The 57,671-nt window shown below is 62.7% G+C and carries 49 protein-coding genes (1 of these 49 running past the window's edge); 19 read left to right on the plus strand and 30 right to left on the minus strand.

The genetic code is table 11. From position 1 onward, the window contains the following. Positions 1–81: 81 nt before the first annotated feature. Positions 82–1,464 carry a DNA repair protein RadA gene (gene radA, locus HMPREF2967_RS06935; RefSeq protein ID WP_070685737.1) on the plus strand — a complete coding sequence of 461 codons (1,383 nt, stop codon included), beginning with the start codon at positions 82–84 and terminating at the stop codon, positions 1,462–1,464. On the opposite strand, the gene HMPREF2967_RS06940 is transcribed toward radA, so the two are convergent. Both HMPREF2967_RS06940 and HMPREF2967_RS06945 read right to left on the minus strand, forming a co-directional pair. Further along, positions 1,451–2,203 (minus strand): hypothetical protein, encoded by a 753-nt coding sequence (locus HMPREF2967_RS06940; RefSeq protein WP_070685739.1) that lies wholly within the window; start codon positions 2,201–2,203, stop codon positions 1,451–1,453. The two genes, radA and HMPREF2967_RS06940, sit on opposite strands and share 14 nt — an antisense overlap. 102 nt (positions 2,204–2,305) lie before the next feature. Continuing rightward, positions 2,306–2,929, minus strand: a complete 624-nt coding sequence (locus HMPREF2967_RS06945) for a carbonic anhydrase (RefSeq protein ID WP_070562329.1) — start codon at positions 2,927–2,929, stop codon at positions 2,306–2,308. Positions 2,930–2,970: 41 nt separating this feature from the next. Between HMPREF2967_RS06945 and HMPREF2967_RS06950 the strand changes: the two genes are divergently transcribed. Continuing rightward, complete coding sequence (locus tag HMPREF2967_RS06950) at positions 2,971–3,831, plus strand: HhH-GPD family protein (RefSeq protein WP_070685741.1); 861 nt, start codon at positions 2,971–2,973, stop codon at positions 3,829–3,831. Here the strand turns inward: HMPREF2967_RS06950 and HMPREF2967_RS06955 are convergent. Then, positions 3,797–5,113 carry a threonine/serine exporter family protein gene (locus HMPREF2967_RS06955; RefSeq protein ID WP_070532280.1) on the minus strand — a complete coding sequence of 439 codons (1,317 nt, stop codon included), beginning with the start codon at positions 5,111–5,113 and terminating at the stop codon, positions 3,797–3,799. The genes HMPREF2967_RS06950 and HMPREF2967_RS06955 overlap by 35 nt on opposite strands. Then, a complete protein-coding gene (locus tag HMPREF2967_RS12840) occupies positions 5,113–5,283 on the minus strand; it encodes a DUF4236 domain-containing protein (protein WP_083299135.1) in 171 nt (56 codons plus the stop codon). Before HMPREF2967_RS12840 ends, HMPREF2967_RS06955 begins: the two co-directional genes overlap by 1 nt. Before the next feature lie 78 nt (positions 5,284–5,361). On the opposite strand from HMPREF2967_RS12840, the gene HMPREF2967_RS06960 reads away from it, so the two are divergent. Then, positions 5,362–6,588, plus strand: coding sequence for a lipase family protein (locus HMPREF2967_RS06960; RefSeq protein WP_070685743.1), 1,227 nt, complete (start codon positions 5,362–5,364; stop codon positions 6,586–6,588). Positions 6,589–6,591: 3 nt separating this feature from the next. On the opposite strand, the gene HMPREF2967_RS06965 is transcribed toward HMPREF2967_RS06960, so the two are convergent. Next, positions 6,592–7,473: a DUF1266 domain-containing protein gene (locus HMPREF2967_RS06965; protein WP_369816025.1), complete on the minus strand. Its 882-nt coding sequence runs from the start codon at positions 7,471–7,473 to the stop codon at positions 6,592–6,594. A gap of 84 nt (positions 7,474–7,557) precedes the next feature. Between HMPREF2967_RS06965 and HMPREF2967_RS06970 the strand changes: the two genes are divergently transcribed. The 3 genes from HMPREF2967_RS06970 (at position 7,558) to HMPREF2967_RS06980 (ending at position 9,949) form a co-directional block, all read left to right on the plus strand. Beyond that, positions 7,558–8,118, plus strand: coding sequence for a hypothetical protein (locus tag HMPREF2967_RS06970; RefSeq protein ID WP_070532271.1), 561 nt, complete (start codon positions 7,558–7,560; stop codon positions 8,116–8,118). Further along, positions 8,118–8,978 carry a hypothetical protein gene (locus HMPREF2967_RS06975; protein ID WP_070522763.1) on the plus strand — a complete coding sequence of 287 codons (861 nt, stop codon included), beginning with the start codon at positions 8,118–8,120 and terminating at the stop codon, positions 8,976–8,978. The genes HMPREF2967_RS06970 and HMPREF2967_RS06975 overlap by 1 nt, the downstream gene beginning before the upstream one ends. A gap of 80 nt (positions 8,979–9,058) precedes the next feature. Continuing rightward, a complete protein-coding gene (locus tag HMPREF2967_RS06980; RefSeq protein ID WP_070522760.1) occupies positions 9,059–9,949 on the plus strand; it encodes a cation diffusion facilitator family transporter in 891 nt (296 codons plus the stop codon). Positions 9,950–10,092: 143 nt separating this feature from the next. On the opposite strand, the gene HMPREF2967_RS06985 is transcribed toward HMPREF2967_RS06980, so the two are convergent. Beyond that, positions 10,093–12,870: an ATP-dependent Clp protease ATP-binding subunit gene (locus tag HMPREF2967_RS06985; protein ID WP_070685745.1), complete on the minus strand. Its 2,778-nt coding sequence runs from the start codon at positions 12,868–12,870 to the stop codon at positions 10,093–10,095. A 254-nt stretch (positions 12,871–13,124) separates the two neighbouring features. On the opposite strand from HMPREF2967_RS06985, the gene HMPREF2967_RS06990 reads away from it, so the two are divergent. Further along, the gene (locus HMPREF2967_RS06990; protein ID WP_070685747.1) at positions 13,125–14,384 is read left to right on the plus strand and encodes a serine/threonine protein kinase; all 1,260 of its coding nucleotides are present in this window, start codon (positions 13,125–13,127) and stop codon (positions 14,382–14,384) included. On the opposite strand, the gene HMPREF2967_RS06995 is transcribed toward HMPREF2967_RS06990, so the two are convergent. The 4 genes from HMPREF2967_RS06995 to lysS form a co-directional block, all read right to left on the minus strand. Continuing rightward, the gene (locus HMPREF2967_RS06995) at positions 14,381–15,781 is read right to left on the minus strand and encodes an MDR family MFS transporter (RefSeq protein WP_070685812.1); all 1,401 of its coding nucleotides are present in this window, start codon (positions 15,779–15,781) and stop codon (positions 14,381–14,383) included. The genes HMPREF2967_RS06990 and HMPREF2967_RS06995 overlap by 4 nt on opposite strands. A gap of 158 nt (positions 15,782–15,939) precedes the next feature. After that, positions 15,940–16,884, minus strand: coding sequence for a hypothetical protein (locus HMPREF2967_RS07000; RefSeq protein ID WP_070685753.1), 945 nt, complete (start codon positions 16,882–16,884; stop codon positions 15,940–15,942). A 31-nt stretch (positions 16,885–16,915) separates the two neighbouring features. Further along, positions 16,916–17,875, minus strand: coding sequence for a hypothetical protein (locus HMPREF2967_RS13105; protein ID WP_070532267.1), 960 nt, complete (start codon positions 17,873–17,875; stop codon positions 16,916–16,918). Positions 17,876–18,045: 170 nt separating this feature from the next. Beyond that, a complete protein-coding gene (gene lysS, locus HMPREF2967_RS07010; protein ID WP_070562346.1) occupies positions 18,046–19,620 on the minus strand; it encodes a lysine--tRNA ligase in 1,575 nt (524 codons plus the stop codon). A 187-nt stretch (positions 19,621–19,807) separates the two neighbouring features. On the opposite strand from lysS, the gene HMPREF2967_RS07015 reads away from it, so the two are divergent. Continuing rightward, complete coding sequence (locus HMPREF2967_RS07015; RefSeq protein ID WP_070564108.1) at positions 19,808–21,904, plus strand: PhoX family protein; 2,097 nt, start codon at positions 19,808–19,810, stop codon at positions 21,902–21,904. 27 nt (positions 21,905–21,931) lie between these two features. Here HMPREF2967_RS07015 and HMPREF2967_RS07020 read toward each other — a convergent pair whose 3' ends face one another. From HMPREF2967_RS07020 to dacB, 13 genes are read right to left on the minus strand one after another with little or no spacing between them, the layout of a single operon-like run. Next, positions 21,932–22,879 carry a 2-dehydropantoate 2-reductase gene (locus HMPREF2967_RS07020; protein WP_070623001.1) on the minus strand — a complete coding sequence of 316 codons (948 nt, stop codon included), beginning with the start codon at positions 22,877–22,879 and terminating at the stop codon, positions 21,932–21,934. A 39-nt stretch (positions 22,880–22,918) separates the two neighbouring features. Continuing rightward, positions 22,919–23,692, minus strand: coding sequence for a pantoate--beta-alanine ligase (locus HMPREF2967_RS07025; protein ID WP_369816026.1), 774 nt, complete (start codon positions 23,690–23,692; stop codon positions 22,919–22,921). After that, on the minus strand, positions 23,674–24,354 hold the full coding sequence (locus HMPREF2967_RS07030) for a 6PGD fold domain-containing protein (RefSeq protein WP_083304495.1): 681 nt from the start codon (positions 24,352–24,354) through the stop codon (positions 23,674–23,676). Before HMPREF2967_RS07030 ends, HMPREF2967_RS07025 begins: the two co-directional genes overlap by 19 nt. After that, the gene (locus tag HMPREF2967_RS07035) at positions 24,355–25,572 is read right to left on the minus strand and encodes a DUF6779 domain-containing protein (RefSeq protein ID WP_070596956.1); all 1,218 of its coding nucleotides are present in this window, start codon (positions 25,570–25,572) and stop codon (positions 24,355–24,357) included. A gap of 5 nt (positions 25,573–25,577) precedes the next feature. Next, positions 25,578–26,051, minus strand: a complete 474-nt coding sequence (locus HMPREF2967_RS07040; protein ID WP_070685755.1) for a DUF3180 domain-containing protein — start codon at positions 26,049–26,051, stop codon at positions 25,578–25,580. A 3-nt stretch (positions 26,052–26,054) separates the two neighbouring features. After that, entirely contained in the window at positions 26,055–26,525 is a 471-nt protein-coding gene (gene folK / locus HMPREF2967_RS07045) for a 2-amino-4-hydroxy-6-hydroxymethyldihydropteridine diphosphokinase (protein ID WP_070562358.1), read from the minus strand. Beyond that, the gene (gene folB, locus HMPREF2967_RS07050) at positions 26,525–26,896 is read right to left on the minus strand and encodes a dihydroneopterin aldolase (protein ID WP_070564117.1); all 372 of its coding nucleotides are present in this window, start codon (positions 26,894–26,896) and stop codon (positions 26,525–26,527) included. Before folB ends, folK begins: the two co-directional genes overlap by 1 nt. Before the next feature lie 4 nt (positions 26,897–26,900). After that, positions 26,901–27,830, minus strand: a complete 930-nt coding sequence (gene folP / locus HMPREF2967_RS07055) for a dihydropteroate synthase (RefSeq protein ID WP_070685757.1) — start codon at positions 27,828–27,830, stop codon at positions 26,901–26,903. 5 nt (positions 27,831–27,835) lie between these two features. Continuing rightward, positions 27,836–28,426, minus strand: coding sequence for a GTP cyclohydrolase I FolE (folE, locus tag HMPREF2967_RS07060; RefSeq protein ID WP_070532246.1), 591 nt, complete (start codon positions 28,424–28,426; stop codon positions 27,836–27,838). Further along, a complete protein-coding gene (ftsH, locus tag HMPREF2967_RS07065) occupies positions 28,416–30,935 on the minus strand; it encodes an ATP-dependent zinc metalloprotease FtsH (protein WP_070685759.1) in 2,520 nt (839 codons plus the stop codon). Before ftsH ends, folE begins: the two co-directional genes overlap by 11 nt. A gap of 48 nt (positions 30,936–30,983) precedes the next feature. Further along, complete coding sequence (gene hpt / locus HMPREF2967_RS07070; RefSeq protein WP_070522720.1) at positions 30,984–31,571, minus strand: hypoxanthine phosphoribosyltransferase; 588 nt, start codon at positions 31,569–31,571, stop codon at positions 30,984–30,986. Continuing rightward, positions 31,555–32,514 carry a tRNA lysidine(34) synthetase TilS gene (tilS, locus tag HMPREF2967_RS07075; protein WP_070685762.1) on the minus strand — a complete coding sequence of 320 codons (960 nt, stop codon included), beginning with the start codon at positions 32,512–32,514 and terminating at the stop codon, positions 31,555–31,557. The genes hpt and tilS overlap by 17 nt, the downstream gene beginning before the upstream one ends. Continuing rightward, on the minus strand, positions 32,504–33,790 hold the full coding sequence (gene dacB / locus HMPREF2967_RS07080; RefSeq protein WP_070685764.1) for a D-alanyl-D-alanine carboxypeptidase/D-alanyl-D-alanine endopeptidase: 1,287 nt from the start codon (positions 33,788–33,790) through the stop codon (positions 32,504–32,506). Before dacB ends, tilS begins: the two co-directional genes overlap by 11 nt. A gap of 69 nt (positions 33,791–33,859) precedes the next feature. On the opposite strand from dacB, the gene HMPREF2967_RS07085 reads away from it, so the two are divergent. Next, positions 33,860–34,333, plus strand: a complete 474-nt coding sequence (locus tag HMPREF2967_RS07085) for an inorganic diphosphatase (RefSeq protein WP_070685816.1) — start codon at positions 33,860–33,862, stop codon at positions 34,331–34,333. A gap of 195 nt (positions 34,334–34,528) precedes the next feature. After that, positions 34,529–35,362 carry an endonuclease domain-containing protein gene (locus tag HMPREF2967_RS07090; RefSeq protein WP_070685766.1) on the plus strand — a complete coding sequence of 278 codons (834 nt, stop codon included), beginning with the start codon at positions 34,529–34,531 and terminating at the stop codon, positions 35,360–35,362. Between the two features lie 33 nt (positions 35,363–35,395). Here HMPREF2967_RS07090 and HMPREF2967_RS07095 read toward each other — a convergent pair whose 3' ends face one another. Genes HMPREF2967_RS07095 through HMPREF2967_RS07105 form a run of 3 tightly spaced genes read right to left on the minus strand, consistent with a single transcriptional unit; the run spans position 35,396 to position 38,408 of the window. Next, a complete protein-coding gene (locus HMPREF2967_RS07095; RefSeq protein WP_070685768.1) occupies positions 35,396–36,328 on the minus strand; it encodes a S41 family peptidase in 933 nt (310 codons plus the stop codon). Then, positions 36,325–37,725, minus strand: a complete 1,401-nt coding sequence (locus HMPREF2967_RS07100; protein ID WP_070685770.1) for an FtsX-like permease family protein — start codon at positions 37,723–37,725, stop codon at positions 36,325–36,327. Before HMPREF2967_RS07100 ends, HMPREF2967_RS07095 begins: the two co-directional genes overlap by 4 nt. After that, the gene (locus HMPREF2967_RS07105; protein ID WP_070685772.1) at positions 37,722–38,408 is read right to left on the minus strand and encodes an ABC transporter ATP-binding protein; all 687 of its coding nucleotides are present in this window, start codon (positions 38,406–38,408) and stop codon (positions 37,722–37,724) included. Before HMPREF2967_RS07105 ends, HMPREF2967_RS07100 begins: the two co-directional genes overlap by 4 nt. Before the next feature lie 98 nt (positions 38,409–38,506). Between HMPREF2967_RS07105 and HMPREF2967_RS07110 the strand changes: the two genes are divergently transcribed. The 7 genes from HMPREF2967_RS07110 (at position 38,507) to HMPREF2967_RS07140 (ending at position 47,489) form a co-directional block, all read left to right on the plus strand. Beyond that, on the plus strand, positions 38,507–39,211 hold the full coding sequence (locus HMPREF2967_RS07110; RefSeq protein ID WP_070685818.1) for a sensor histidine kinase: 705 nt from the start codon (positions 38,507–38,509) through the stop codon (positions 39,209–39,211). A 3-nt stretch (positions 39,212–39,214) separates the two neighbouring features. Next, the gene (locus HMPREF2967_RS07115) at positions 39,215–39,871 is read left to right on the plus strand and encodes a LuxR C-terminal-related transcriptional regulator (protein WP_012715319.1); all 657 of its coding nucleotides are present in this window, start codon (positions 39,215–39,217) and stop codon (positions 39,869–39,871) included. A gap of 132 nt (positions 39,872–40,003) precedes the next feature. Further along, positions 40,004–42,010, plus strand: coding sequence for a hypothetical protein (locus HMPREF2967_RS07120; protein WP_070685774.1), 2,007 nt, complete (start codon positions 40,004–40,006; stop codon positions 42,008–42,010). A 36-nt stretch (positions 42,011–42,046) separates the two neighbouring features. Then, positions 42,047–42,349: a rhodanese-like domain-containing protein gene (locus tag HMPREF2967_RS07125; protein WP_070522692.1), complete on the plus strand. Its 303-nt coding sequence runs from the start codon at positions 42,047–42,049 to the stop codon at positions 42,347–42,349. Between the two features lie 297 nt (positions 42,350–42,646). Then, positions 42,647–42,976: a type II toxin-antitoxin system HicB family antitoxin gene (locus HMPREF2967_RS07130; protein WP_070685776.1), complete on the plus strand. Its 330-nt coding sequence runs from the start codon at positions 42,647–42,649 to the stop codon at positions 42,974–42,976. 61 nt (positions 42,977–43,037) lie between these two features. After that, complete coding sequence (locus HMPREF2967_RS07135) at positions 43,038–43,514, plus strand: MarR family winged helix-turn-helix transcriptional regulator (RefSeq protein WP_070522684.1); 477 nt, start codon at positions 43,038–43,040, stop codon at positions 43,512–43,514. Further along, positions 43,515–47,489, plus strand: coding sequence for a Pls/PosA family non-ribosomal peptide synthetase (locus tag HMPREF2967_RS07140; protein ID WP_070685778.1), 3,975 nt, complete (start codon positions 43,515–43,517; stop codon positions 47,487–47,489). Positions 47,490–47,570: 81 nt separating this feature from the next. Here the strand turns inward: HMPREF2967_RS07140 and ppk2 are convergent, their stop codons facing one another. The 4 genes from ppk2 to HMPREF2967_RS07165 all read right to left on the minus strand — a co-directional run bounded on the left by ppk2 (position 47,571) and on the right by HMPREF2967_RS07165 (position 53,498). After that, entirely contained in the window at positions 47,571–48,470 is a 900-nt protein-coding gene (gene ppk2, locus HMPREF2967_RS07145; protein ID WP_070562411.1) for a polyphosphate kinase 2, read from the minus strand. Between the two features lie 445 nt (positions 48,471–48,915). Continuing rightward, on the minus strand, positions 48,916–49,095 hold the full coding sequence (locus tag HMPREF2967_RS07150) for a PorH family porin (RefSeq protein WP_070522674.1): 180 nt from the start codon (positions 49,093–49,095) through the stop codon (positions 48,916–48,918). Between the two features lie 492 nt (positions 49,096–49,587). Next, complete coding sequence (gene groL, locus HMPREF2967_RS07160; RefSeq protein WP_070522669.1) at positions 49,588–51,234, minus strand: chaperonin GroEL; 1,647 nt, start codon at positions 51,232–51,234, stop codon at positions 49,588–49,590. A 290-nt stretch (positions 51,235–51,524) separates the two neighbouring features. Further along, positions 51,525–53,498, minus strand: coding sequence for an OPT family oligopeptide transporter (locus HMPREF2967_RS07165; RefSeq protein ID WP_070532206.1), 1,974 nt, complete (start codon positions 53,496–53,498; stop codon positions 51,525–51,527). Positions 53,499–53,595: 97 nt separating this feature from the next. On the opposite strand from HMPREF2967_RS07165, the gene HMPREF2967_RS07170 reads away from it, so the two are divergent. After that, entirely contained in the window at positions 53,596–54,963 is a 1,368-nt protein-coding gene (locus HMPREF2967_RS07170; RefSeq protein WP_070685781.1) for a dipeptidase, read from the plus strand. A 227-nt stretch (positions 54,964–55,190) separates the two neighbouring features. Then, a protein-coding gene (locus tag HMPREF2967_RS07175) for a Na+/H+ antiporter subunit A (RefSeq protein ID WP_070685783.1) crosses the window boundary here: on the plus strand, positions 55,191–57,671 show its 5' portion. 435 nt of this gene lie beyond the right edge of the window; only the first 2,481 of its 2,916 coding nucleotides appear in the window; its start codon is at positions 55,191–55,193; its stop codon lies beyond the right edge, outside the window.

Consider the following 57,671-nt stretch of genomic DNA (forward strand, 5'->3'; position numbering starts at 1 on the left):
GGACTCCGTGTCCAAAAAGTCCCTAGACATCACACTTACAGGCTAACGTCGATGTCCACGCGGCTTACTAGAGTGTGAGACATGGCAAAAAAGGTTCGTCCCGTCCACACGTGTTCTGAGTGTGGCTTCGTCTCCCCCAAGTGGCTTGGCCGCTGCCCTGAGTGCGGCTCGTGGGGGACGCTGCAGGAAACCGCGGCGGCTCACAGCAGTACCGCCGCCCAAGCCGCCGTGTCTGGGCGGCGCCCCACAGGCTTGACTCCGACGAGCCCGGCGGTGCCGATAACGAAGGTCGGCGCATCAGCGACGAAGGCCATCAATACCGGCATCGGGGAGCTCGACCGCGTTCTCGGCCGCGGCATCGTCCCTGGTTCGGTCGTGCTCATGGCGGGAGAGCCGGGAGTCGGCAAATCCACGCTGTTACTGGAGGTAGCCTCCCGCTGGGCACAGTTGGGCCGCACCGCCCTGTACGCCACCGCGGAGGAATCCGCCGGGCAGGTTCGCGCCCGCGCGGAGCGCACCGGGGCGCTGCATGAGACGCTCTACCTTGCAGCCGAGTCAAACCTGGACGTCGTCTTTGGCCATGTAGAGCAGCTTAAGCCCAGTCTGCTCATCGTGGACTCCGTCCAAACCATGCACGCCGCCGGGGTCGAAGGCGTCGCTGGCGGCGTAGCGCAGTCACGGGCTGTGACCGCAGCGCTGACCACGCTAGCCAAAACCACCGGCATCCCTATCCTCCTCGTCGGGCACGTGACCAAGGACGGCAACGTCGCCGGACCACGCGTGCTCGAGCACCTCGTGGACGTTGTCTTGAACTTTGAAGGTGACCGCCAATCCTCACTGCGGCTGCTTCGCGGCCTGAAGAACCGCTTTGGCGCTACCGATGAGATGGGTTGCTTCGAACAGACAGCGGCCGGAATCAGGGAGGTCGCGGATCCTTCCGGGCTCTTTCTTTCCCACCGCGGCAGCACCCCGGATGGCTCCGCGGTGACCGTCGCCATGGATGGTGTGCGCCCCATCTTGGCCGAGGTACAAGCGTTGACCGTCGATCCCGTGGCCAAGAACCCACGGCGCGTGGTGACGGGGCTCGACGCCAACCGCGTCCCTATGGTGCTCGCGGTGCTGCAGGCCCGCGCGGGCGAGCGCACCAACGATAAGGACGCCTACGTGGCCACAGTGGGAGGGATGAAGATTCAGGAACCAGCCACGGATCTTGCCGTAGCGCTCGCCACGTGGTCCTCCTTGCACGAGCAGCCGCTACCACCGAAGACGGTGGTCATCGGTGAGGTGGGCCTAGCTGGCGAAGTTCGCCGTGTGCCGAACCTAGACCGCCGCTTGGCAGAAGCGTCCCGTTTGGGTTACCGCTACGCCATCGTCCCGCCCGGAAAGGTAGAGATCGGCGGCGGCATGCAGGTGCGCCAAGCCGCAACGCTGAGCGAGGCGATTGCAGCGCTTAAAGCAAGTTAAACGGCAACGCTGGGGAGTAGTTTTCCCCGATGACGGTATGCAGGAAGTAAGCACCCGGCTCGGCTTCCTCACGCTCGGTACACTTGCCCGGTTCGGAGCGCTTGCGGGACCAATCCGCCTGGAAGTAGCGGGTCTCACCGGACTTGAAGGTCTGCTTGCCAGTTTCTACAGAGGCATAGCAGTCAGTATCGGCCCACACGCGCTCGTTAGAGCCCATCTTGTAAACCTCAAAGCGCAGCTGCTCTTCATCGAGGTCGATGGAGCAATCCTTTGTCGTCGGGTTAAAAACCTCCAGGTAGAAGGTCGGCATCTTACCGGCCGGGACGCTGTCCTCATTGGTCTTAGCCAGCACCTTGAGGTCCTGGAGGGAGCACGTCGTCTTGGACGGGTCCACGGTCAGCTCATCCGGCTTCGCCTCTGACGTTGGTTCTTCCTTGCCGGACTCGCCCGCCTCGGATTTAGCCGGTTCCGTCGAACCCGTCGCTTCAGTGGATTCCTTGGCTGAGGTGGACTCCGCCGTTTCCGCTGCGGAGGTTGTATTCTCCGAGGGGGCCAAGGTATCCGAAGCCGCTGCCTGCTGCGACTCGGCCGCCGAGTCCTCCTTCGAACCGCCAAAGAGCGCGGTGGCAGCGAAGATAAGAACAACCACGAGTACCAAGATCGCCACGAGTGCGGCGACGCGACGACGCACGTAGATCTCTCGCGGCAGCTGCTTCGGGGTACGGGATGGCTCAGTCACAGGTCTTAGTTTAAGGGGACTTAAGCCCAACCCGGGCCAGCCCAAAGCCGCGTGTCTTGAGCAGCGGCTTCTACGCGCTTGGGGCCCGCCCAGCGCCCGGGGCTAATGAACTCCGTGCAGGACGACGGTTTCCACGCTGGAATCCTCAAGGAGGTAGCGCAGGCCGACGATGCCGAGCGTTCCGGCGTCGAGAAGCCGGCGTGCAGCCGGAATATCGGAGATGATCTGGGAAACCACCTGCGCGGTGTTTTCGCGCTCGAAGTCAGCGCGATCTTCGCGGCCATCACGCTTGGCCACCATCGAGGCCGCGGCAACTTGCTCGATGATCGGGCGCTGCAGGCCCGTGGGCAATTCGCCACCATCCAGGAAGTCCTTGGCCGCGCCCACTGCGCCGCAGGACTGATGTCCCATGACAACGAGCAGGTTGGCGTGGAGGTTTTCTAAGGCATAATCCAGCGAGGCCATCACCGCGCTGTCCAAAATGTGGCCCGCGGTACGGATGACGAAGGCATCGCCGAAACCAATGTTGAACACGTGCTCGATCGGCGCGCGGGAGTCCGAGCAGGCCAATACGATGACGCGCGGATCCTGGCCCTGGGTCAGGCCAGCGCGCAGCTTCGCGTCCTGGTTAACGGCGATGAGGTTGCCCGTAACGAGGCGTTGATTACCTTGCTGGAGGGCTTCCCACACTTTCTGTGGATTTTGAGGAACTTTTGCTAGAGGCATGTTTCTTAGCTTAGCCCTCAGAGCCCTACACTGAGGTGCCTATGGATACCCAAGCTGTCGTGGAATGGTTCGATGCCCATGAGCGCCCCCTGCCGTGGCGCCGGCCGGGTACCTCGGCGTGGGGTGTGCTCTTAAGCGAGGTCATGAGCCAACAGACCCCCGTCGCACGCGTGGCCCCACAGTGGGAGGAGTGGATGCGCCGCTGGCCCACCCCACACGACCTCGCGGCGGCGTCCAAAGCGGACGTACTGCGCGCCTGGGGAAAGCTGGGCTACCCGCGCCGCGCGCTGCGCTTGTGGGAGTGCGCGAAGGAGATTGGTGAGGGGCCGGTCCCGGGGGACGTCGACAAGCTCTTGGCGTTGCCCGGGATCGGTGAGTACACCGCGCGCGCCGTGGCGTGTTTCCATTTTGGCCACAACGTTCCGGTGGTGGATACCAACGTGCGCCGCGTTTACGCCCGCGCCGAGGAGGGCCGCTTCCTCGCGCCGCCTCCCGCAAAACGCGAGCTGGCGCAGGTGGAAGCATTGCTTCCGGAGAAGAATGGGCCGCGTTTTTCCGCCGCGCTCATGGAACTTGGTGCCTTGGTGTGCACGGCCAAGAACCCCGACTGCGCCGCCTGCCCCATCAAGGCCTCGTGCGCGTGGCAGCTCGCGGGCTGTCCGGAACCCAGCGAGGAGGAAGCGGCGCGGGCAAAGAAGCGCGTGCAGAAGTTCACCGGCACGGACCGGCAGGTGCGCGGGCTGCTTCTCGACGTCCTCCGCGGCTCACCCCACCCAGTTTCCCAGGCCGACCTGGATGCGGTGTGGCCGGACGCGGCGCAGCGCTCGCGGGCGCAGGCCTCGCTTATCGACGATGGCCTAATGGACATCAACGAGCAGGGCCTGTTTCACCTGCCGCACTAGGCACGTGCGAGAAATCGATGAGGTGGCCGAAGGTCCAATCGCGGTCAGTCAGCAGGCGGGCGAGGATGAGCCCGCAACCAATGGCCGCCACGGCCATCGAGGCAGTGGCGAAGTTGTTCAACGCCTGGTCCATGTTGCCCACATTAAGGTGATAAACCGTGCGGAACATGGAGGTTCCCGGGATCATGATGACGGACGCCGGCACCGTCGTGGTGATGCGCGGTAGATGCGCGCGCTTGGAGGCCACCGCGCCCAAGAGCCCCACGATGAGACCGCCGGCGAACGCTCCGACGTAGCTTGTGGCCCCGACCCCGATAAGGATAAGGCGTACGAGGTTGGCCACCGTGCCCACCGCAGCCGCCACGAGCACCATGCGGCGCGAGGAATTAAAGAGGAACGCGAATCCGGAAATGCCCAGGAAGCTGGCCGCCGCGGCGGCGAGGTACCACACCGGCGCATAGTCCGGGATGCCCGGTTCCGGTGTGAGCTCCGTGGTCCAGCTGACCAGGGCCACGGTAAAGGTGGCGGCGGTGATCACCGTCAGCGCATAGGTCAGGCGGGATAGCCCGGCCTCGAAGTCGAAGCGCGCGAGGTCAATGAGCGCGGAGAACAGCGGGAAGCCGGGAATGAGGAAGAGCACCGCGGCCACGTAGCCCGAGGAAAACTCTGACGGGTCCGCCACCCCGGCGGCGGCCACGGCCTCGGTGGTGAAGAAGTACACGAGGCTGGCCACCGTTCCGGCCGCCACGATGCAACCCAGCTGGTGGACGTGTTTGCCGTGCAAAACCGCGCGGGTGAGCTGACCACAAAAGGCGGCGAGGGCTACCAGCAGAATCGCCAGCGGCGTAAAGAAGTTCAGGACCGCGAAAGAGGCGCACGCAATGGACGCCGCCGCAGCTAGGAGCCAGCGGTTCCACCGCTTGACCACGTTGGCCTCGATGACGTCGAGCATCTTTGTGAGTTCTTCCGCCGTGATGCCCGCGTACAGCCGGTGGTGGGTCAGGTCCTCAAGGGCTTCGATCCGGGAAGCGTCGACAGCCGGCGAATGCTGTTGCGCCACCACCGTGCGGAAGTCGCGGCCACGGTGGAACGTACAGGTGATCTGTGTGACGCCAACGTTGGCGTCGAGCCGATCAAAGCCGAGCGCGCGGGCGGCACGTTTCATGCCGCGCAGCACGCGGTAGCCGGACGTTCCCGCACCCATGAGCATCATGCCTAGGCGCAGGACGACGTCGGCCTCGTACCCCATACGGACATAGTCGCTGCTGGGGTGAGAAGTCATTAGCGCCAGCGCCCCCGGAAGTTCAGTCCACCGGGAAGATTGACCCACATGCCGCCGCGGGAGTTAAAGGTCACGGGACCGACCTTTGTCGACATCGAGGCACCGGAGCCGGAGAGATTGATCCAGCTGTTTTTTCCGGTCTTCTTGCGCTTGCGAAAATAAATGCCCATGCGCGCTAGCTTAGCGCAGCGACGTCTCAGCGCAGCGAAGTCGCTGCGTACCGGCGACAGAGCGATTACCCTTACGGCATGAATCTAATCTCTCCTCGCGCGCTCGTGGCGGCCCTTACGCTGGCGGCTTCTGCGCTGTTGCCCGTCACAGCATCGGCTACACCCGGCACGCCGACCTCTGCCCATCCGATTGACCACCTCGCAGGTGTCTCCGGCGTCTCTGCGGAGAAGATCTCCTATGAGTCCACGCTCATGGATGGCTCCCCCGCCACGGTTACCGGTGTCATCTACGAGCCTTCCGCTGCCTGGAGCGGCCCGGGTGAGCGCCCCACCATCGTCTTCGCACCCGGCACCCGCGGCGCAGGTGATCAGTGTGCACCGTCCAATGCCGCACAATCGGTGGGCAACCTCGCTCTGGGTCCGGCCAACCAGGTCACCCTCAATATGAACTACGAGTACGCGCTCTATCAATACGCCGCGCAACAGGGCGTGCGCGTGGTCACGACGGACCTGGTTGGTCTCGGCACACCAGGTCACCACACCTATGTCAACCACATCGAGGAAGCACACGCGGTTCTCGACGCCGCCCGCGCCACCCTCCGCCACGCGAACGCGCCGGCCGATGCCCCCGTAGGTTTTGCCGGCTACTCCCAAGGAGGCGGTGCGGCCGCGGCCGCAGCCGAGTACGCGGAAACCTATGCGCCCGAGCTCAACGTCAAGGGCACCTACGCCGGTGCCCCGCCGGCCGATCTTTTCGAGGTCATGAACGCGGTCGATGGCTCCTCCATCGTTCACGTGTTGGGCTATGCCATCAACGGCTATGCGGAGCGCAGCCCTGAGTTTTATAACGAGATCGTCACCGAGATGAACCCGCGCGGCATGCACTTCCTTGCCAGCGCCGCCCACGCCTGCATTGGTGATTCGATTGCGACGTGGGGCTTTACCCGCACCAGCCAGCTGACCAAGACGGGCGAGTCCTTCGGCGAACTCGTGCGCCGCAAACCGGCTGCCGCCCAGATGCTTGCGGAGCAACGACTGGGCCAGCGTGCCCTCAACGCCCCGATGCTGGTCATGAACTCCCCCACCGATGACCTCATCCCCTACGAGCAAGCTCGCGCGATGGCCGGTAGCTACTGTTCACTCGGCGGCACCGTCCAGTTTGAAGCCGCCGACCCCGTCGACGTTCTTCCCCACTCTGGGGCCAACCACGCCGTTGGCATCATCAGCTCGGTTCCACGCGGCGTGGACTATCTGATCGACCGCTTCAAGGATGTCCCCGCACCCTCTAACTGCCAAGCGTCCTAAGGCTTAGTGCAAACCGCCCAAGGATGAGAATGGCTCCTCGGCCTGGATGTCGTGCAAGGGCACGCGCACCCAAGGCGAATCACTGTGTGCGAGCAGCTCGGTGAGCCGTTGCGATTGATCCTTCATCGCAGCGACAACGTCGGGCTCACCATCACTTGCCCAGATCATTCGACCCCACCAGAAACTTGCGGCTACGTCAGCCCACGACACGAAGTAGCGCTGCAGCGCCGCCACGGCCTTGTCTGAAATCTGAAGGAACTCTTCTGGAGAGATCCACCCCAGCTCCGTTGCCGGGCCACCAACGGCGTGAACACGGATTATGTCCCATGCGCGCGTAGTGGTGGGCAGTGCCGGGGCCGCTGCTTTGGCAAAGCCCTCCGAGCGCAACATCCTTACGAGGTAGCGGAACTTATGTTCTCCAAGACGCGGATCCGCGCCTTGGGCAATAAAGAAGTCTTTGAGGAACTCGACCTTTTCCTCCACTTCCGCGTCTAGCTCGCGCTCGGGGACGTTCTTCACGGCGTATGCGAGGGGTAAAACCAGGTCATTTTCCACGTGCTGGCCACCTTCGAGCAGAGCATCAATAACTTGATACGCTTCCTGTGCACCAGTGACCCCCCAGTTTTGCTCGAGAGATGTTTTGTAGTATTTGGCCGCCCTTGCGTTGATGGCCTCAACCCCTAGCGGGGTCGCAAACGCCTTATTGCTCTTGTACGTCATTCCCCAAGAGTGTCGGCGCACCTCATCTTTGCTCGGCGCCGGTTCCGGCCACGGGAACTTTGTAAGGCGGTAGATCCAAGTATCATCAAACTTTGCTGGCGTGAACGTTGAGCTCATACCCACACAACGTACCGAGGTTTCTGGCACGGTTCCGTGGTGCCCCATCCATCACCCCTATGCTGGGGGTGATCTACACCATAATTCAGCGCACCCAGTCACAGTTTTTGATGTGTTGTTAGTCTCGTGTGCATGACAGGACCCCAAATTGCAATGACAGACCGGCCAGATCTCGGTGCTGCGCTTAAACGTGCTGGTGATTCCGAGATTGTGCACGCTGCCGCCGCAGCCGTTGTAGAAGGCCTTGGTGTCGACGAGATTGTGCTGGAAGCCGCCGCTACGAAAGCTAGCGGGGTGGATGGTGCCGCGTTTGTCACCAACCGAAGGATCCTCGTGACCGCCGATAAGAAGGATCCATCTCATTTTGAGTTCCTTGAACTTGACAACCTGGGCAACGTCACAGTTCTGCCCTACCAGGATGGCTGGGCCGTCGTGGCTCAACTCTACAACACATACAAAGTGTGGAGCGGGTTCACGGAAAAGGCCGCGCGTCGCGTGCAGTTTGCCGCCCAGTGGGCCCTGACCGCAGGCCGGGAGGCACGAACGGAGGCCTCGCGCGCGGTGTCTTCGGAGGAGCTTTTTAAGCGGTGGAAAGAAAACAAGCACCGTCTCAATCGCAATAGCTTTGAAGAGCACGTTGAGTCGATGCGCTCCCTGTATTCCGATATTGATTCACGGTGGTGGACTGAATAATGAGCCGACTTGCATACCCGGGTTCGCCCGATCACCTTAACGGGGCGGAAGACACATCACACATCAAAGAAGGCCAGACAGTTGCGGATAATGGCTACCGCCATTTCATCAAGCATGGCGAACTACTAGACCCAGGCGCAGCTTCGAAGAATGCATCAGGCACCGCCTCCACGTCGAACCCCACCGCAGGCACGACAGGTTCCCATACCGATGCCCCGAAGCAAGGCCTCAGTGTAAAGAAGCAGCTGTTGCTCCTTCCGCTAGTAATCGCGGTCATCGTGGTGGTAGCGATTGGTTACGTCGCAGCTAAAGATGCCCTCTTTGGTGACAAGTCTGAGGATTCCGCCGCGCCTGCGCAGCCCGCCGCTGAAGCACCTGCCGATTCCGGGGCTTCCAACGGTGACACCGCCGGCGAGACCGGTGGCGATACTGCTGGCGACGCTCAAAGCGGCCTCACTCCTACCGACCATGCGCCCGAGCCGATTGCTGACTTCGTGGAAGTGTGCACAGATTATGAAGTGATGTTCAGCTACTACGGCGCGGATAACTCCCCTGCCCCAGAAGCGAAGGGCACCAACTGTTCCGTGGATACTACGAAGGCGCCTGAGGTTGGTTATGTAGTCTTCACCGATGATCCTGCTGCCACCGCCGCCGTTCGTGACGGCAAGCCCGTCTTGGACGCCGCTGAGATTCCGGCAGAATCAACGCGCGGTTCCACATTCAAGGCACAGCGATTGGAGGCCATCTTCACTGTTCAGGAGATCCTCGCGGATGATAAGGGAATCGTTGAGTACATGATCAAGAGTGATGACCCTGAAGTAGCAAAGAAAGCTCTGGTAGACCTCGGCGTGGCCAAGTAGAGCTAGAACGCACACTTTTGCCCGCCGCCATACGTTTTCATTTTATTGTCAATAAGCGTTGGTGGTGATAGGCTGAGTGCATGGCACACGAGCACCACGACCATGATCACTCCAGCACGCCGCTGCGCGCGCTCCTGATTGCGCTCAGTATTACCGGCATTGTCTTCTTCGCGGAGCTAATCGGCGGATGGTTGGCGGGCTCGATGGCACTGATGGCGGATGCGATGCACATGCTTTCCGACGCCGCGGGACTCATCATTGCGGTGATCGCAGTGTTGGTTGGGCGGCGCCAAGCATCAGCCCAGGCCACCTACGGCTACCGGCGAGTAGAGGTACTTGCGGCGCTAGCCAACGCAGTAATGGTGCTGGCAATCTCAGTGTGGATTGTCGTCGAGGCGGTGCGCCGCCTGCAGAGCCCGGCCGAGGTACAGGGCAAGGCGATGCTGATCATCGCGGTGATCGGCCTGGTAGCCAATGCGCTCTCGGCGTGGGTGCTGCACCGGCACCGCGAGTCCTCGATCAACGTGGAAGGCGCGTTCTTACACGTACTGGTGGACTTGCTCGGCTCGGTCGCGGTGATCGTAGCGGGCATCGTGGTGCTGACCACGGGATTTGTGGCGGCGGACGTGATCGCCTCTTTAGTCATCGCGGCGATGGTGCTCCCACGCGCGTGGCAGCTCATGCGGTTGTCGGCAAGCGTTCTGCTCGAGCAGGTTCCGGCGGGCTTCGACGCCAGCGTGATCGAACCCGTGCTGCGTCGGGTCGAAGGCGTTGCCGACATCCATGACCTGCACCTGTGGAGCCTGGACGGAGTCAACGTTCTCACGACCGTGCACATCGTGCGCGACGGCACCGTCGACACCGGTCCGCTGTTAGATGCCGCCCAGCACGTTCTGCGCGAACATGGCATCGAGCACTCCACCATCCAAATCGAGCCCCCAGAACACGAATCCCACGAGACAGTGTGCTGATTCTGTTCTAGTTGTGGGCACGCCGCCCACCGGGCCGTCCCGCCCACCGGTCACGCAAAGAAAGCCCCGAACCGCACGGAGTGTCACTCGCATGCGGTTCGGGGCTAATCCTTATAGGCCCAGCGCGGGGCCCAAGTCAGCGCTTAGAGCGGCTGGCCAGCACCGGCACCAGCCGGCGGCGGATTGCCGTCATCACCATCGTTGTTGTGGGATTCCTCGGCGGAATCGCTACCAGACTCGTCGAGGACGTCCGGGGTGACGGTGTCAGGACCATCGGAATCCGGACCGTGGGACTCCTCATCGATCTCGGTGGCGAGTTCCTCATCGGCCTCACGCACGGCGGTCTCCTCGAGCTCCTTATCGAAGGTATCCTCCGGCAACGGGCGCGGACGCGGGGTGAAAGTGAAGGTTGCGGAAGAGTTGTCCTTAGACTCGCCGTCCCAGCCTTCAACGTCCACGGTGATGATCTCACCGGCGCCAATTTCACCGAAGAGGATCTTCTCGGAGAGCTGGTCCTCAATCTCGCGCTGGATGGTGCGGCGCAACGGGCGAGCGCCCAAGACCGGATCGAAGCCACGCTTGGCAAGAAGATCCTTGGCCTTCTGGGTGAGCTCGATGCCCATGTCACGCTCGGAAAGCTGCTTCTCGACGCGTCCGATGAGCAGCTCCACCATCTCGACGATCTGCTCCTGGGTGAGCTGGTGGAAGACCACAATCTCATCGATACGGTTGAGGAACTCAGGGCGGAAGTGCTTCTTCAGCTCGTCGTTGACCTTGTTCTTCATGCGCTCATACTGCGCATCCGAATCATTCTCCGAGGAGCCGGTGAAGCCCAAGCCCACGGCCTTCGAGATGTCCTGGGTGCCCAGGTTGGAGGTGAAGATGAGCACCGTATTCTTGAAGTCCACGATGCGGCCCTGGCCATCGGTCAGGCGGCCGTCCTCCAGCACCTGCAGCAAGGTGTTGTAGATCTCCTTGTGGGCCTTCTCGATCTCGTCGAAGAGGACCACGGAGAACGGCTTACGGCGGACCTTCTCCGTCAGCTGGCCGCCTTCCTCGTAGCCGACGTATCCCGGAGGAGCACCGAAGAGACGGGAGGCGGTGAAGCGGTCGTGGAACTCACCCATATCGATCTGGATAAGGTCATCATCCGAACCGAAGAGGAAGTTAGCCAAGGACTTCGACAACTCCGTCTTACCCACACCGGACGGGCCGGCGAAGATGAAGGAACCGGAAGGACGGCGCGGATCCTTCAGACCAGCACGGGTGCGGCGAATGGCGCGGGACACAGCCTTGACGGCTTCGTCCTGGCCAATGATGCGCTTGTGCAGCTCCTCCTCCATGTTGAGGAGGCGGTTGGATTCCTTCTCCGTGAGCTTGAGAACCGGAATGCCAGTCCAGTGAGCCAGGACCTCTGCGATCTGTTCCTCACCGACCTCAGCGATCTCCTCTAGGTCACCGGAACGCCACTGCTTTTCCTTCTCCGCGCGCTCTTCACCCAGCTTGCGCTCCTTATCGCGCAAGCCAGCGGCCTTCTCAAAGTCCTGGGCGTCGATCGCAGCTTCCTTCTCCTTGCGGACCTCAGCGATGCGGTCATCGACCTCGCGCAGGCCCTCCGGAGCGGTCATGCGCTTGATACGCATGCGGGCACCGGCCTCATCGAGGAGGTCCACGGCCTTATCCGGCAGGAAGCGGTCGTTGATGTAGCGGTCAGACAGGGAGGCCGCCGCCTTCAGTGCCTCGTCGGTATAGGAGACACGGTGGTGTGCCTCGTACTTATCGCGCAGGCCTTTGAGGATGAGGATGGTGTCATCGAGAGAAGGCTCTTCCACCTTGACCGGCTGGAAGCGGCGCTCGAGAGCGGCGTCCTTCTCAATGTGCTTGCGGTACTCATCCAGCGTGGTGGCACCGATGGTCTGCAGCTCGCCACGGGCCAGCTTCGGCTTCAGCAGCGACGCGGCGTCGATAGCGCCCTCGGCGGCACCGGCGCCGACCAAGGTGTGGATCTCATCGATGAAGAGGATGATGTCACCGCGCTGGTTAATCTCCTTGAGCACCTTCTTCAGGCGTTCCTCAAAGTCACCGCGGTAGCGCGAACCGGCCACCAGGGAGCCCAGGTCCAGCGAGTAGAGCTGCTTATCCTTGAGGGTCTCCGGGACCTTGCCGTTGACGATATCGAGAGCCAAGCCTTCGACCACGGCGGTTTTACCCACGCCGGGCTCACCGATGAGCACCGGGTTATTCTTCGTGCGGCGGGACAGCACCTGCATAATGCGCTCGATCTCGGAATCGCGGCCCACCACTGGGTCCAGCTTGCCATCGCGCGCAGCCTGGGTGAGGTTGCGGCCGAACTGGTCCAGCACCAGAGAGTTGGAACGCTCACCGGAGCCGCCCGAGCCGCCACGGCCGCCCTGGCCAGCGCCAGCACCAGCGCCAACCGGGCCGGCACCGCCCTGGGACTGGTTGCCTTCGCCCTCGTTGCCCTCATATCCGGAGAGCAGCTGGATAACCTGCTGGCGAACGCGCGGCAAGTCAGCACCCAACTTGGTCAGCACCTGCGCAGCCACACCATCACCCTCACGGATGAGGCCGAGGAGCAGGAACTCGGTGCCAATGTATTTGTGCCCCATCTGGAGGCCCTCACGCAGCGAGAGCTCGAGGACCTTCTTGGCGCGCGGGGTAAATGGGATGTGGCCTGTGTGCGGCTGAGAACCTTGACCAATGATCTCTTCCACCTCACGGCGGACATCCTCCAGCGAGATGCCCATGGACTCCAAGGCCTTGGCTGCTACACCTTCACCTTCATGGATAAGCCCCAGGAGGATGTGCTCGGTGCCGATGTAATTGTGGTTGAGCATGCGTGCTTCCTCCTGCGCCAAAACGATGACGCGGCGAGCACGGTCAGTAAACCTCTCGAACATTACCTCTTACCTTTCGCTTTAAATGTGTCATCCACTCTAACGCGCGGGGCGGACACTCCATTCACGATTTTTCTCCCCACTTCCCCTAAATCCCCGTTTCCGCAGGCAACGGCACTGTACGCCGGTAGCGAACAGGCAGTAGAAAGCCCGCATCACGCACCAGCCTGCCATGGAGGCTTCATCCCCTTAGAATGAAGAGGATTCTATAAATCTCATCGTCGACTCTCCGCGAAGGATTTCCCCTCACCGTGTCTATGCTCCCAGAATTTTTCACCACCCAGCACCAGCTGCGCCAAAAGGCAGTCTTGGACCAAGGAGCCGACTCCACGCTCTTCCTCGTAGAAGATCCCTCACACGATGAGATGCTCGTGGAAATCTACGCCCCGGAGCACCGCGGCGTACTCCGCCAGTCCGGCATTATGGGGCAGCTACAGCACAGCGCCATCGCACCCATCGTGGGCACAGGCACGATGAACAGCGGTCAGGAATTCTTTGTGCGCCGCAGTCTGCCGGGCGAGCAGCTTTCTAACTTCACCTCTTCCGGCGTTGGCGCGCACCACCTGTCCCGGGAGGAAGCCCTCGCCGTCTTTGCTCCATTGGCAGACGCCACCGATTTTCTGCTCAACAAGGGCCGCGCCAACTACGCCATCCGCGCGCTCAATCCGCGTCGCATCATCCTGACCGATAACCGCTCGAATGCCTTCTTCGCTGCGGTCGGACCAGCCTCAACTAACGAAGCTCCCAACGCAACAGCGAAAGAAGCAATCGACCGCCTCGCGCGCATCGTCGCCGCCGCCTGCCCTTCCTTCCGCGCAGCTGCCGCCTACCCCTCGGCTGCTGCCGTCGTTGATTCGCTGCGTAGCGCGGGCACGACCAGCACGAACACGGCTGGCGCGAATACCAGTGGCACGAACACCGCCGCAACGGGCACACCGCAGTGGCAGCCAGAACAGCCTTACTCCCCCGCCCCGCAGGAGGGGTGGGGAACGCAGCCCCAACCGCAGGTCGCAGCTCCCGCTCCCGCGAAAGGCTCCACCAAGCGCAAGTCGACCTCGAAGAAGAAAGTCTTCACCGGGCTCGGCGTGGGGCTTCTCCTCTTAGCTCTGATCGGCGGCCTACTGTGGTTCTTCTTGGGGCGGCCGGCGTGGTCCGAGGCGGAGCAGGCGCTTGTCGACGATCACCCGGGACTCATCAGCTCCCGTCCCGGCGGGGAAGGCTTCAGCGGTGCCACCTGCGATGCCCGCGAACCGGAAGATGGTCAGGACGCGAAAATCACCTGCGTTGGTGACGGTGTGGGCTACTCCGTGGCGCGGTACGGGGACGTCGCCAAGCGCGATGCAGCCGCCCCGACGCAGGATGCACAGGAACTGTCCAACGGACAGTGCACCGTGCGCAGCTACGACGTTTCCGACACCGAGCCGGTATTCTACATGGGCGCCGAGGACTCGACCGACGCCGTTCTCGTGTGGGGCGAGGATGCAGAGGAGCTTCGCCTGAACATGCCGCTGTGCTAATTCACGCGCTTGAGCAGCGGCGCAATCACCGCAATGGCGGTGCCGGCCACGCCAGCGAAGAGGAAAGCCCAGTGCGTTCCCTGTGCCGTCGCTGCGGCTGGTCCCATCCCCGCCGCGACACCGGCCTGGGTGCCGCGCGTGAGGAAGACAACGAGGAAGGCCGTTCCCATCGCACCCGCCAGTTGCTGGAAGGTGTTCATGATGGCCGACCCGTGCGAATACAGCTTCTCCGGAAGCGAGGACAGCGCTGTTGTCATCAACGGCGTCATCATCAGGCACATGCCGAAGGAGAAAAGAACGTGCATGCCCACAACCATCCACACGGCTGAGTCCTCACCCAAGGTGGCCAAGAGCCACAGGCTGGCCACCATAAACAGCGAGCCCGGAATCATGAGCGGGCGCGGGCCATAGGAATCGAAGAGTCGGCCCACAATCGGGGAAAGAAATGCTTGGAGAATTCCACCCGGCATCACCGCCAAACCCGTGGCAAAGGCGGTGACGCCCAGGGTGGTCTGCAGGTAGATGGGCAAGACCGTAACCATTCCCAGCATCAGGCCGAAGGACAATACCAGGATGAGCACCGCGAGCGTGAAGTTGCGAACGCGGAAGGGGCGCATATCCATTAGTGCACGATCCTCGAGCGCCAGACGCCGCTGCCGGCGGATGAAGACGATGAGCGCGATGACGCCCACCACGGTGACGGCGATGTCTACCCAGGCGCCACCCTGCAGCATCTTTTCAATCGAAGACAAACCATAGATCAGACCGCCAAATGCACAAGCAGAAAGGAGTACGGAGGGACCGTCGAGTGGGGTATCGCGGTTCTCACCCACATCACTCAGGCGCCAGAGACCAGCCACCAGGATGAGAGCGATGAGCGGCACCATGGCCCAAAAAATGACGTGCCAGGTGAAGCGGTTGAGGATTGCCCCGCCGACCGTGGGGCCCAGCGCCGGGGCGACGGAAATAACCACAGAAATAATGCCCATCACCGTGCCGCGGCGCTGCGGTGGGACCAGAGTCATGGCCACGGTCATGAGAGTGGGGATCATCAACGCAGTCCCGCCTGCTTGCAGGACGCGCCCGAGGAGCAGAGCGACGAAGCTCGGCGCAAGGGCCGCCACCACGGTGCCTGCCAGGAAGAACCCGGCAGAGGCGAAGAAAATCTGGCGCGTGGTGAGCCTCTCCAGCAGGTAACCGGTGGTCGGAATGACGACGGCCATGGTGAGCATGAATCCCGTCAACAACCACTGTGCGCTCGTGGCGGGGATGCCATAGTCCGCCATGATGGCTGGTAGTGCGACGGACAGCGAGGTCTCGTTGAGAATCATGACCATCGCTCCCAGCACCAGGATGCTGAGGTTGATGACTACCTTGGAGGGAATCTCAGCGGACATGCGGCCAGCCACACCTTTCTTTTCTCTGCTCTGGGGATACTCGCGCCAACGCTTCCGATGTCAGCGCGCAAGGAGTTTAGAGTACTCGCAAGCTAGCCGGGGATGCCACATGAGCCAGGGCAGCGAGGTTTCCTCGCTCCCCGGCAGGTGGTGGGGTTTTAAGGAATCGTTTCCATGTTGCGGGACGTGATGACCACGACGCTGCCACCGCTATCCAGGCTGCAGCCCAGCAGCCGGTTTTCTGGGGTATCCTCCCACAGTTTCGGCGCACCGTAGGCACAGTGGCCTAGGTCGGTCTCGAGGTGGCCACGGCTTCCGCCCTCGGCAGGCTGCCAATCATGGTTGGCGTATTCATCCAGCAATTCCATGGCGTCATTGCAATTCGTGCCGTCCTCTTGCACGTAGACCAAACCGGTGTCTTCACCACGCGTGCCGCTCTCACCACACACCGCACCGGTGTTGGCAATGCCATCCGCATCTGGCTTCGCCGGGAAGGTATCGGAGTAGTACTCGCCATCATCCTTGACGGTGAAGTGGTGCCCATTCGTCTTGACCATGAACTCATTGCCGCTGCGTGCCTCAAAGGTTCCACCATCAAAGCGAACGGTCTCGCCCTCGTTGAGCGTTTCAACCTCGGTGGGCCTATAGAACTCGATGGCCCACACCGGGAAGAAGCCACGTTCACTGCGGTAGCTCACCGCGTTTGACCTCCAGCTCTGCATGACCGGTCCTGGATAGATTGGCGGATCAGCAAACTCCACCTTGCAGTTTGGGCCGTCAGTCTCTTCGTGAATGAGGCAGAGGACGCGCCCATCAGGGCTCTTGACGGCCGGGATGGGGTTCGGAATACTCGCCCGATCACCGCCGGCCATAAAGTCCTTCGGATCGCGTTCCTTCAATCCGCCGGGTTTGTCTTTATCGGGCTTGGCGCTGCTCGACGCCGCGGCCTCAGTAGAGCTACTGGAGGCAGACTCAGAGCTAGTGGAGCTGGCTGAGTTCTGTTGAAACTGTGGCTCATCGCCCGCCGGTTCGCTCGTGGAAGAACACGAAGCCACGGCGCAGGCCATGAGGGAGGCAGAAAGGATAGAGAGAAGCTTCTTCATAACAATCATCGTCCCACGAATTAGTGCTGCGCTAGTAGTTATATGTGTATTTCGGAACATCTGGGTGTACAGCGTCGAGAAGAATGACCCGACCATTACCGGACAAATCACCGCAGTGCAGACGGCGTGCATCCGGATCCGGCATGTCAATGTACTCCGGTTCTCGGTAGGAACACTTCCAGCCGTCAAGCTCCAAAATTCCGCGAGAGTTCATTTCTTTGATGTCCCACTCGTAGTTGAAGTACTTGTCCACGATGTCCATTGCAGTCGTGCAATTCGTCCCGTCTGTCTGCACAAAGACTTTCTGACGGCCAAAATTGGTGTCAGCCTCGCCGCAGACGGTACCCACGGGCGCATAGCCATTGGAGTCCGGTTTAAAAGGATAGGTATCCGCCGAAAACTGGCCGCCGTATTTCACGGTGAACTGGTGCCCTTGGGCCTGAACGGTGAATTCATCTGCGCTGGGGGCTTCAAAAACCACACCGTCTATTTCGACCTTCTCGCCTTCCCCCAGCTGCTGCGATGGAACCTGGTCGCCGGCATCCACCACGCCGTTGGGGAAGAAGCCTGCGCCATCTTTGAAGGAAACCATGTTCGCTTCCCATTGCGGGTTCTCGGGGTCAGGCAGGATAGGCGGGTTCTCAAAGCCAACGCTGCACCAAGGCCCTTTAGAGCCCTCAGTCAGAGAACACGACACCCTGCCGTCTGGGCTCCTCACTCCCCAAGCAACCGTGGTCTCATACCTGAACCCAGTGGCGCGGAAGTCCTCGGCATCGCGCTCTTTGAGTCCGGAAGATTGAGAGCCAAACTCCGGCTCGCGATCTGTGGAATCGCTTTCTTCGGCGCTTTCAGAGCTTTGCGCACTGCTTTGAGAACCGGAGGACTCCACAACTTCGAATCGATGGGTTTCCTCGGTTCCTTCATCAGAAGAACACGCAACCAAGCCAGCCGTTACAAGCGGCAGTGTGAGAAGAGAGAGTAGCTTTTTCATGCTTTGTATTTTTCCACGCAGGCAGGCTTCTCGCTGAGTGATGTGCGCTGCGGCAACAAACTGGAGGCTGCAAAACAACAACGCACAAGCCTTCAGCTGTGGGGCTGGTGGCTTGTGCGTTGCGCGCGGAATGTGCCGCGGGGTGAGCTCTGTGCGAGTTGGCCTCGGGCCTACTTCTCCGGCTTCACAATCGGGAAGAGCACGGTCTCACGGATACCCAGGCCAGTCAGGGCCATGAGCAGGCGGTCGATGCCCATGCCCGTGCCGGCTGTCGGAGGCATTCCCTGCTCCATGGCGGCGAGGAAGTCCTCGTCCAAGACCATGGCTTCCTCATCACCGCCGGCGGCCAAGCGCGCCTGATCCTCAAAGCGCTCGCGCTGGATAACGGGATCCACCAGCTCCGAGTATCCGGTAGCCAGCTCGAAGCCGCGCACGTAGAGATCCCACTTCTCGGTCACACCCGGCAGGGAGCGGTGCTGGCGGGTCAGCGGAGAGGTCTCGACCGGGAAGTTCTTCACAAAGATCGGGCCCTCAAGCTGGTCCTCGCAGAGCACCTCCCAGATCTCTTCCACCAGTTTGCCGTGGCCCCAGCCGCCGCCCTTCGGGACGTCGAGCCCGATGACGTCGGCAAGCGCCTTGAGCTCCTCGACGGTGGAGTCAATGGTGACCTCCGGCTGGCCCGGGAACTTGCGTTGCAGAGCCTCGTTGAGTGAGGGGTACATTTCAATCTCCGGCCACTCTTCACCACCGAAGTCATACTCAGTGCCATCCGCCAAAGTAACGGTGGTGGAACCGAAGACCGCACGTGCCACCGACTGGATGGACTCGCGGGTAGTACGGGCGCAATCGTTGTAGTCGCCCCACGCGGCGTAGGTCTCCAGCATGGCGAATTCCGGGGAGTGGGAGCGGTCGACGCCCTCGTTGCGGAAGTTGCGGTTAATCTCAAAGACGCGATCGATGCCGCCGACGACGGCGCGCTTAAGGAAGAGCTCCGGCGCGATGCGCAGGTACAGGTCAATGTCCAAAGCATTGGAGTGCGTTACGAACGGGCGGGCTGCTGCACCGCCGTGGAGGGTCTGCAGCATCGGGGTTTCGATCTCTACGAAGCCCTCATCCTCCAGGTAGTTGCGCAGTGCACGCATGACCTTGACGCGGGTCATGGCATTCTTGCGGGCTTCCTCGCGCACGATGAGGTCGTTGTAGCGCTGGCGCACGCGGGTTTCCTCATTCATGTCAGCGAAGGACACCGGAAGCGGGCGCAAGGACTTCGCCGCCATGGTCCATTCGCTAGCCATGACGGAGAGCTCGCCGCGGCGCGAGGCAATAACTCGGCCGCGCACGGAGATGAAATCACCCAAGTCAACGTCGGACTTCCACGCGGCGAGGCGCTCCTCCCCTACCTCTGCAAGGGACAGCATGGCCTGCACCTGGGTTCCGTCGCCATCCTGCAGGGTGGCGAAGCACAGCTTGCCGGTATTGCGCATGAAGATGAGGCGGCCGGCGATGGCCACCTCAACGTCAGTCTCCTCACCAGCGCTGAGGTAGGTGACGCCCTCTTCCGCGGCTGGCTCCTCACCTTCGGCCACCACCTGGAACTGCTGGCGGAGATCCCGCAAGGAGATCGTGCGGTCTACGGTCACCGGATAGGGCTCGGTGCCGGACTCCAACAGTCGGGCACGCTTCTCGCGGCGAATGCGCAGCTGCTCGGGGACGTCAGTAACTTCAGTATTCTTCTTCTCGCTCACGGTTGTCTAGGGTAGTCGATCCCTATACGCTGGCGCGATCCCGGTTCACAGAGTGTTCATCTAGCGGTTAGACAGGATCAACCGCGCGGTCATCTCAACCGTATTAACTCATGACGTCCGTTGCGACACTTCGTTGCGACATCCCCTTGCGCAACCAACGATTTTCGATTTTTGGAGCATAACTTTCATGGCACTCAACGGCCGTAATCTCTTGGCTAACATGTTCACCTCGTCTCGTTCTTCTCTTACCTGCACCTACAAGTGCGGTAATGCCTGTTTCGGCGAATGCGAGAACACCTCCGACAACCCTTACTTCGGCGACCAGTTCTCCCGCCGTACCGCCCTGCGCGCCGGTGGCTTGGCTGTCGTCGCCGTTGGTGGTTCCTCTGCGCTGGCTGCATGCGCTGCTCCGGATGACAACGGGTCTGCGGCGGGCGGCTCCTCCAACAAGACCAGCGAAGTTAAGGGCTCCGACATCGAGCTCACCTCCGCCGAAGGCATGCACTTTGAAGCCGTTGAGGCCAATACCAAGGATGAGGTCGTCATCCCGAAGGGCTATGAGCAGTCCGTTCTGATTGCCTGGGGTGACCCAGTCATCGAGGGCGCTCCGGAATTCGACGTCAACAACCAGACCGCCGAAGCGGCGGAGAAGCAGTTCGGCTTCAACAATGACTTCGCCGGCCTCATCGAGCACCCGGATGACAAGAACCGCATGATCTACATGTGCTCGCACGAGTACACCACCGAGCCGATGATGTTCCCGGACTACGATCCGGAGAACCCCACCGAGGAACAGGTGAAGATCGGCTGGGCCGGTCACGGCCACACTATCCTCGAGGTGTCCAAGGTCAAGGGCTCCGGCGAGCTCAAGCGTGAGTTCGGCCCGCTCAACCGCCGCATCACCGCCACCACCCCGTTCACCCTGGTGGGCCCAGCTAAGGGCACTGACCTGGTGAAGACCTCCGCCGACCCGAAGGGTGAGAAGGTCCTGGGTACCCTCAACAACTGCTCCGGCGGCGTGACCCCGTGGAACACCATGCTCTCCGGCGAAGAGAACTTCGACCAATACTTCGCCGGCGGCGACATCAAGGATAAGAAGGCTGCTGAATCCCTCAAGCGCTTCGGCATCGAGGAAGGCCCGTCCGACCGCAAGTGGGAAAAGTACGATGCCCGCTTTGATGTGACCAAGGAGCCGAACGAGCCGAACCGCTTTGGCTGGCTCGTGGAGATCAACCCGCTGGACCCGAAGTCCACCCCGATTAAGCACACCGCAGTGGGCCGCTTCAAACACGAGGCCGGCAACATCCACATCACCAAGGATGGCACCGTGGTGTGCTACTCCGGCGATGACTCCCGCTTCGAGTACGTCTACAAGTTCGTCTCCACCAAGAAGTACAAGGAAGGCGATCTCGAGCACAACATGACCATCCTGGACCACGGCACCTTGTACGTGGCCAAGATGGAGGGCAACTCCCCGGAGAAGGAAATCGACGGCTCTGGTGTCCTGCCGGAGGACGGCGCTTTCGATGGCAGCGGCGAGTGGGTCAAGCTGCTGACCTCCGATACTGAGAACAACAAGTTCGAGTCCCACGTGGACGGCATGTCCGCCGAAGAGGTCGCCGTCTTTACCCGTGAGGCCGCCGACAAGGTGGGCGCCACCAAGATGGACCGCCCGGAAGACGTCCAGGTTCACCCGGAGACCGAGAAGGTCTACATCGCGCTGACCAACAATAAGTACCGCGGCGCCACCGGCGAGAACGCTAAGAAGAACAAGGAAGACGCCAAGGAATGGGCTCCGGTCAAGGAGAACAAGAACGGCCTCGTCATGGAGCTCGAGGATGACCACGCCGGTGAGAAGTTCACCTGGAACCTCTTCCTAGTCTGCGGTGACCCGCGTGAGGCCAGCACCTACTTCGGTGGCTTCGACAAGGAGAAGGTCTCCCCGATTTCCTGCCCGGATAACCTGGCCTTCGACAACCACGGCAACCTGTGGATCTCCACTGACGGCAACGCGCTGGACTCTAACGACGGCCTCTACGCCGTGACCACCGAGGGCGAGACCCGCGGCGAGCTCAAGTGCTTCCTCACCGTCCCGGCGGGCGCGGAGACCTGTGGCCCGATCGTCGACGATGACCGCGTCATGGTCAACGTTCAGCACCCGGGCGAGTCTGATGACGCCACCTTCGACAAGGCCACCTCCCACTGGCCTGATGGCGGTAAGTCCACCCCGCGCCCGGCCGTGGTTGTGGTGTGGAAGAAGGGCGGCAAGATCGGTACCGAATAAGGCACCGACGCTGCGTAGTGCGCACTCTTAGGCGGTGCGCAGCTGCGCCTCCAGCACCTCCTGTGCGAAGTCCCACAACGGGGTTGCAACCCCAGCTTTGACGCCCATGCGTCGGATCGCTCCGACCTGGGCGTCTAATTCGTTGGGCAATCCTTCCTTGATATCGCGCTGCATTGAGGACGTGCTGTCCGGGTGCTGCTGGCGGGCAAACTCCATGGTCTGTTCCACCACGTTCTCTGGTAGCTCCACGCCGAGTGCGCGCCCGACGGCCTCAACTTCCCGCATGAAGGCCTCGAGCTGGCCGGGGATTTCCTGGCAGAGGTACCCAATCGGTTTGTCCACCAAGGTGCCTAGAGTGCCTGTCGGGGTGACGAACATGGCTTTCGACCAGACGTCGACAAACGCGGCGTCGTGGAACTTGCTGGAGGCCCCAGACTTTTTCAACGCGGCCGCCAGCTCCTCGCCCGTACGGCGCAGCGACTCCGGCGCCTCAGCACTCAGCGGACCAAAAGCCAAAGCCAAGGGCCCTGGGTTGCGCTTGATCTGAGCCGGTCCCAGGCGGGTGGCGTAAACGCGGGCGACACCGGCAAGGATGTTTTCCTCCCCGAATTCCTCGGCCGCCAGGTAGGGAATCTCAACCGAGTTGTGCGTGGTCACCACCGGGATCCCCTGTAGGGCCTCTCGGTCCTCCGCGCTGCCAAAGGTCTCGTTGCCCGGCAGCGCCTTCGACGCAATAACCGCCACGTCCAGCCCACCCAAGAGTTCTTTGACCTCAGCAAAAGTTTGGGCAGCCGGGACCTTAATGACCTCGGTGGTGGTGGGTTCCGCGTGGGCGTCGATCAGCGTCACGCCCGTCTCCCCCAACACCCGCAAGGTCTCACCGCGAGCGACGAAGGCGACGTCGTGGCCCGCTGCTTTCAGTTTTCCGCCAAAGTATCCGCCGATGGCGCCGGCTCCCAGAATTCCAATCTTCATGCCTCCAACCTAACTGGTGGAGACCTGCGCCACAGACTTTTATCCGCGCTGTTCTAAGTTACGGAAGCCAATGCCCAACGGCACGCCCGCGTTATCGATAAGCCGCACGCCGCCGATGGTGGCTGCGATAAAGAGGCGGGCATCGCCCTCTGCGGGGGCCTCACCCAGGTCGCGCCCGCGCAGCTCCACGTACTCCGGCTCCACGCCCGCGGCGGCCAACACTTCACGTGCCACGCGCACGACCTCTTCGGCCCCGGACTCCGCCGCGTACGCACCGGCGGTGAGTGCCGCCGACAGCGCGCTGGCTTGCTCACGGGCCTCCGGTGCGACGTCGGCGTTGCGCAGGCTCATCACCACGCCATCGGGCATGCGCACCGAGGGCAGGCCCTGGACACGCGCTGCGATGTGGAGGTCCGTAAAGGCCTGCTGGGTGGCCACGAGCAGCTCGTAGTCCTTCTCCCCCATGAGCACATCGCTGGGCCCCAAAGCACAGGTCAGCGCCACAATGCGGGTCAGCTCCGCGCTCACGTCCTCCATGCCGTGGTCGGGTGCGAGGATCCGCGTGCGCTGGCTCTGCTCGCCGTAGCGCCACACCACATCAACACCGTCGAGGGCAGAGATGTCCGTCTCCGGGTCCACAGCCACGACCACGATGCCGCCGCGCACGCGCTGCGCCGCTTGCACCAAGGCAAGGTGCCCCGCATGAATATCGCGGCCCAGCGGCACGAGCACCACGCGCTTGCCCGTCTTGCGGTAGGCGCTGCCGACCATGCGGATGCGCTCGATATCCTCCACTAGGAGTTGTTCTGCCACGGCGCTTCCTTTCTGACTGCCCACAGTTCCAATTCCTCAATCCTCTCCTGCTCGCCCACCATGCGGGCGACGTCACGGTAGTTGCGCGCCATGCCCAGCTCCACGGCGGCCGGGTAAGCATCGATAATGTCCCCGGTATCCAGGTCGGGCACGTGGCTAGGAAAATCATCGATGATCTTCGCCGCAAGCGCCGCCCTACTGTGCAACGCCCAGAGCATCTCCGCGTAGTACATCCGCGCGGCACGCTCAAGGCGCTGCTCCTCCGGCAGGTGTTCCGGGGTCATATGAATCTCCGTCAGCAGCAGCCCGATGACGGTGTCTGTCACCTCATCGAGGGTGCTTATCGCACACGATTCCCAACCCATGGGTGCGGCGGCTATGGTCAGGCAGCCTCGCGTCTCTAGTTCATCGAGCGCCTCCACGCCGGCTAACAACGAGGTATGGATGACTATCTGCCTGGGGCGAACGTGCTTGGCGACGTCCCCCACAGCCCCCTCCAGCTCCCGAGCCGTCACGGCGAGAAGCAGCGCATCGAAGCGGTCCAACTCGGAGGGGTCCTCAAGGCTCTCGATGGTGTGGCCGGCCCACTCGAGGCGCCGTGCGAAGTTAAGGCCGGCTCGGGAGTTACCCCAGACCGCCACCCGCATGCGTGGTGCCTGCATCTACTTCTTGTCACCCTTGTTCTGCTGCTTCCTGCGCGCCATGAGCTCCGCCACGGAGACCGCGCCCTCGCGGTGCTCATCGCTGCGGCGGCGGCCACGGGTGCTGGGCTGTGCGGTGTCAGCCTCCGGCTTGCGGTGGCGGTGGTGCGGCTGCGCGGGGGCAGGGTTCGACTTGACGTGCTGCCCGCCCGCGGCGCCCTGGTTCCACTGCACGGCTTGGAAGCTATCGGTCTTGAACTCCGGCGCCTTTGGCTGGGGCTGTGGCTTCTCAGCCTTCGGCTGGGGTTGAGGCTTCGGCTGCGGCTTCTGTTGTGCCGCCTGCGGCTGAGGCTGCGTTTCGGTCATTGGGCGAAACGCCGAGGGACGGTTCTGAGAAGGCTGCGGCGCGCCGAAGGGCGATGGGGCTGGGCGGGCGCCCTGCTGTTCTGCGGATTTCCCGGCGGGCTTCGCGGCGGGCTGCTCGGCTGGCTTCGGAGTGGGTTGCTGAGCAGGCTTCGCGCCTGGCTCCGCAGCCGGCTGCTGGGCGTTAGCACGGGCATTATCCGCCAACAGGTTGTCCAGCGGGTTGCTCACCGGGTGGGTCGGCTGCGAGCCGAGGCGGCCTGCCACGGCGTCGGCAGACGGCGCGCCGCCGGACTTCTGGGTGAAGTTCACGGTGGGCGCATCGCCGCGCTCATCCACGCTCGCGCCACCGGCCTTGCGCTCCAGCTCCTGGATACGGCGGGCCTCCGCGTACAGGGCGGCAGGTTCGTAGACCCACTCGCGCCCCGAGATCTCCTCGATTTGGGCGCGGATGGCCTCCAGCTCAGAACGGATCTCCGCCAGGACCTGGCTGTTGTCTGCTGTGGAAGATCCGGAGGCGGTCAGCGAGGAAGCGGCATGGGCGCGCTCCACCGCCAGAAGCTCGTTGGCTTCATGGGCCTGACGGCGGTAGCGCACCACCAGGAAGAAGCCCAGAACCGCGGCCCACAGGGAGGCGAGCAAGGCGATCTTCAGCGCATTCGCCGAGCCCGAAATCAGCATGACCAGGCTGGCAATGACCGCGAGAATGACCAAGACGATGAGTCCGATGGAACCGGCGTCCGTCTTCGAACCGGACTGGGAAGACTCCACCGACGTTGGCGGCTGGGAGTCCGGCTGTACAGAAAACTGGGTCGTCGGGCGATCATCCGGGGCCGACTCGTGCTGGGGCTCAGGGGCGTGGTTCGGACTCGTCATGCCCACTAACTTACCGCTTGTGCACCATCAGATGGAGGTGGCACCTCGCAGTGTCGCTCCAACACCACTCCGGCAACGCACATCGCGGCACCACCCAGCGCTGAGGTCACCACCCCGGCCAGGTCACCGGCCGCAGCAACGAGCTCGCCGGCGCGCGGCACGACATAGACCGCCATTCCCGCATAGGCCCCGCCCACGATGGCGCCGGTCCACGCGGAGGCTTTACCGACGAGCAGGAATTGTGCGATGGTCATGGGATTCAGCTGCGAGCTATCCAGGCCGATGCCATGCTCATCGTCCTTGGCGCCGCGCACCTTGAGGGTCAACAGCACGCAGACCAGCGCCATGGCCCACAGGGAAATTGACACCGTCGCCGGAATGGCCAGCATTGAGCCATAAAAGCGGGTGGTGAGGATGGCGGCCGCTGCGGCCACGAAGAGGGCCACGCCGACGAGCGCGCCGATCGACGTCCTCTTCATCGCCTACCCCACTTCCTTCACCGCTGCGACCTCGTCCTCATCGAGGCCCGCGATGAGCTCGCGCACCGGGGTGCCGTTGAGTCGTGCGTGCTCATCCGCAGCCAACCACGGCACGAGCACGAAGGCGCGCTCGTGCGCATAGGGGTGCGGGAGGGTGAGCTCCGGATCATCAGAGGTAACGCCGTCTATCTGCACGATGTCCACGTCCAAGGTGCGCGGACCCCAATGCCGCACGCGTACGCGCTCGGCGGCTTCTTCCAACTTCTGGCCACGGCGCAGCAGCTCCAGCGGAGTGCAGTCCACGTCCACGATAAGCACTGCGTTGAGGAATTCATCTTGGTCGGTCACGCCCCACGGCGGGGTGGCATAGACCGGGGAGGCCGCAACGGTCTCGGCGGCGAATTCATCGAAAACGGTCTGCAGGAGTGCGCGGCGGTCCTCCATGTTGGAGCCGATGGACAAGACAGCGCGCATTAGCCTGCCATCCGCTTCCGGGAGCGGCGCGCTACGACGGCGACGTCGGCAAAGGTGCGCGGGATGGGTGCCTTCGGCTTGTGGATCGTCACCTCGATGGCGTGGAGGATCTCGAAGCGCTGCATCGCGGTCTCGGCGACTTCAGCGGCCACCGTTTCGATGAGATCGCGGGAGGGGCCTTCGACGATGTTTGCGGCGACGTCGGCAAGCTCGGCGTAATTCACTGTACGGGACAGGTCATCCTCGATGCCCGCGGTGTCCAACCAACATGTGACGTCCACGATGAAGGGCTGCCCCGTCTTCTTCTCTTCTTCGAAGACGCCGTGGTAGCCAAAGCATTCCAGACCGGTGAGCTCGATGCGATCCGCCATGGGCTTAAGCCCTCCCCAACGAAGTCGAGACCACGGTTCCTCCATCGGCGCCGTTGGCGTAGCTACCGGAGGCATGCTCGCCGCCGGTGTAGGCAGCGCCCGCGTTCCAGGCGGCGGCCACATCCACAGCATCGCGGGAGACATCGACCTCGTGCACGCGCACGCCCCACGCTCCCATCTGCGCGGAGATGGCGGTCACGGCCGCTGTGGCCGGATCCGCGAGAAGCGGACTGGACTCGGCACCGCGATCCTCCCGAATGGCGGCGAGGAAGCGCTTCCGGGAAGCGCCCACCAACAGCGGGAACTCGCCCTGGAGGAACTCCGGCAGCGCCTTGAGCAAAGCCCAGTTATCCTGCGGGGACTTGGCAAAGCCCAGGCCTGGGTCCACGACGATATTGTCGTGGCTAACACCTGCCTGCAGGGCGTTATCGGCGAGCTTCGCCAGGGACTCGTGAACATCGCGCACAACGTCTCCGCCGTGGTCGGCCACGCCAGCGGCCGAGCCGAATTGGACGGTGCGCCAGTGCATGAGGCACACCGGCAGGCCGGTAGCCGCCATGGCGCGGTACATCTCCGGGTCGGCGGCACCACCAGAGACGTCGTTGATCATGTCGACACCGGCTTCCGCGGCCGCTGTGGCAACCGAGGCCCGCATCGTGTCCACCGAGGTCTTGATTCCCTCCTCGTGCAGCGCCTTGATGACGGGCACGACGCGGTGCTCTTCCTCTTCGGCCGCGACACGCACCGCGCCCGGGCGGGTGGACTCGCCGCCCACATCGATCATGTCCGCTCCGGAGGCCACCAAATGCCGGGCGTGCGCGATGGCGTCCTCGACATTAATCCAGCGTCCGCCGTCAGAGAAGGAATCCTCCGTGACGTTGACGATGCCCATGACCAGCGTGCGGCCGGGGACGGTGAGGTTGCTGACTGCCATGGAAACTAGCTCCTAATGAGGCTCATGACCTCCGCACGGGAGGCCGCATTCTTCTTGAAACCGCCGCGGACTGCGGACGTCGTCGTGGTCGCTCCCGGCTTGCGGATGCCGCGCATGGCCATGCACAGGTGCTCGCACTCGATGACCACGATGACGGACTGTGCGTGGAGGACGTCCACGAGGGCGTTGGCGATCTGGCTGGTGAGGCGTTCCTGGACCTGCGGGCGCTTGGCGTACATATCCGCCAGGCGCGCCAGCTTAGACAGGCCAGTGACGTGGCCGTCGGGGCCCGGGATGTAGCCGATGTGCGCCTTGCCGTAGAAGGGCACAAGGTGGTGCTCGCACGTGGAGTAGATGGGGATATCGCGCACGAGGACAAGCTCCTGGTGCTCCTCCGCGAAGGTCTTGTGGAGGACCTCGGTCGGGTCCTGGTGGAGACCTGCAAAGACCTCCGCATAGGCGCGGGCCACGCGGGCCGGGGTTTCGCGCAGGCCCTCGCGGTCGGGGTCCTCGCCCACGGCGATGAGAAGCTCGCGGACAGCGGCTTCGGCGCGCTCGTGATCGAACTCGCGCTGCGCCGGGATGTTATCGCTCATTATTCTCGCCGTCCTTGTACGGGTTGTTGCGGTATTCGTTGTCTCCCCAGCCGGGCGCGCCCCAGGCGTGATCCTCCGGCTTGGCGTGGCGGCCGCGGCGCTCTTGCTCGCGTTCGCGTGGCTGTGCTTGCGGCTGTGCCTGTGCTTGCGGTTGCGATTCCGGCTGTGCTTGTTGCTGCGGTGCAGCGGACTCCGGCACGCGCGGAATCTCCTGGGTGACCTCGTTGCTGGGGCCCTTCTGCTCTTCAGCCGGTTGCTCCGCAGCCGCCTGGGCTTGCTCAGGAGCTACGGTCTCATCGTGTGCCCCATCGCTTTCGGCACGGTCCTCGCTGAGCTCGCGGCCGGTAGGTTCGGTGATCTCGGATTCCCCGAAGAAGGTGTTGCCCTTCTCCGGATCCACGTAGTCACCTGCGTGCTGGCCAAAGCTGAAGCCGATCTCCTTGACCGGCGCCGCCGTCCCGACGGCGTTAGCGGGCTCGCCGCCGTTCTCCTTTGCACGCTCCAGCTCCGCGTGGCGGCGCTCGCGGGCGGCGCGGGAGGCGTCGAGAAGCGTCATGCGTTTCGGCAGTTCCTCACCGCGCTCCTGGGCCAGCTCCACCGGGGTCTTCACCGGCTCGCGGCCAGCCTGGCGCGGGAAGCGGGCGTCCTCGTTCGGGAAGACGTCGAAGGCCTCGCGCGGCTCGATGCCCTCGAAGATGCCCTCGAGGTCCGGGCGGCGCAGGGTTTCCTTCTCCAGCAGCATCTCGGCGAGCTTATCCAGGTAGTCGCGGTGCTCGGACAGGATGTCATAGGCCTGCTGGTGCGCGCGGTCCAAGAGGTACGCCATCTGCTCATCGATCTTGGCGGCTACGGAATCCGAGTAGTCGATGGTTCCACCGCCGCCGGCGTAGCTGAAGGGATCGCCCTGCTCCTGGCCGTACTTGACGGTACCCAGGTCCGGGCTGAAGCCGTATTCGGTCAGCATGGAACGCGCGATCTTGGTGGCGTGCTCGATATCGGAGGAGGCACCGGTGGTCGGTGCACCGAACACAAGCTCTTCCGCGGCACGCCCGCCCATGGCGAAGACGAGGCGAGCGAAAAGCTCGTCGCGGGTGTACATGCCCTTGTCGTCTTCCTGCGCGGTCATGGCATGGCCGCCCGTGCGGCCGCGGGCCAGGATAGTCACCTTGTAGACGCGCTCAATGTCCTTGAGCGCCCACGCGGACAAGGTATGGCCGCCCTCGTGGTAGGCGGTGACCTTCTTTTCGTGCTCAGAGATGATCTTGCTCTGGCGGCGCGGGCCGCCGACGACGCGGTCGGTGGCCTCCTCCAGCGCGTCGTAGGTAATGACGTTGCCGCCAATGCGCGCGGTGAGCAGGGCAGCCTCGTTGAGCACGTTGGCCAGGTCCGCACCGGACATGCCGGCGGTGCGCTTGGCCAGCTGCGCCACGTCCACTTCCTTGGCCAGAGGCTTATCCTTGGCGTGCACACGCAGGATCTGCTCGCGGCCGGCCAGGTCCGGGTTGGTCACCGGGATCTGGCGGTCGAAGCGGCCCGGGCGCAGAAGCGCCGGGTCCAAGATGTCGGGACGGTTGGTGGCGGCGATGAGGATGACGCCCTCACGGTCACCGAAGCCATCCATCTCCACGAGCAGCTGGTTCAGGGTCTGCTCGCGCTCATCGTGTCCACCGCCGGTGCCGGAACCGCGCTGGCGGCCCACGGCGTCAATCTCATCGACGAAGATGATGCACGGGCTATTCTGCTTGGCCTGCTTGAACAGGTCGCGCACGCGGGAGGCACCGACGCCGACGAACATCTCCACGAAGTCGGAACCGGAAATGGAATAGAAAGGCACGCCGGCCTCACCCGCAACGGCGCGGGCCAGCAGGGTCTTACCCGTGCCGGGAGGGCCGTACAACAGCACGCCGCGCGGGATTTTCGCGCCCAGCGCGTGGTAGCGCTCCGGATCATCCAGGAAGTCCTTGATCTCCTGGAGTTCATCCACCGCTTCATCCGCACCGGCAACATCCGCAAAGGTGTTGGTGGGCATGTCCTTGGTCAGCTCCTTGGCCTTGGAGCCACCAATGCCGAACATGCCGCCCGCGCCCTGCTGCATGCGGGTCATGAGCCAGAACAGCAGCGCGAAGAGGATCAGCATCGGCAGCAGGAAGCTGATCATGGAACCGATGAAGGAATCCTGCGTCACCTTGGTCTGGTACTTCTCCGCACCAGAGCCCTTCACCGCATTGAAGACCTGCTCGGAGGCGCGGGCCGGGTACTTGGCAATGACCTCTTCGACGCCTTCCTGCTCCTCCACCGTCACCGGCTTCTTGAGCTTGAGGCGCAGCTGCTGCTCGCGGTCATCGATCTGCGCTTCCTCGACGTTCTTATCCGTCAGCTGCTGCATGGCCACGGAGGTGTCCACCTGCTTGAAGCTGCGGGCATCATTGCTAAAGAACGTGAAAGCGTACAGCAGGATGAGAACTAGGCCCGCGATCGAGCCATAGCGGATGATGTTCTTATTTTTCATTAATTACCTTGCGAATTCGAGGCCTCATGCAACAGAGGGCAAGAAAAACTAGTCGTTGCTGTATACCGCAGGCTCCAGCGTGCCCACATAGGGCAGGTCACGGTAGCGCTCCGCAAAATCCAGACCATAGCCCACGACAAACTCGTTGGGGATATCAAAGCCCACGTCGAAGAGATCCAGCTCCGCCTTGACTACCTCAGGCTTGCGCAGCAGCGTGACCACTTCCAGGGAACGCGGCTGGCGGCCCTGCAGGTTGCGGATGAGCCAGGACAAGGTCAGGCCGGAGTCGATGATATCTTCCACGATGACCACATCACGGCCCTCGATATCGCGGTCCAGGTCCTTCAAAATACGCACCACGCCCGAGGAGGAGGCCGAGTTGCCATAGGAGGACACCGCCATGAACTCCAGTTGGGACGGAATGGTGAGCTTGCGGGCAAAGTCCGTCAAGAAGAAGACCGCACCCTTGAGCACGCACACCAGGATGAGGTCATCATCGGCGTTGCTGTATTTCTCGGAAACGCGGTCCGCCATCTCTTGGATGCGCGCCTGAAGATCGTCTTCGGCGACGAGTACGTTTCTAATGTCCTCTCCATAAGGATTGGCGGGGACGGCTGAATCATGGGTGTCGTGCACGTGAGCGCTCCTTTGCTGACCGAGGCAATAGTGACAGTTTGCCACCAACGCGTGCGACTTCCAACCTTGTACCTCTCTTTTCACCACGGACGGCGACTGGCCCCTGCCCATGCCACTGCACGCACAGGGCATCGATGCCGCGCACCGCCTCGCGCGTAACCTCTACCCCTTCCTCGCGCAGCCACGCGGCAATCGCCCGGCGGCGCTTCGGCTCGGGAAGGGCGGCCAGCTCGGCGCAGTCGGGGGTGGGGTGGGTGGTGAGGAAGGCGTCGTCAAGCGCGGCGTCATAGGCTGCCTGGGCCAAAGCCGGCACGGGGTCACCGCCCAGGATCTCCTGCAGGCGCGGGAGGATCTCGCGGCGCAGCGCCACGCGGCGAAAGGCCGGGTCCTGGTTCTGGGGATCGTGCCAGACGTCCAGCTCCAGCTCCGCGCAGGCGGCCTCGGTCTGAGCGCGGCGCACGCGCAAAAGGGGGCGCAGCACGCGCACGCCCTCCACCTCGGAGCGCTCGCACATGCCCGCCACCTTCCCCCGCAGGGCGCTCAGCAGCAGGGTTTCGGCCTGGTCATCGGCGGTATGAGCCACCGCCACCTCGCCCCAGGGCGCGAAGGCACGGTACCGGGCGGCGCGGGCTTCGGCCTCCACGGAGCCGTGCTTGGCGACGTCCACCGGCAACACCTCCGCCCCCGCCCCCAATCCACGAGCCTGGTCGGCAGCCCCGCGCGCCTGTGCGGCCGAGCCTTCCTGTAGGCCGTGGTCGACGCAGAGCGCTGTGACCTCATGACCTTCTGCGACGAGGGCCGCGGTCAGCGCCAGCGAGTCGGCCCCGCCGGACAAACCCACCGCGATGGCCCGCGGTTGCTGCCCCACCACGGCGCGGGCGGCCACCCGGCAGGCCAAGAAGTTGGGGCTTTTACGTGGCCAAAAAGGTTTCTTAGAAGTCATGGAGTGCGGCGGCGAGGGCGTCTTGGGCCTGGCGGGCGGAGGTGACTTCGCCGTCGTTGACCAGGAAGGCGAAGGCATAAACCCGGCCCGACTGGCCTTGGGCGGTGCCGGTCAGCGCGGAGGTTCCGGTGAGTGTGCCGGTCTTGGCGCGCACGAAGCCGCGGGCGGGCGAATCGGAATAGCGCTCATAAAGGGTTCCTTCGCCGCCGGCGAGGGGGAGGTAGCCCAACAGTGGGCGTAGCTCTTCGGTGGCCACGGCTTGGTCCGCGATGTGTGCGAGGAGGCCTGCCGGGATGCGATTATCGCGGGAGAGACCTGAACCGTCCTTTAAGGTGACGCCGTTGACGTCGATGCCCGCGCCGCTGAGCACGTCGAGGGTGGCCTGCGCGGCGCCGTCGAAGCTTGCTTCCGCGTCTTGGCTGATGGCCAGCTCGCGGGCGATGGCCTCTGCCATGACGTTATCGGAGTCCTTCGCCGCTTGCTGCGCGCGCAGGGCCAACGGCTCGGACTCGCTGGAGGCGATAGGCTCCGCGTTGTCGGGTGCGGGGGCCATGTCGGCTTTATCGGTACCCAGGCGGCTGGCGAGCGCGCGGGCGACGTCGAGTGCCGGCTCATGGGAGCGCGGAACGTCCCCGGTCTTCTCCCCGATGCGCCCGCCGTAGAGCATGGCTGGCTGGATGGGGGCAACGTATCCGCCGTCGATATTGTCATCGTCCCAGCCGGGAGCCTGGTCGGGGCCGGCCCAGACGGAAGTGTCGATGGATACTCGGTTGACGGTGCTCATGTGCTTCTTGATCTGCTCCGCCAGCTCATCGAGGCGCTCGTCCGTCAGCCACACATCGCCGGAGGCTTTGATGACCACGTCGCCATCGTTATCGCCCTTGACCACTTCCGTGGTGAGGCGTTCTTCTTCATCGAGCGCGAGCGTTGCTGCGGCGAGGGTGAGGACCTTGGTTGAGGAGGCGGGCGTGAGCGGCTTTGCGGGTTCGCGCTCCCACAGCACCTCGTGGGTGGTGGTGTCGATGACCTGACCGCCGAAAGTGGCGAGAGCCTTGTCTTTGCCCAGCTCATCCAACTTCGCTTTAAGCGCGGCGGTGTCTATCTCACCAGGCTCGACGGGTTGGAGCAGCGTTTCGGGTTCTGCCTGCTTATAGGGCTGGCCGTGGTCCAGTTGATCGTAGGTGCGCTGGACTTCTACGCCCACTGCGGCCGTCGCCGCCACGACGCCGGCCGTGACGAGGGCCGCAGTACTCCACCAGACATGCTTAGCTTTCATCGCCCTTTAGACTAGCGCGGTAGACTATGCGGAGCACATGCCAACCTATTAGTTATGGAGGATTCAGCCGTGAGCGTTGAAGTAACCATCGAGATCCCGAAGGGCTCCCGCAACAAGTACGAGATCGACCACGAGACCGGCAAGGTCCACCTCGACCGCTACCTGTTCACCCCGATGGCCTACCCGGCTGACTACGGCTTCATCGACCACACCCTGGGTGAGGACGGCGACCCGCTCGACGCACTAGTGATCCTCCCGGAACCGGTCTTCCCGGGCGTTGTCGTGGAGGCCCGCATTCTCGGCGTATTCAAGATGACCGACGAGGCCGGCGGCGATGACAAGCTGCTCGCCGTCATCGATGACCCGCGCTGGGAGCGCTACCAGGACATCAACGATGTGGAGCAGCACATCAAGGACGAGATCGAGCACTTCTTCGTCCACTACAAGGACCTGGAGCCGAACAAAGAAGTTACCGGCTCTGGCTGGGGCGACAAGGCTGAGGCAGAGAAGATCCTCGACGAGGCTAAGGCTCGCTTCAAATAATTCGCACTTCTAGGGACGTTTCGATCAAATAGGGCCCAAAATCCGAGGGTTTGAGAGGCCTTAGTTGATCGAAACGTCCTTTTTCTTTGTCACCGCGACAACTCCTCGTTCGTGACGTACGATTCGATCAAATAGGGGGCCGAAAACAGCGGTTTCTGGGGGCTTATTTGTTAGAAACGTACTCATCGGGGGCACATGGAAATTTTCGAGGGACGCGCGGGGACTCGCCGCGCGGCTAATGGCCAGGCCATCAAGATTTGTCGCGGTCTGTATTTATCTGCGGTGCCAACACCGCGCCAACTCGCTGAAATCGTCTCGCGACGCTGGCCGGATTCAGCTCTGGATGGCTACTCCGCCGCCCAGCAGTATCTTGGCCAAGAACTGACTTTTCCGCTTCACTTCCTGCGCGCAGGAACGATGGCATCGAGCACGTACTTCCGGAGCCGGCGGGCGCGGCCCAAAGCATTGGGCAGCATGAACGGGGTAAACGTATGCAGTCCGTTACAGTGCATTGAGTCCATGGCGCACGAAGACGCTGTGGCCTTCATCGAGGCCTTCTTCGCTGGGCCGCATGGGCCCGCGCGCATCGAGACCGAGCAGTTGGATTTTCGCCGACTTTCCAAGCACACGCGTGAGGTGCTGGAGAAGGCCATCGTGGGAGCGGACAGTAAGCCGGAGCGCGACCTGACGCGCGGTCTTGAGCCGCACGTTAAGGTGCGCAACAACCTAAAGATTGGCCCCTACCGTTGGGACCTTGTGCTCGAGGAGTACAAGGTGGCCATCGAGGTGGACGGCTATGCCTATCACAAAGGCGAGAACCGGCAGCGTTTCGAGATCGACCGCCAGAAGCTTAACGACGCCATCCAGCGCGGCTACCGGCCCCTCCACTTCACCGCCGCCACGATCGAGCATCACCTTGATGTTGCGGTTCACCAGGTTCTCGCGGTCATCAAAGGGCGGGGCGAGCTCGTTCCTCCGCCGTGGAAGTGGCATCACTACTGGCGGTGGGAAGGCGAGCGTTGCGGCTAGATAGCCGCAACGTACTTGGGAGCCGCAACGTGCTTAAGAGCCGCAGCGGGAGGCGAGCCAGCCGTCGAGCTCGGATTCCGGGGCATCGGGAGCGATGGGGTCCTCGGCGAACTCCTCGCCCGTGCGCGCCTTGTCCTTAGCCGTGGTGAGCATGAGCGAGCGGCCATCCGGATAATCCAGGACCACGTTGGCGGAGGCGTAGCCGGCGGTCGCCTCGCCGAAGGTGCGCACATTGTCTAGGCCGCGGAAGGCCAGGAGGGTGGCCTCGCCGGAGGACGCGGTTTCGTCGTCGGTGAGCACGGCGACGGGGACCTCAAGCTTGCCGCCCGACGTGGTGGTGGGTGTGCCGCCACCGGTGACGGAATTGCCATCGATGACCACATCAGATGTGCCCATGCGGCTAACGAAGGAGAGCGCGGTGCCATCCGGTAGCAGGGGGCTTAAGCCCGCGTACATCGGGCCCATGTCACCGCCGTCATTGCCGCGCAGATCCACCACGGCAGCACAGGCCTCCGGGTGAGAGGTCAGACCGTGGGCCAAAGTGTCGGCGTAGGCTTGGCCGTCATCGTGGCGGCCGATGGAGGGCACGGTAGCGCGCAAGACGCCATCGTTGAAGTCAACCGAAGGCTCAGCGCTTTCGGCGGCCTTTTCCTTTTCGGTGCTAAAGACTTTGGAGTGCTTGCCACCGGCAGCGTTGATGGCGGCATCGAGGAGCTCAGCGTTCGTGGGGTCCGCTTTGAAGGCCTCGCGGGCACGCTGGAATTCTTCGCTCTCGCCATAGATTCCGGAGATCGCGGCAGTATCCACCATCGCAGTGTTGATGCGCTTCTCGCTGGCATTGAAGAGGAAGTAGGGCTTGCCCAGCAGCGCCCCGCCATAGGAGGGGCCGAAGAAATACACGGCCGCGGCCACAGCAACAAGAGCAACGAGAAAGAGTCCGCCGAAGATTTTCAGTACCGTTTTCATTCTTTTCGACCTCCAGTCCGCAGCACGTAGCCGCGCAGGGGTTCAACAAGGACAATGGCAAGCAGCGTGACCAGCCAGCCTATGGCCAAGAAACCGAAGGCCATGAGCAGACGGCCAAGAACGTCGACATCGCTTTGCTCGACACTGGAGAAGAACATCAGTGAGGCGATCCCACCGCCGAAAAGGAAGCCGAAGAAGCTCAATCCCACCACAGGCCCCATGATGGTCAGGGCACCGGAGCGGAACTGGAAACCGCGCGGCACACCCATGAGATCCAGAGAGCGGATGAGTTCCTTGTCTTCGAAGATGCCGGAGACCTGCCCCAGAATGATGGACATGGTGGTCAGCGTGAAGCCGAAGATGAGGGTTAATAAGACGCCGGTGGAGATGTCCTTAAACACCACGTTCATCCCCGGGTCCTCTTTGAGAACCATGGCCAAGGCATCAGAGCCTAGGGGCGCCGCAACGAGGAAGCCCGCCAAGTAGCCGAAGAACGCGATGGCCGCACTCCGCTTCCACGCCGGGCGCGCATTGCCCGCCACTCGCTGGCAGGCCACGAAGTGCGCGGTGCCAGGAAAGAGAGACATGATGTGTGCGCCGAGCTGCAAGATAAAAGGGGAAATGAGGTTGATGCTCATCACCATGCCAAACATGACCACGATGACCATGGCGGTCGGCGGTCCCGCCTTCCCGGAGAGCAACACACCACCGATACCCGCGATGATGAGGAAGACGATGACGCGCCACCAGCGATAGGCCGCGGGCATCTGGCGCTTGGCCACACCCAGGGGGCTCACGCGCACGCGCTGCATGCCGACGAGTGCCGCACCGATGGCCAACACAAAGAGCACACCGGCCACGGCCAGATAACCCCACCACGGGAGGAGAATCTCGGATACAGCAATAGAACGCATCTGGAAGTCCACCTGCGTAAAGACCGGCGCGATGAGCAGGCTGATCAGCCCACCGAGCACGATGCCGAGGATGGCTTGCAGGCCGGTCTCCACGATGGCCATGCGCTCCACCTGGCGGGAGCTCAATCCCAACAGGCGCAGCGTGGCCAGGCGCTGCTCCCTACCGGACGCACCGAGGACGGCGGCTTGGGCTGTGAGGTTAAACAACGCCGGAAGAATGAAGGCGCAGGCCAGCAGAGCCAGGGCAAACCACGGGTAGAGGAAGGCCTCCATCTCGTCGCCGAAAGCCTCCTGCAGAGCGGGCGCGGCCTCCTCGACGTGCTGAGCGCGCTCCCAGAACATCCAGGTACCGCCCGCAACCAGGAAGGCGATGGCGGAACCGATGGTCAGGCTCACAATCGCCAGCAAAGAAACGATGCCCGTTCCGGAGCGCGCGCGAATCGATTCGCGCTGCAGGTCAAAGACTAAAGTCGCGGTGTTCATCGGATCACCTCGAGGCGGCGGTCGTCGTGGATGATGCCATCGCGAATCTCCACGCGGCGCTGCATCCAGTCGGCCACCTTCGGGTCGTGCGTGACCATGACCAGGCTGGCACCGGACTGGCGCACGATGGTAGTCAGCATCTGCATGACCTCGTGACCGGTGGACTGATCCAGCGCACCGGTGGGCTCGTCGGCGAAGACCACACCCGGGTTCGCCACCAGCGCACGCGCAATGGTCACGCGCTGCGCCTGGCCGCCGGAGACCTGCGCCGGGCGACGCTCCGCCAAACCACCCAAGCCCAGCTGGTCCAGCAGCTGCATCGCGCGCTTGCGCGCAGCACCGCGCGATACCCCGTTGAGCATCGCGGGCAGCGCCACGTTATCCACGTTGCTCAGCTCCGGAAGCAACTGGCCATCCTGGAAGACGAAGCCGAAGTTGCGCAGGCGGAGGCGGGATCGGGGGCCGTCGCCAAGCGCGGAGAGCTCGTCATCCCCGTAGCGCACGCTGCCGTGCGTGGGGGTCAGCACGCCGGACATGCAGTGCAACAGCGTGGACTTGCCGGAACCAGACGGCCCCATGACGGCCACGAGCTCGCCCGGCGCGATGTCGAGGGAGATTCCAGCGAGCACCGGGCCGCCGCCGAAATCCTTGGTGATGTCTGTCAGGGAAAGTGTCTGTGTCATGTCTTTCATTCCACCGTCTCGGGCTCGCTTTAAGAACAGCCCTAGCGTTGCTCTTTAAGGTAGTGCCAGCACTACCCCTCGTGCGGCCACCGCCCGATATGCTTAGCACCGTGTTCCGAAGAAAACCCCAACCCACCAGCCACGAACAGCAACAGGCGCGGCAGATTGCGCAGCTCACGGCCTCGCGCCGCGCCATCGCGGATGCCTACGAGGTGGAGCGCGCCCGCATCGAGCGCGACTTGCACGACGGCGCGCAGCAGTATCTCGTGGCCGCGAGTATGAAGCTGGGCGAGGCTCTTCTCGACGCCCCCTCTGACCTCACCGAGCTCCTCACCGCCGCCAAGCAGGACGTGGACCGCGGCCTGAATTCCCTGCGTACGACGGTGCACGGCATCCACCCACAGGTCCTGCAGGATCACGGTCTCATTGCCGCGCTTGCCGACGTCTCCTCTTCCCACGGCCCCCACGTCAGCGTCTTCGCCCCGCATCCTTTGCCCAAGCTTTCCGCCTCCGTGCTAGCCTGCGGCTACTTCTTCGGTGCGGAGGCGTTGACCAACGCGGCGAAGTACGCACCGGGCGCCCCGGTTTCTGTTTTGGTGACCGCGGATGATTCGCTGCGCATCACCGTGGTGGATGAGGGCCCGGGTGGCGCGCAGGTAATGCCAGGGCACGGCTTGGCGGGGATGGCCGAGCGCCTCGCCGCTTTCGGCGGAGAGATGACGCTATCCTCTCCCCCGGGCGGGCCGACGAGGCTGGCGTGCTCGATTCCTCTTCTTCTCGATCGCGGACAGTCAGGAGTTTAAGAAATGAGTTTGAGAATCGTGGTGGCGGATGACTCCGCCATTCTGCGCGAGGGCCTCGCCGGCCTTCTGGAGCGCCGCGGGCATTCAATTGTGGGCCAGGCGGATTCTGCTCCAGCTTTGGAGGCCGTGGTGGATAAGCTGCGCGATGAGCTTCCGGACATCGTCATCACGGACGTGCGCATGCCGCCGGGCATGGGCGATGACGGCTTGAAAGCTGCCGTGAACTTGAGAAATGCATATCCGGGCTTACCCGTCATGGTGCTCTCCCAGTATGTGGCCCCCGCATATGCGGTGGAGCTCTTCGACTCCCCCGATGCCGGCACCGGCTACCTGTTGAAGGACCGCGTCTCCGAGGTGCGGGACTTCCTCTCCAGCCTGGACGTGGTGGCTCAGGGCGGCACCGTTATCGATCCCACCGTGGCGCAAGCTCTCATGAGCTCCGGGCGCAGCGGCCTGGGTGAGCTCACCCCGCGCGAGCGCGAGGTCCTCGAATTAATGTCCCGCGGCAAGTCCAACAAGGACATCGCCGCCGAGCTCGTCTTGTCTTCCGCCGCGGTGGCCAAGCACGTTTCCAATATCTTCACCAAGCTGCGGCTGGACCCCAGCGAGGACAACCGCCGCGTGAAAGCGATCTTGGAGTACCTCTCCGCACACCGCTAAAGCCCGCGCCCGCCCACCGTCCACACGAGCGCCCTGACAGAGACCATCCACAGGATCCCAAGGAAACTGTGACGCAAGACGCATAAGCTTTTCCGTGCCCTTACCCAACCCACTCTGGAAGGACCCCGCTTAATGGACGTGCAGCTCAACATCGTGCGCTTTAACCGAGAAAAGATTGCTGACCATGACTATTTTCTGGAGTTAATTCAGACGGAAGGGCTGGACTCCTTCCGGAAGCCGGATCCAGAAATGGAAGAAGCATCGGCGGCGCTCTCGAAACTCTTCGGACAGGACGTGCCCGCGCATTCGGCCGTCACGGTCACGATGGATTCGAGCAATTTAGAGCTCCAAGAAAAGCTAGCTTTGCTGGCGTATTACCACGGCTTGGTGGTCTTCATTGGAACCACGGACATCCTCTTTAATGCGACTGGAATCCCCACGAGCAGCAATGGCCTTTCCTCCATCAGGAACTGCATGGGAACTATGTGGCGACAGGTCAGCAGACCGATGCTTGATCGCGCCTTTGAGGACGCCCTGCGCCTGCCGGTGTCCGAACAGACGTGGATTCAGGTAGTCAACTATGGCTCGGAAGAACGCAGCTACGGCCTCGATATGTCCATGCACGTGCGCGCAAGTGGTCAGTTCGAACTGATATGGTCCAGCCTCCCTCCAGAGGCCACTGAACCAGCATTCCGCACGCTCACTGTCGATACCTATGAAGAAGCACGAGAGATTCTGCTTTCTTTCAGCGACCACAACCCGTTGATCGAAGAACTTGCGTGGGAACCGTTGCCTCAACGTGAATCTAAGCCAATCCTGGATGCTTCAGTCCGCCACGAAACACCCTGGCGCCGGCTGGACGCAGTGAAGGAGCTCCCCGCAGGCGTGATGGTCCACCTACACAAATGGCCAACGTTTTCCCTGGCCTACGGCCGCAATGCTCAAGGACAGTGGACCGCGAAGGTTTACGATAACCTCGGCACCGACAATGTGCAGACCTTCGACATCGCAGACGAAGTCATCGCAGTGGCGGAGCACTATTTGGACGGCAACGGCGAGATGATTTCCACAGTCTTCCCGGACTCTTCCTTGTCGGACCCGGCGCCGTACACCACGGTCACCGCAATGGAGCTTCCAGAGCGCGAGGAGCAGTGGACAGAAGCATCAGTATGCATGATGCACCGCATCCGTGCTGACCATAATGGCGAGCCCAGCCCTCGGATGCAGAAATATATTGAGAGGATTAACGCAAAGCTCGGAAGCGAAATCCTCCTCGCCGAGGAGCACGTGGAAGCACAAGCACTCACTCGGCTGCTCATCCCTGCTGATGTCAGGTCGGTCACGATAGAGAGGCTTACTCATCTGGCGCAGGATCATGGCATTTCGCTTGTTGTCGATGATTCCCTGGCACTGTACAACCCGTCGGGCAAGCCGCTTCCAGGGGCTGAGAGCTGCCAGTTGAAGCTACTCGCGGATAAGTTGTATGTGAACACCTGGGAGGTGGCCACATCCTCCTCCGTACTCGAAGCAGGGCTTCGCCTCTTCACAGGATGGAGGCTTGAGGTTCGATCCGGGAGTCAGGTGGACTTCCAGGAGCGTTATACCTTGGAAACAACCTATACGGGCGACAACGTTTCGCTTGACCTTGTCACCCCCGACGGGAACCTACACGAAATCCCATCCATCCCACTGCCCCTTGCTCTAGATTTGATGGTTGAATTCACCTACTCCCCGGCGCAGTTGGTGGACAAAGTGAATTGGCAAGATCAGAAGTCGTCCTCAGATATCCCTGAGGATGAGCGCTTCATGGTCAACGCCACGGTCTTCGGCTCAGCTGCGTATCTTTTCAACGATGACCTTCTCGAGGCAGTTCGCCAGGACGGCTTCCCCGAAGTGGGAGCGTGGGTAGCAGCCTTTGACCGAATAGTCCCGGGCGACTACTGCCAGGTCGACCGCGTGCAACCCTCAGAAACAGGAGCGGCACGCTACCTCGTCGAATGGGGCCACAACAACGGTGAGGAAGAAAACTTCCAGATGCTCCTAGAGGACATCGACGAAGCCTTGTCCCTCCTTGAACGGTTTGTGAACGGGGACCGCGCAGAGTTTGAAGCCCTTCCCTGGACGCGGCGAGTGGAGTAACAGCACTAGGCCCTATGCGTGACTAGGGTATGGGGCATGAGAAACGTAACGCCACAGGAAGTACCTGAGAACGCCCAGCTTATCGACGTCCGCGAGGACCACGAGTGGAACACCGAGCACGCCCAGGGCGCCACGCACATCCCGATGGGCGAACTAGTTGATCGCATCGACGAGATTGACCCGGACCAAGACATCTACGTCATCTGCCACCTAGGCGGGCGCAGCATGCAGGTCTGCCAGTACTTGGAGCACACCAAGGGCTGGGACGTCATCAACGTCGAGGGTGGAACGGATGGTTGGAAGGCCCAAGGCTGCCCTATGGTTTACCCAAACCACTAGTGGTACCATTTGCGGTACCATACAGGTGTGGTTTCCAAGATAGAAAAGATCCTCACAAAGATGCGGACCTCACGGACAAACGTCCGCTTCTCAGAGCTGCAACTTGTATGTGACTTCTATTTCGAACGCCAAGAAAGCGCCGGAAAGAAACGGCGTGGAACTTCGCACATCGTTTATAAAACCCCATGGCAGGGAGACCCCCGAGTCAATATCCAAGAGGGCCACAACGGGAAAGCGAAGCCCTTTCAGATTCGCCAAGTTTTAACCGCCATCGACCGCCTCCCCTAGGAGCAGATCATGAATCTCGCAGACAAATACACCTACCAAACCGCTTGGTCAGAAGAAGATGGCGAGTTCGTTGCCACAGTCCTAGAGTTCCCTTCCCTGTCATGGCTGGCCACAACCGCGGCCACCGCAGAAGCCGAATTGCGCAGCGTCGTCGAAGAAACTCTAGAAGATATGCAACGCAACAATGAACACATCCCAGAACCATTCGGACAGCGAAGCTACTCGGGGAAGTTCAACCTCCGCATACCTCAGTCACTTCACCGAGACCTGACCATCGAAGCAGAACGGGAAGGCGTTTCTCTCAACACACTCATCGTGCAGAAGCTAGCCTCAGCCTGAAACTAGTGGGCCACAACCCATAATTTAGGCATGCCACCGTAGGCGCGTTAGAATCATCGGCATGCCTTCATTGAATTCTGTTTCCATCCCTACCGCACTCCTGGAGTCCCCCTCCTTCCAGCTGGAGCGCCTCCGCCGCCGCACCCGCGAAGGCGTCGAGGCCGCGCTGCAAACACAGCGGACTACCTTGCGCGAATACTGGGTGCTCACCTGCCTCGTTGCAGAGACCGCGTCCTCCCAGTCCGCCCTGTCGGAAACCCTGGCCATCGACGCCTCCGACATGGTGCGCCTCCTCGATTCACTGGAGTCCCGCCATTGGGTCAAGCGTGAGCGTGACTCCAAGGACCGCCGCCGCCAAATCATTGCCTCCACCAAGAAAGGCACCAAGGCCCACAAGGAGCTTGCGGTCTTGGTGGCGAAGGCGGAGGACGAGGCCCTCGACGAGTCCACCAACAAGCAGCTCAAGCACCTGCGCAAGCTGGCCACTGCCATCATCGCGGCCGACGCGCCCGGTGATGCAGAAAGCAGTGATGCCTAAATGACGGAGCCCGATAATCTTCCTAGTACCGGAGGCCGCCACGCCCTCCAGGCGGACGAGCCCGAGACCCCAGCAATGCCCGAGGTTCCCGCGCACTACCTCCTAGGTTCCGAGGCCGCACCGGCGCGCACCCTGTGGGACGTCGTGCGCACCACAGCAGAGAACTACCCCGAGGCTGCCGCCCTGGATGACGGTGAGATCCTGACCTACGCCGAGCTGCTTGCCGACGTCTCCGCCTGGGCCACCGAGCTCCACGCCAGCGGTGTGCGGCGCGGAGACCGCATCGGCATCCGCATGACCTCCGGCAAGCGCGAGCTCTACCTGGCCATCCTGTCCACGCTCGCCGCCGGCGCGGCCTACGTGCCCGTCGACGCCGACGACCCCGATGAACGCGCCGAGATGGTCTTCGGCGAGGCCGACATCGACGGTGTCTTCACCGACGAGGGCTTCCGCATGCTGCGGGAGCGCGGGGAGCGCCCCACGTTCGACGAAAAGGACGGTGGCGGCACCTCCCCCTTCGACGAACCGCGTCCCGAAGACACCGCCTGGATCATCTTTACCTCCGGTTCTACGGGCAAGCCCAAGGGCGTAGCGGTGAGCCACCGCTCCGCGGCCGCCTTCGTTGACGCCGAGGCAGCCCTCTTCCTGGCGGATAACCCGCATGGCCCGCTCGGCCCGGACGACCGCGTCCTGGCCGGCCTGTCCGTGGCCTTCGACGCCTCCTGCGAGGAGATGTGGCTGGCCTGGGGCCACGGTGCTTGCCTGGTCCCGGCCCCGCGCTCCCTGGTGCGCTCCGGCATGGACTTAGGTCCCTGGCTCATTCGCCGTGACATCACGGTGGTCTCCACCGTGCCAACCCTGGCTGGCCTGTGGCCCGCCGAGGCCCTGGATAATATCCGCCTCCTCATCGTCGGCGGCGAAGCCTGCTCCCAGGAGCTGGTGGACCGCTTAGCCACCGAGGACCGCGAGATGTGGAATACCTACGGCCCCACCGAGGCCACCGTCGTAGCCTGCGCGCAACGCATGCTGCCGGGCCAGCCCGTGTCGATCGGGCTGCCGTTGAAGGGCTGGGACCTGGTGGTCGTCGACAAGCACGGCGTCCCCGTAAACACCGGTGAGGTGGGCGAACTCGTCATCGGTGGCGTGGGCCTGGCCGCCTACCTGGACCCAGTCAAGGACGCGGAGAAGTACGCGCCGCTGGAGTCCCTGGGCTGGGAGCGCGCCTACCGCACAGGTGACCACGTGCGCCTTGAAGAGGACGGCCTGTATTTTGTGGGCCGCGTCGATGACCAGGTCAAGATTGGCGGCCGCCGCATCGAGCTCGGTGAGGTGGAAGCCAACGTGGCGGCCCTTCCCAACGTGTACAACTCCGCCGTGGCCGTGCAGAAGACGCCGGGCGGCGAGTCCGTGCTCGTCGGCTACGTTTCACTGGATGACCCGGATGCCGGTTTCGACCATGAGGCCGCGCATGCTCGCCTGGCGGAATCCATGCCGGCAGCGCTCGTCCCCCGCATTTGTGTCATGGAGGAGCTGCCGATTCGCACCTCCGGCAAAGTGGATAAGAAGGCCCTGCCGTGGCCACTGCCCGGCGTGGGTGTGGAGGCATCCGGCCTCAACCCCACCGAGCAGTGGTTGGCGGAGCTGTGGGTGGACACCCTGGGCGTGTCCGTCGAGGACGTCAACGCCGACTTCTTCTCCCTCGGCGGCACCTCGCTGGCCGCGGCGACCCTGGTCGGCCGCATCCGCGAGCGCTTCCCCACCGTGGCCGTGCGTGACCTCTACGACCACCCTCGCCTGGGCTCGCTCGCGGAGCAGCTTGCCGACGCCGAATCCGTCGAGGACTCCGGTCCCGCCCGCGAGGTAGCGCCCGTGGGCGCAGGCACGCGCATCGCACAAACGCTCATCCAGATCCCGGTGATGACCATGGCTGCCACGAGCTGGCTGGCGTGGTTGCTCTTGGGCTCCAACGTGGCGAACCTGCTCGGCGTGGACTGGGCCATGACCACCCCGTGGTGGCTGGTGGCCATCCTGCTCATTGTGTTCGTCACCCCGGTTGGGCGCATCCCGCTGGGCGGTTACGGCGCGCGCCTCATCACCGCCGGCATCACGCCCGGCGAGTACCCGCGCGGCAGTTCCACGCACCTGCGCATTTGGGCCGCTGAGCGCTGGGTTAATGCCATAGGCGCCAGCTCCCTGGCGGGCGCTACCCGCGTCAATAACTATGCCCGCGCCTTGGGCGTGAAGATTGGCCGCGGCGTGGACCTTCACTCATTGCCACCCGTCACCGGCCTGCTGACCTTGGGCAAGCACGCCGCTATCGAACCGGAAGTGGACCTCACCGGCTACTGGCTGGACGGCGACATCCTCCGCGTCGGTGCCATTGAGGTCAAGGAAGGCGCGCGCGTGGGTGCGCGCTCCACGCTGCTGCCGGGCACCGTCGTGGGCAAGTACGCCCACGTAGAGGCCGGCTCCACCGTGACGGGGCGCAAGAAGGTCAAGGACGGTCAGCGCTGGTCCGGCTCCCCTGCAAAGAAGGTGGGCCGCTCCAAGCACCGCTTCCCGTCCCATGCCCCGAAGCGCCGCCCGCTATGGGTTCCTGTGTATGACTTCACGTCCGTCCTGCTAGCCGTGCAGCCCATTGTGGCGCTGGCGGTCGGCGCGGCTGTCGTCGTTAGCCTCATCGCGCTGACCGATGGCGACGCCTTCGTCGGCTCCATCTTCTTCGCGCCGCTCGGCGCCCTGGTGGCATTTGCTACCTATATGCTGCAAACCTGGCTGGGCGTGCGCTTGCTTTCCATTGGCATCACGCCCGGTGTTGCACCGGTGCGCTCCGCCAAAGGTTGGCGCTTGTGGACCATCGAGAGGCTCATGGATGAAGCTCGCACTCAGCTCTTCCCCATCTATGCCTCGCAGCTCACCCCGGCGTGGCTGCGTTCGCTGGGTGCGACGATTGGCAAGGACGTGGAGATTTCCACGGCCGTCATGGTGCCCAAACTCACCGAGGTCAAAGACGGCGCCTTCCTGGCGGATGACACCATGATCGGCGGCTACGAGCTCGGCGGCGGTTGGATGCTCACGGGTGAGACCAAGGTGGGCAAGCGCTCCTTCGTGGGTAACTCCGGCATCACGGGTCCGGGCCGCAAGCTGTCGAAGAACTCGCTGGTTGCCGTTCTCTCGTCGACGCCGAAGAAGACTAAGTCCGGTGCCAACTGGTGGGGCTCCCCACCGGAGCGCATGCGCCGCGTCGAGGCCCACGTGGAGGGCGTGCAGGGCGAGTCCCTCACCTACTCCCCGGGCTTTGGGGTCAAGGCCGCACGCGGTGCGATTGAGACCATGCGCCTGTTGGCGCCGATGACCTCGGCCATGCTGCTGGCGGGGACCCTGGCATCGCTCTACGCGCTTGCCGACGCCCTCGGCGTCGCCGCCGCCTGGGCCCTCGGCGGCCTCATCCTCATGGTGGCGGGCGCTATCGCGATGACGGTCACAGTAGCCGCGAAGTGGATCTGCGTGGGCACGCAGACCGCCGGCGACCACCCGCTGTGGTCTGCCTTCGTGTGGCTCAACGAGCTGCAAGATACCTTCGTTGAGGCGGTTGCTGCGCCGTGGTTCTTTAGCCACACCTATGGCATGGGTGAGATCAACCTGGGCCTGCGCGCGCTGGGCGTCAGGATTGGCCGCGGTGCGTGGATCGACTCCTACTGGTTCCCGGAGACCGATCTCTGCATCGTGGGCGACGGCGCATCCGTCGGCCCGGGCACCGTGGTGCAAACGCACCTCTTCCAGGACCGCGTGATGAGCCTGGACACCGTGACCATTAAGGCCGGCGCGACACTTGCCTCACATTCGGTGGCGCTGCCCGCCTCAGTCATTGGCAGCGTGGCGACGGTTGGCCCCGGCTCCTTGGTGATGCGCGGCGACCAAGTCCCGGGCAATTCCGTTTGGCAGGGCAACCCGATTGAGCCCTGGAAGAAATAGATAAACAGAAAGGAGGCGGCAGGTTTTCCTGCCGCCTCCTTTTTATGCCTGACTCGCTAATAAGCGGTCGGGGTGCCGTGACTAGTCACCGATCTGGTCGCGTCCGCGCTTCACGATCTTGTCATCCACCTGACCAACGACCTCGTGGTCCTTGTTGGTGTATTCAAACTTCGAGAGCACGTAGCGCATAGCGTTGATGCGGGCACGCTTCTTGTCGTTGGATTTAATGGTGATCCACGGAGACTCTTCCGTATCGGTGTAGCGGAACTGCTCCTCCTTGGCGCGGGTGTAATCATCCCACTTATCCAAGGACGCTAGGTCCATGGGCGAAAGCTTCCACTGGCGGACCGGGTCAATCTGGCGAATAGCGAAGCGAGTGCGCTGTTCCTTGCGAGTCACGGAGAACCATAGCTTAGTCAGGGAGATACCCGAGCCTAGGAGCATGTTCTCCAGCATCGGTACCTCGCGCAGGAACTCTGCGTGCTGGGACTCCGTGCAGAAGCCCATGACGCGCTCCACGCCGGAGCGGTTGTACCAGGAGCGGTCGAAGAAGACGATTTCGCCGCCACACGGGAAGTGCTCAATGTAGCGCTGGAAATACCATGAGGTGGACTCGCGCGGGGAGGGCTTCTCGAGTGCCACGGTGCGGGCACCACGCGGGTTGAGGTGCTCGTTGAAGCGCTTGATGGTGCCGCCCTTACCAGCGGCGTCGCGGCCTTCGAAGAGAATGATGTGGCGCTGGCCGGTTTCCTTGGTCCAGTTCTGCCACTTCAGCAGCTCAATTTGCAGGGAGCGCTTAATGGACTCGTACTCGTCACGCGTCATGCGCTCCTCGTACGGGTAGTTCTCGCGCCAGGTTTCAACCGGTGAGCCATCCGGCATGATGAGCGAGGGATCGTCCTCATCGGAGTCATCGACGACGTAGCCGTCGGTCTGCGCAAGGTCGATCTCGGGGAGTTCGTCGTCTTTAATGTCAGCCATACCATTAATTCTATCTAGGAAGCAGGCATCTGGCTCGATAAAACGACTCGAGGCCGCTCAATTTACCCCCATAATGCCCGACGGGCGGCAGCCGCCGCCCAGAATGTACGTTTCTAACAAATAGTGCCCCCAGAATTCGATGATCTGGGGGCTTAATTGATCGTTCCGTACACGCCACCGCCATTGCCAGGCGGGCGAGCGGGGTCTGGATACAGGAAACCCCGCTGCCCTCAAGCGGGTCAGCGGGGTTAACGCTTAGTTCTGCGTGAGCAGCGTGCTGCTTAGAGCAGGCCGATCAGCTTGGAAGCGCCGTCAGCCATGGTGCCCAGACCGTAGAAGATGTTGAGCAGGAGGCCGATGATGCCGGTGGAAGAAAGGGTACCCATTTGAAATCTCCTTGGGATTGAAAGTGTGTGTTTAGTGCTTCCCTATGAAGGGAGCGAGCTTACTTCTTGGAGGACAGGCCCTCGAGAGCGGAGGTGTCCGGCTTAACGTCGTAGTTGTCGGCGGTAGCAGCGCCGGAGATGAGATCGAAGACGCTAGCGAAGCCGGTGAAGAGCTTCTTGATACCGTCAGCGAAGTCAGCGAAGTTGCCGAGCTGGTCACCGATGAAAGAAAGATCCATTGTGGTCTCCTCTTGTGAAGGCCGGGTCAAAAATGCCCGGAGGGGTTTGCAGTTTGCAGACACCCTCAGCGGGCGTCACACGGAACTATTCTGGCACACCACCGAAACATTGCAAGTGGATTCGTGGATGATTTTTCACGCAAAGCGCTTCGAGAATCAGAGTCACTTTTCAGGTTATTTATTCATCTTTCGTTAATGCAGCCAGCGACAACGCTCCTAACTGCAGAAATAGACAGCGCCCGACAGAAGGACTCAGCAAATCTTCCTGGGAACGTAACATTAGCCCCCTTAACTACGATTCATATGCTTGCTTTTCAGAGTAAACTCGCAAAATCTTTTTTCGCCGGAACATCTCAAATTACCCCTATTTGGGGCTACGTAAGGACACAAATAGGTCTCAAGACAAAGAAAGCTCCCCACGGTTGACCGTGGGGAGATCGTAATTTGCTAGGACCTGAAGCAGCAATGCGCTTCAGGCCGGGAGGCTAAGGCCTAGAAGCCCATACCGCCCATTGCGTCGGCGTCCGGCATGCCAGCGCCTGCGCCAGCCGGCTCCGGCTTATCAGCCACAACCGCCTCGGTGGTCAGGAATAGAGCCGCGATGGACGCAGCGTTCTGCAACGCGGAGCGGGTGACCTTCACCGGGTCGTTGATGCCCGCAGCCATCAGGTCCACATACTCGCCAGAAGCGGCGTTGAGGCCCTGGCCAGCCGGCAGGGACGCAACCTTGTCGGCAACAACGCCCGGCTCCAGGCCAGCGTTCTGGGCAATCTGCTTCAGCGGAGCAGACAGTGCCTCGCGGACGATCTTGACGCCGGTTGCCTCGTCGCCGGTGAGGTCGGAGAGGGAGTCCAGGACCTCGGCAGCCTGCAGCAGAGCCACGCCGCCACCGGCGACGATGCCCTCCTCGACAGCAGCCTTAGCGTTGCGCACGGCATCCTCGATGCGGTGCTTACGCTCCTTGAGCTCAACCTCGGTAGCGGCACCAACCTTGAGGACTGCCACGCCGCCGGCCAGCTTGGCCAGGCGCTCCTGCAGCTTCTCGCGGTCGTAGTCGGAATCGGAGTTCTCGATCTCGGCACGGATCTGCTTGATACGGCCGTCGATCTGCTCCTGGGAGCCAGCGCCCTGAACGATGGTGGTCTCATCCTTGGTCACGACAACCTTGCGTGCCTGGCCGAGGTACTCGAGCTCGGTGGTCTCCAGGGAGAGGCCGACCTCCTCGGAAATGACCTGGCCGCCGGTGAGGATGGCCATGTCCTGCAGGGTAGCCTTGCGACGGTCACCGAAGCCCGGAGCCTTCACAGCAACAGACTTGAAGGTGCCGCGGATCTTGTTGACCACGAGGGTGGACAGGGCCTCGCCCTCAACGTCCTCAGCGATAATCAGCAGCGGCTTGCCGGTCTGCATAACCTTCTCCAGCAGCGGCACGAGGTCCTTGATGTTGGAGATCTTGGAGGAGACGAGCAGGATGTACGGATCCTCGAGGACTGCCTCCTGGCGCTCCATGTCGGTAGCGAAGTAACCGGAGATGTAGCCCTTGTCGAAGCGCATACCTTCGGTGACCTCGAGGTCAACACCGAAGGTGTTGGACTCCTCAACGGTGATAACGGAATCCTTGTTCACGGAGCCGTTGCCCACGGTGTACATAGCCTCAGCGATCTTCTCGCCGATTGCCGGGTCAGCAGCGGAGATACCTGCGGTGGTAGCGATCTCTTCCTGGGTCTCTACTTCCTTCGCGGAGGAGAGCAGGGAGTCTACAACCTTCTTGGTGGCGGCCTCGATGCCGCGCTTGATGCCCATCGGGTTGGAACCAGCGGCTACGTTGCGCAGGCCCTCACGAACAAGCGCCTGTGCCAGAACGGTAGCGGTGGTGGTGCCGTCACCGGCGACGTCATCGGTCTTCTTGGCAACTTCCTTGACCAGCTCAGCGCCGATCTTCTCGTACGGGTCCTCGAGTTCGATCTCGCGCGCGATGGAGACACCGTCGTTAGTAATGGTCGGGGCGCCCCAGGACTTCTCCAGGACGACGTTGCGGCCCTTGGGGCCGAGGGTGACCTTGACGGCGTCGGCAAGCGTGTTGAGACCACGCTCGAGGCCGCGACGTGCCTCTTCATCGAAGGCAATGATCTTTGCCATGTGTTTGTGCTCCTTAAGCTTTGTTGAGGACGACACTCACGTCTGATCTATGACGGACGCCCGCGACGGCACGGCTGGCGAGTGTTCTCCAGCCCCAACCACATAGATGACTCTGTTTATATCTGGCACTTGCCATGTGGAAGTGCTAGCGACCATTCTGGCACTCAGACCTAGCGACTGCAAGGTTCAACACGAACGCTATAAGCGAACGGGCGGTGCAAAAGCACCGCCCGTTAATACGAACCGCCCGCTAAATCGAACCGTCCATTAAACCGAAGTCCTAGCTCCGCTTAAGCCTCTGCCTTCTTCGCCGTCCACTTGTACGCCGCAGCAATGCCGCCGACGAAGAGGATGACGCCGACAATCTTGGCAGCAGTTCCGCCCTCGAAGATCTCCAGCGGGGACTCGCCGCCCGACGCCGCGATGATGCCGGCGTTGACCACGCCGAAGAGGGACTCACCGACGATGAGGCCAGTGGCCAGCAGCGTGCCCATGCGCTTAGCAAAGTCCGGCTTGGACTGGCGCGCCGCCCAGCGGTTATAAAAGGCACCCAAGATGGCACCAATCGGAACCACAATCGTGATGGCCGCCGGCAGGTACATGCCCATGCCCACCGCCAGCGGGGACAGGGAGTACTTGTCGGTGAAGTGACGCAGGCACTCGTCGACGATGATGATGACGGCGCCGATCGCCGCGCCCAGGCCGATGAGATCCCACGGCAGCGAGTTATCAAAAATACCGGATGCCACCGAGGACATCAGCGCGGCCTGCGGTGCAGCCAGTGCGTCCTCACCGGCACCCTCCATGCCCTGAAAGCCAAAGCCGGTGAGCATGACCTGCAGAATCGGTGGAATCACCATGGAGCCGAAGAGGACACCGATGATGAGCGCTACCTGCTGCTTCCACGGCGTCGCGCCAACCAGCTGACCGGTCTTGAGGTCCTGCAAGTTGTCATTGGAAATGGTCGCGATACCGAAGACGATGGCCGCGGTAAACAGCGTGTAGGCCACCAGCGAGAGCGGCTCCGCCTCCGTACCGCGCGTCACGGCGGCAATCAGCAATGCGGCGGCGATGACCGCGATGATGCCGATAGATGAGATCGGCGAGTTGGACGCACCAATAAGGCCAGCCATGTAGCCGCAGACCGACGCGATAACGAGGCCCACAAGCAGAGTGAAGAGCACGGACACGGTGATGAGCACGCCCATGTGCTCATGGATGTCGGTGCCGCGCACGAAGTTCCACAGCAGCAGTCCAATCGGAACCATGAGCAGAAGGATGGTGCCAACGACATACGGTGCCGGAATATCGCGCTCCTCCACCGCCACCTGGTGGCCGTCCTTGCGGTTACGGGAGGAAGCGAAGGACTCAGCCATGCCCTTGACAATCGGACCGGAAATCTTAATCAGCGTCCAAATGGCGGCGATGGCCATGGTGCCCACGCCGATGAAGCGAATCCTGTCGGAGAAGACCGTGTCGACGGTGTCCATGATCGTGGCCGGATCACTCAGTGCCTCCCCACCGGTGAGAATGGGCAGCAGGATGAGGTAGGAAATGACCACGCCGACGAGCATGGCGATACCCACCGCCAAGCCCACGAGGTGGCCCACACCGACCAACGCCAGGGACAGCGAGGTGCCAAGCGTCGTCGCACCCGAGCCCAGCTTGAAATAAGTGGCCACCTCAGAGGCTGCAGCCTTCATCGCAGCAAGCAAAGCCATGACGGCGGAAAGGATGCCACCGAAGACGATGACACGCAGGCCCTTCGCGTTTTCCTCGTGCGCGGCCTCGCCGTCCTCGCCGGAGCTATCGCCCACCTTGAGAACCTCAGCCGCGGCCACGCCCTCCGGGTAGGGCAGATCGGAGCCCGTCACCAGCGCACGGCGCAGCGGGATGGAGTACATCACGCCGAGCACACCACCGATGGCGCAGACAGCGGCGGTATCGACGAAGGAGAAGCCCTGCCAGTAGCCCACCATGACCAGGCCGGGGAGCACGAAGATGATGGCGGACAAAGTGCCGGCTGCCGACGCGATGGTTTGCACAATGTTGTTCTCTTTGACGTTGTGCCCGGCGAAGCGGCGCAGCACCGCCATGGAAATCACGGCGGCAGGAATGGACGTGGCAAACGTCAGACCCACTTTGAGGCCCAGATACACGTTGGCGGCGGTAAAAATGAGAGTGATGAGCCCACCAATGATGATGCCCCGGAGCGTAAGCTCGCGGACCGTGGACTGGGAACCTTCGGCGGTGGTAGTCGCCATGTCAGGTCCTTTCTAAAAGAATTTGGACTAGAACCATGAATATATTACTACCTAACGCTCGGCAGGCCGATTCGAGGATGCGAGTAGGTTGGAAGGCATGAGCAACATTTCTGAGTTTGTCAGCAACGACCGCGATACCATTTTCCAGCAACTCAAGGAGCTCGTCTCCTTCAATTCCGTCCATAACGAGCCGGGCCTCGAGGACCAGCCCGCGAAGGCTGCCGAGTGGGTTCAGGCCGCGCTTGTCGACGCCAACTTCACCCCCGAAGCCATCACCACCGCTGATGGTTCCACGGCGATCGTCGCCAAGCGCCCCGGCAAGGAGGGCGCGAAGACGGTGCTGCTGTACTCGCACTACGACGTGGTTCCTGCCGGAAACCCCGACGCGTGGGACTCCGATCCTTTCACCCTGACTGAGCGCGAGGGCCGCTGGTACGGCCGCGGCGCCGCGGACTGCAAGGGCAACGTGGCCATGCACCTCGCCGCGCTGCGCGCGCTCGATGCTCACGGTGGAACCGATCTCAACCTCACCGTGCTCATCGAGGGCTCTGAGGAACGCGGCGGCGAGGGCCTGTCCGCGCTCATCGAGGAGCGCCCCGAGCTCTTCGCCGCCGACGCCATCCTCATCGCCGACGCCGGCAACGCCAAGACAGGCGTGCCGACTTTGACCACCTCCCTGCGCGGCGGCTCCCAGATCAACGTCAAGGTCTCCACCCTCAACTCGGCAGTGCACTCCGGCCAGTTCGGCGGCGCGGCTCCCGACGCCGTCAAGGCCCTCATGCGTGCGCTGGATTCCTTAACGGATGAGTACGGCCGCACGACTATCGACGGTGTCGATTGTGAGGGCACCTGGCCGCTGGCCGAGGGGCAGGACACCGCCTACCGCGAGGAAGATTTCCGCGCCGACGCCCAGATGCTCGAGGGCACCGAAATCATGGGCGCGAAGGATCCGGCAGGCGCCGCCGCCATCGCGGACATGATTTGGGCCCGCCCCGCCGTGACCGTGACCGGCTTTACCTCCACCCCGGTCTCCGAGGCGGTCAACGCCGTGCCCGCTACCGCCGAAGCCAACATCAACCTGCGCACCCCCGCCACCATGGACCCCCGCTCCACCGCGGAAGCAGTGGCCGAGCACCTGAAGAAGCACATTCCGTGGGGCGCGCACATCGAGGTCACCATCCTCGAGGCCAACCTGGGCTTCGAAACCGATCCGTCCAAGCCCGCCGTCGCCCTGCTCGGTGAGTGCCTGGGCGAGGCCTACGGTTCCGAGACCATCACCCAGGGCATGGGCGGCTCCATCCCGCTGACCGTGGAGCTGCAGGAGAAGCACCCGAACGCGGAAATTGCACTCTTTGGTGTCGAGGAGCCGCAGTGCACCATCCACTCCGCTAACGAGTCGGTCGACCCGACTGAGATTGAGAAGATTGCGATCGCTGAGGCTCTCTTCCTCCAGCGCTTCGCTTAAGCGGCACTATCCCGCCCGGCAGAGCCATCCGCCGGGCGCGGGCTCGCTTACTCCTGGATGCGTTGGTGGCGACATGGCGGAACGCCAACAGGAGACACAGGCATAACTGTATGAAACGAAAATCTGAAAATTGGGATTTCAGACTGTATCGTGAGCACTAGTGAACGCCCGCCGCTGCGGTGGGGTTTGCCCAGTCCCCGACAAGGAAAGGACGCCACCGCAACCTCGTGCTCACTCTCTTCAGCGCCTTGGTACTTACTACCATCGTCGCTCCATTCCTCCTTTTCTATCTCGGCCGCCGCGCCTTCGGCCTCCTTGCCGTCGTGCCCGCGGTGGGCTTCTTTTGGGTGCTCCAACAGCTCACCACTGGAACGCTGCGCGACGGCAACCAGCTGGCGTATGACCTCGACTGGATGCCCGCCGCGCACCTAACGATTAACCTGCGCATGGACGCGCTTTCCGCGCTGTTCAGCCTCATCATTTTGGGTGTGGGCGCGCTGGTCTTGCTGTATTGCTGGGGTTATTTCGACCACTCCCGGCGCCGCCTTGCCCTCTTCGGTAGCCAGATGGTGGGCTTTGCCACGGCCATGTATGGCTTGGTCATTTCCGATAGTTTCCTGCTGCTCTACGTCTTCTGGGAAATCACCTCCCTGCTGTCTTTCCTCTTGGTGAGCTACTACGGCGAGCGTGCCTCGTCGCGTCGATCAGCGCAGCAGGCCCTCATGGTGACCGTTCTGGGCGGCCTCGCCATGTTGGTGGGTATCACCCTCCTCGGCCGCCAGACCGGCGCGTGGTCTTTAAGCGGTATCGCCGCCACCGAGGACCTGGCCAACACGCCCTTCCTCACTGTGGCCATCGTGCTGATTCTCTGCGGTGCGCTCTCCAAGTCCGCCATCGCCCCGGCCCACTTCTGGCTGCCCGGCGCCATGGCCGCGCCGACCCCAGTCTCGGCCTACCTGCACTCCGCGGCGATGGTGAAGGCCGGCATCTACCTCGTCGCGCGCCTTGCCCCCTCGGTGCATGACATTTCTACCTGGCACCTCGTGGTCATCCCCCTTGGCGCTTTCACCATGTTGCTCGGTGGCTGGATGGCGCTCAAGCAGCGCGACCTGAAGCTGGTTCTGGCCTACGGTACCGTCTCGCAGCTGGGCTTTATCACCGCCATCATCGCCATCGGCTCCCGCGAGGCCATGCAGGCAGGACTGGCGCTGACCTTCGCGCACTCCCTCTTCAAAGCAGCACTCTTCATGATCGTCGGCGCCATCGACCACTCGGCGGGCACGAGGGACATCGACAAGCTGGCAGGCCTGGGCAAGAAGAAACCCGCGCTATACATCCTGGCCATCCTCCCCGCGATGTCGATGGCCGGTATCCCGCCGCTGCTGGGCTTCGTGTCCAAGGAGGCCACGCTCGAGGCGATCATGCACGAGGAGCTCTTAGTCGGCATGCCGCGCAACATGCTGCTCGTGACGGTCGTCGTCGGCTCCGCGCTGACCATGGCCTATGCGCTGCGCTTCCTCTGGGGCGCGTTCTCCTCGAAGGGGCAGGAGGAGCCCTCTGAAGCGGTAGCGAATATGCACCACATCGGCCCCTTCCTGTGGATCCCGCCGACGGTGCTGACTCTGCTGACCATCTTCTTTGGTCTGCTGCCGCTGCCTTTGTCCCACGGCATCACGCAGCACCTGGACAACACCTTTGGCGCGAAGCACGCGTCCGAACTAGCGCTATGGCATGGCTTCACCATCCCGTTGCTGCTCTCCGTGGTCATCATCGTCGCCGGTTCTCTCCTGCACTGGCAGCGCCAAGCCCTCACGAAGGCCCAGTTCACCTACCCGGCCTTGGGCTCGGCCGATGACTCCTACGACGCCGTCATCAACGCCCTGCGCCAACTCTCCCTGCGCATCACCGCTTCCACGCAGCGCGGTTCGCTGCAGTTCAACCTCACGGTCATCTTTGCCACCCTCATGGTGCTGCCCATCGTCATGCTCATCCGCGGCGACCTCACCAACGTGCACATGATCGTGGCCGAGAACCCCTGGCAGGCCATCGCAGCGGTGGTCATCATCATCGCCGCCATCGCCGCCACGGTGCTGGATAACCGCCTCTCCGGCGTCATCCTGGTGGGCGCGACGGGCTACGCCTTGTCCTTCATCTTTGCGCTTCACGGCGCGCCGGACTTGGCGCTGACGCAGCTCCTCGTGGAGACCATCATTATGGTGCTCTTCATGCTCGTGCTGCGCCGCATGCCGGCGAATACCGAGTGGAAGCAGAACCCCAAATCCGGCCGCCTGCGCGCGTGGCTGGCGGTGGGCGTGGGCCTGGCCGTCACCGTGGTGGGCATGTTCGCCATCAACGCCCGGCGCGAGGAACCCATCTCGCAGTACATGCCGGAATTGGCCAAGGAGATCGGCCACGGTGCCAACACGGTCAACGTCTTGCTCGTGGACCTGCGCGCGTGGGATACCTTCGGCGAAATCACGGTGCTCATCATCGCGGCGACGGGTATCGCCTCGCTGATCTACCGCACGCAGAGTTTCACCCGCTCCTCCCGCCGCCCGACCTTGCAGGTCACCGGCCGCCGCTGGCTGGCCGCGGGCGTGGAATCAGAGAAGGCGCTCAACCGCTCGCTCATGGTGGACGTGAGCACCCACATCCTCTTCCCCTCGATGATGGTGCTCTCCCTGTACTTCTTCTTCGGCGGCCACAAC

Origin of the sequence: Corynebacterium sp. HMSC059E07 (genome assembly GCF_001814395.1) — a bacterium.
GTDB lineage: Bacteria > Actinomycetota > Actinomycetes > Mycobacteriales > Mycobacteriaceae > Corynebacterium > Corynebacterium hesseae.

Coding starts and splice junctions, on each gene's coding strand:
- HMPREF2967_RS07020 (WP_070623001.1), bottom strand. CDS start 22,879: ATGAAGATTGGAATTCTGGGAGCCGGCGCCATCGGCGGATACTTTGGC.
- folB (WP_070564117.1), bottom strand. CDS start 26,896: ATGGCGGATCGCATCGAGCTCACCGGTCTGGAATGCTTTGGCTACCAC.
- HMPREF2967_RS07135 (WP_070522684.1), top strand. CDS start 43,038: ATGCCTTCATTGAATTCTGTTTCCATCCCTACCGCACTCCTGGAGTCC.
- HMPREF2967_RS07040 (WP_070685755.1), bottom strand. CDS start 26,051: ATGAAGAGGACGTCGATCGGCGCGCTCGTCGGCGTGGCCCTCTTCGTG.
- HMPREF2967_RS07125 (WP_070522692.1), top strand. CDS start 42,047: ATGAGAAACGTAACGCCACAGGAAGTACCTGAGAACGCCCAGCTTATC.
- radA (WP_070685737.1), top strand. CDS start 82: ATGGCAAAAAAGGTTCGTCCCGTCCACACGTGTTCTGAGTGTGGCTTC.
- HMPREF2967_RS07015 (WP_070564108.1), top strand. CDS start 19,808: ATGGCACTCAACGGCCGTAATCTCTTGGCTAACATGTTCACCTCGTCT.
- dacB (WP_070685764.1), bottom strand. CDS start 33,790: ATGAAAGCTAAGCATGTCTGGTGGAGTACTGCGGCCCTCGTCACGGCC.
- HMPREF2967_RS07170 (WP_070685781.1), top strand. CDS start 53,596: ATGAGCAACATTTCTGAGTTTGTCAGCAACGACCGCGATACCATTTTC.
- HMPREF2967_RS07030 (WP_083304495.1), bottom strand. CDS start 24,354: ATGCAGGCACCACGCATGCGGGTGGCGGTCTGGGGTAACTCCCGAGCC.
- HMPREF2967_RS06975 (WP_070522763.1), top strand. CDS start 8,118: ATGAGCCGACTTGCATACCCGGGTTCGCCCGATCACCTTAACGGGGCG.
- HMPREF2967_RS07090 (WP_070685766.1), top strand. CDS start 34,529: ATGGAAATTTTCGAGGGACGCGCGGGGACTCGCCGCGCGGCTAATGGC.
- folE (WP_070532246.1), bottom strand. CDS start 28,426: ATGAGCGATAACATCCCGGCGCAGCGCGAGTTCGATCACGAGCGCGCC.
- HMPREF2967_RS06970 (WP_070532271.1), top strand. CDS start 7,558: ATGACAGGACCCCAAATTGCAATGACAGACCGGCCAGATCTCGGTGCT.
- HMPREF2967_RS07105 (WP_070685772.1), bottom strand. CDS start 38,408: ATGACACAGACACTTTCCCTGACAGACATCACCAAGGATTTCGGCGGC.
- HMPREF2967_RS07115 (WP_012715319.1), top strand. CDS start 39,215: ATGAGTTTGAGAATCGTGGTGGCGGATGACTCCGCCATTCTGCGCGAG.
- HMPREF2967_RS06995 (WP_070685812.1), bottom strand. CDS start 15,781: ATGTCCGCTGAGATTCCCTCCAAGGTAGTCATCAACCTCAGCATCCTG.
- HMPREF2967_RS07150 (WP_070522674.1), bottom strand. CDS start 49,095: ATGGATCTTTCTTTCATCGGTGACCAGCTCGGCAACTTCGCTGACTTC.
- HMPREF2967_RS06990 (WP_070685747.1), top strand. CDS start 13,125: ATGCTCCCAGAATTTTTCACCACCCAGCACCAGCTGCGCCAAAAGGCA.
- HMPREF2967_RS07120 (WP_070685774.1), top strand. CDS start 40,004: ATGGACGTGCAGCTCAACATCGTGCGCTTTAACCGAGAAAAGATTGCT.
- HMPREF2967_RS07165 (WP_070532206.1), bottom strand. CDS start 53,498: ATGGCGACTACCACCGCCGAAGGTTCCCAGTCCACGGTCCGCGAGCTT.
- HMPREF2967_RS07140 (WP_070685778.1), top strand. CDS start 43,515: ATGACGGAGCCCGATAATCTTCCTAGTACCGGAGGCCGCCACGCCCTC.
- HMPREF2967_RS07095 (WP_070685768.1), bottom strand. CDS start 36,328: ATGAAAACGGTACTGAAAATCTTCGGCGGACTCTTTCTCGTTGCTCTT.
- HMPREF2967_RS06960 (WP_070685743.1), top strand. CDS start 5,362: ATGAATCTAATCTCTCCTCGCGCGCTCGTGGCGGCCCTTACGCTGGCG.
- HMPREF2967_RS07035 (WP_070596956.1), bottom strand. CDS start 25,572: ATGACGAGTCCGAACCACGCCCCTGAGCCCCAGCACGAGTCGGCCCCG.
- folK (WP_070562358.1), bottom strand. CDS start 26,525: ATGCGCGCTGTCTTGTCCATCGGCTCCAACATGGAGGACCGCCGCGCA.
- HMPREF2967_RS06945 (WP_070562329.1), bottom strand. CDS start 2,929: ATGCCTCTAGCAAAAGTTCCTCAAAATCCACAGAAAGTGTGGGAAGCC.
- HMPREF2967_RS06955 (WP_070532280.1), bottom strand. CDS start 5,113: ATGACTTCTCACCCCAGCAGCGACTATGTCCGTATGGGGTACGAGGCC.
- ftsH (WP_070685759.1), bottom strand. CDS start 30,935: ATGAAAAATAAGAACATCATCCGCTATGGCTCGATCGCGGGCCTAGTT.
- HMPREF2967_RS06965 (WP_369816025.1), bottom strand. CDS start 7,473: ATGGGGCACCACGGAACCGTGCCAGAAACCTCGGTACGTTGTGTGGGT.
- HMPREF2967_RS13105 (WP_070532267.1), bottom strand. CDS start 17,875: ATGAAAAAGCTACTCTCTCTTCTCACACTGCCGCTTGTAACGGCTGGC.
- groL (WP_070522669.1), bottom strand. CDS start 51,234: ATGGCAAAGATCATTGCCTTCGATGAAGAGGCACGTCGCGGCCTCGAG.
- HMPREF2967_RS12840 (WP_083299135.1), bottom strand. CDS start 5,283: ATGGGCATTTATTTTCGCAAGCGCAAGAAGACCGGAAAAAACAGCTGG.
- ppk2 (WP_070562411.1), bottom strand. CDS start 48,470: ATGGCTGACATTAAAGACGACGAACTCCCCGAGATCGACCTTGCGCAG.
- HMPREF2967_RS07110 (WP_070685818.1), top strand. CDS start 38,507: ATGCTTAGCACCGTGTTCCGAAGAAAACCCCAACCCACCAGCCACGAA.
- HMPREF2967_RS07130 (WP_070685776.1), top strand. CDS start 42,647: ATGAATCTCGCAGACAAATACACCTACCAAACCGCTTGGTCAGAAGAA.
- HMPREF2967_RS06950 (WP_070685741.1), top strand. CDS start 2,971: ATGGATACCCAAGCTGTCGTGGAATGGTTCGATGCCCATGAGCGCCCC.
- tilS (WP_070685762.1), bottom strand. CDS start 32,514: ATGACTTCTAAGAAACCTTTTTGGCCACGTAAAAGCCCCAACTTCTTG.
- HMPREF2967_RS06980 (WP_070522760.1), top strand. CDS start 9,059: ATGGCACACGAGCACCACGACCATGATCACTCCAGCACGCCGCTGCGC.
- HMPREF2967_RS07100 (WP_070685770.1), bottom strand. CDS start 37,725: ATGAACACCGCGACTTTAGTCTTTGACCTGCAGCGCGAATCGATTCGC.
- HMPREF2967_RS07000 (WP_070685753.1), bottom strand. CDS start 16,884: ATGAAGAAGCTTCTCTCTATCCTTTCTGCCTCCCTCATGGCCTGCGCC.
- HMPREF2967_RS06985 (WP_070685745.1), bottom strand. CDS start 12,870: ATGTTCGAGAGGTTTACTGACCGTGCTCGCCGCGTCATCGTTTTGGCG.
- folP (WP_070685757.1), bottom strand. CDS start 27,830: ATGGCAGTCAGCAACCTCACCGTCCCCGGCCGCACGCTGGTCATGGGC.